Here is a 57,671-nt window from a genome sequence, read left to right as displayed (position 1 = left end):
ATGCAGGATTCAAAATTACAAGAAGTAAAGAAAAACATAACATTCCATATTCAAGATGCTCCGTTTTATGAAAAATATGCGCTTATTTTTAAGTTTGTCATTCCTATCACTTTATTACTACTAGTAGTAGGAATCATTGTTTTAGGATGGATTGTTCGGCCAAGATTTCACCGGAAAGCACTACTGTATTATGAATGGGATCAAGAGGTAGCGAAAGATTGGCTATATCAATCTGAACCAGAATTACTTCGAAATAAATGGTGGAACCATTATTTTGGTATCCCATTTAGAGCAGAAAGAAAAACAGTGCAATCCGTTACGTTTATAGCGAAGAAAGGTTCGAAATCTGTCTTTGTAGCGAAAGAATCACAAGTAGTTGGAATGATTATTGATGGAATGTTTATAACAGAGGATGAAGTAGGAATGGAACATAAGACACTATATCCAAATGAACTTTTACTAATTGATAGAGGATATGGTAAAGAGATTTACAAGTACGAATGTGAATAGTAGGTAGGGATAAGAAGGGGATGGAGTATGGATTCTCTTTCCCTTTTTTCAAACAAGCAAGAATAGGAAGGTGGTTCACATGACATTACAAGTTCCAACAATATTAATTGGTTTAGGTGGAATCGGTAGTACTGTGACGCATCAAATATATGAAAAATTACCTGAAGAGCGCCGGAAAAAGGTAGCAATGCACGTATTTGATACAGATGTGAATACATTGAGTAAATTTGATCATATTCGAAAGTTTAAGACACAAACGAGTTCTAGTAAAACGCCCAGGGAGTATATTGCAGGAGATCCAACAATCCCAGAGTGGTTTCCGATGGATCCGACTATACTTGATAAACCATTAACAGAAGGAGCAGGACAGTTACGCGTCATTTCACGTTTAGCGTTACGTGCTGCGATGAAAGAAGATAAATTAACGTCCTTTTGGCAAGAAATTGAGAAAATTTTTCCGGTTACAAGTGATCAAACAGAATATGGTGTGCGTGTCATTATAGTAACATCACTAGCAGGCGGAACAGGTTCGGGGATGTTTCTGCAAATTGCATTATATTTACGTGAAATGCTTCGGAAAAAATTGCAGCATCATAACATTTTAATACGCGGTGCGTTTTTAATGCCGGATGTTTTAGTAAAGACGAGAACAGTTAGTGCGAAAGAGTTTGAAACGGTGCAAGCGAACGGCTATGCATCGTTAAAAGAATTACATGCTATTACGCTCGGTTCTACTGGAGAATTATCAAAACGCGGCGGTGTAACAATTGAATTAGAGTATCGCCCTGATCAAGTAGATGAAGACGGAAGAACGAATCATACAATTAAACAACATCATTTACCGTACAATTATTGTTTCTTATACGATTATGAAAACCTACATGGACACCATTTACACAATTTATCAGATTATATGGAACAGATGGCAAATACAATTTATTTACAGTTATTTAGCCCGATGTCCACAAGTCATTTTGCACAGGAAGACAATCAAATTCAGCAATTAGCAGAATCAAGCGGAAAAGGGCGATATTGCGGGGCAGGAACGGCAAAACTCATTTATCCATATGAACATGTGTTAAAATATTGTGCTTTAAAATGGGCGGTGCAAGGTTTAGATGAATCGTGGCTTCATTTAGATCAACTGTTTCAAGAGAAGAAGCAAAGATACGATCAAGATGTAAAACGTGGGATGCAACGTGAAAAGCCGGAGAGAGGTAAAAGTTATTTAGAGGACTTGGAGCATCTTGCTACCCGTCCAGAGCAAGCTCATATTTTCTATAGACAAATGTACAATGAAACACGTGAAGGAGCAGAGGGTGGTAAGATCGGAGTTGCGAAATCAAAACTGTTTTTAGAAGCTGTAGAAAGTTATGTACAACGAACGGTGCAAAAAGATGAGGAATTAAATCGTCTGCAACATGAGTGTAAAATTTCAGCTGCGAAACTGAAAATGATGGAACAAATGAAAGGTGAAGTGGCAAGAGTGGATCATGCGGTTCGTTTATATGCGTATGCAATTCCGAGCCGTGTACATGAACATGTAACGACACTTTTATATGACATGATTGAATCAGACCGCTTTTCACCAAGTGGTTCTGAAGGGCAGTCCTATCAATTAAATACATGGTTTTTAAAGAAAACAGATCCAGTTCACCCAGTAGCAGCACGTTTTATGTTATATGAAATTCGAAAGCAGTTAGTGGAAAAAATGAATCGACTACATGAAAATAATGAACAAAAGCGTAATGTAATTCAAAACTACGATAAAAAATTTAATGTGGGTAATATCGATGGAACGATAACGGCTGTACGCCGAGTAGAAATTGCTCAACAACAAGGCTGGTTCGGAAAAATGATTAATAATCAGCAACGTTTATTCAAAAGAGAATTTGAAGACATCGTAACGCAATATGTACACAAATTAAATGAATATCGAAAAGAAATGCTATTAGAACTTGTATATCAATCGCTATATCAAGCAGTTAATAAAATGATTCAATATTGGGAAAGATTTTTTGATAATTTACATGAAACACGTGAAAATTTACTGTTTGAGATCCAAAAGCGCAGTAAGGAATTTGAAGGGAAAACAAACCCGACGAATGTATATGTATTAGCTGAGGAACAGCTGCAAGAAAAGATATGGCAAGATATGCAGCAACATTTAAATTTAGGTGTACTACCGAAAGATATATCAGCGGAAATTTATATGAGTTTGTACGGGGAATATTGTCGTGATGCGAAAACAGAAGAGATTCAGTCGAAAAAGGTAGAGGATTTCTATCGAGAACATATACTGAGCTATTGTTATGACGAACTGCAAGTACGCTATCGTGATAAATTAGAACTGAATATCATTGAAGCGTTGCGAAAAGAAGCAGATTATAAGAAACGTGATTGCGATGAATACGTTCGTGAAAAAATTGAAGACCTGTTCCATTTAGCGAGTCCATTCGTTCCGAAAGTTGCTCATCATAGGGAATTACAATATTGGGGTATACATCCTTCTTTAAAGAAAGAGCTGCAAGAGGAATTAATTCAAGAAATGTTTAAAGAAAAAGATACAGTACATGAAGCCTTTTCGCCATTTGAAGTAATCTGTTATCGAGCGCATTACGGCTTATCGCTGCAAGATTTTCCTAAATTATCATCAGGACATATTTCAAACGGATTTATGAATGATAAAGGTGACTATTTCCAATCGTATTATCGCCGTGTAAATAAATTAAATAGTAAAAAATCTAGTTTAACGCCGCATTTAGATAAGTATTGGCACTTACCAGCCTTTATGCCAGATTTAAACGCGACTCAAACAAAATTAGATTATGATAAATGTAATCGTGCATTACTATACGCATATATGTATCGCTGGATTAGTTTAGTTGCTGTTGATGGACAATTTGTGTATCAATATAACGGTGTAGGACGTAGCTTTTTAATTCAGTCGATGGGGAAAAATATTTCAAGCGAAAGTTATAAATTACACAGAGCATTGCTTCATAATCCGTTTATTTATGAAAACATCTTGTCACGATTTGAAGAAGAGCAAGAAAAGGCGATGATACAAGGTGGACATTTATATACACATCCGTTCGTATTAGGAGCCCAAGATGTAAGATGGCTTAGAAAAGAACATGTCCACAATCTTTTAGATATGATTTTAATGTATGACCGTGAAGCGAAGTATGATCCGACATTAGAAGAAACATCAGATGAATTATTAAGACTATTCCTCGATGAAATCGAGTTGTATTTCCAGAACTATTACGGTACAGGTGCCGATATGGTGGCAAAGAAAGAGAAAGAAATGTTTATTAAACAATTGTGGGATCGCTCGCATGCAAAAGGATATGTAGATCCAAATAGCGCTCCGTATAAAAAATGGCAAAATTTATTAAGTGTTCAAGATGAAGAAGAAACGCCAAAAACGAATGTATAATGAATGAAAAGGGAATCCTTAAAAGTGGCAATACAACTTTAGAAAAGAGGGATTCTGATGCCGTTTTTAGGAAGTGTATATCAAATATTTGGATTGTATCCAGAAATTTATTATGGAATGATTTCAGCTGAACTTGCAGAGCAGCAAGGATTGGAACAAGCGGAAAACGAAGAACCAGAAACAGAAGTATAACTGTATAGGAAGCTTCAAAATAAAAATGATAATACGCTACTTGCTCTTTAGACGTATGAGAGCAAGTAGCGTGTTTTTTCTATTTAATAATCCCATTTTCTAAAATTTTAATAGTTGGTGCCACTTTCACATTAGCTTTTGAAAAGGCACTTGGCCAATCATCTTCAACTTGTTTCCATTCTTTATAGCGAAATGCTCTCGCATAATCACCAAATCCGAATGGATCGAGTTGCTGTTTCTGAATTTTGTGGATTAATTCGTTTAAATCTTTGTTTAGTTGTTTTGTAATAAGAGAAGTTAATTTTTTTCTATCACTATCTATATCCATGTTGAATGTAAGTTCAGATACGGCAATTTTTAAATCCATTTTAATATTAAATTTGAATCGGTTATCGCTATAGTCTGTACCGATATCATGATTCATACTAAGAACGTTTATTGTTATAAAATCGTTGCCCTTTGTATCTTTTAGATGGCTATTACTTTCAACTAAATTAGAGGGGATTTTCATTGTAAGTGAAACGGGTATATTAGCTTTCTTTTGCACCATAAGAAGAAGGGCACTTTCATAGCGAGTTAAAGACATCTTATAAGCTCCACGAGAGGTTAATAGTGCCGAACCAGTAACAATAACATCTTTCTTCCCTTTTTTTATTTCTGAAATAGCAGGAGTTACCCCATGCCCATCAACTTAAGAATGAAAACAAAATGAACTTTCGTTCATATAAACGAAACACCTCTAAAATATTTGGTGCTCTTAAAAAGAAGCACACCAAATAAACCTAGATAGGTATCACTTTTTTAAGATTATGCAGTTTTCTTTTGTTTTCTCAATCCATTATACTCATAGACAACACCCAAAATATCAAAGACTGTTTTCTTATCGTATCGATGAGATTTCCGACCATTCTTTTGGAGTAAGTAGAACAGGCGGATTAGAATTTTTGTTATTTCTTGGGTGTTTTGCTCTATAGATTGATATAAAATGGACAAATGATCTTGAATCATTCCAATTGCTTTATATTCGCTTAACTCCTTTTGTTTCTTTTGTAAAATCAATTGTCGCATCTTAAACATAATAGAAGAGCATAAAAAAATGGAAATGAGTTTTCCATAAACATGGCATTCTAATCGCTCTTGTTTAATATTTTGCCAATGATGAATTTGAAATAATGATTTCCAAGTTTTAAAGATGATTTCAACTTGCCAGCGGAGAGAGTAAAAATCATGAATTTGTTCCATCGGGACAATCTCCCAAGGTGTATTGGTAACATACAGGTTCATGCCAACTAATCGTTTGCTTTTTTCCGAATATGTAATGCCCTTTTTACTTTCCGTATACACTTGTTTTTTCATACGTTCACGAAGTTGTTTTCCTGTTAATCGATACATAATCACCCTAGTGAATAGTTTTTTATCCTTTCCAATATAAGCATCTTTTATTTCATAGACCTGCCCTGGTTTTAAGGTATTCATAATGTGTTCTAAATCAACTTTGATATACTGAGACTGTTTTTTTACTGTCCCATTTCGAAAGTATTCAGGAAATTCATTTTTTATATACACCCTATTGTTTAATTTGAGCCGTGATATATAATACACGCCACGTTGGTCCATTTGATCTAAATCATCCAGTGAATAATAGCCTAAATCCCGAATACATAGATCACCAGGACGTAATGTTGCTAAACATTCTGTTCCAAAGGTTTTATCATTATTTTTCCCTGGTTCCACTTGGAAATTTAAAAACTGGCCATTATGTAAATCATATTCTAACTGGATTTTTATACCCGCTGTTTGAGCACAACCACCTGATCCAGGATACACACTAGCTAAATGCTTTGGTACCTGGAAAATCGTTGCATCTAAAATACGAATTCGTTGAAAATAAGCGATTGAAGAGCTTGGAATCGCTGATGTTTCACAAATTTTACTTTTTAGTAATGTAGAGAAAATGTGTTTTAAAAAGCAAACAGCTTTTTTATTGAAACGTTTATTAAGTCCTTCTGGACTCATGATTGTTCCTGTAACAGCATGAAGTTGACTACATAGTCGTACTAAAGAATCACTCGCTACCCGTTGACTAATCCAAACACAGATAGTAGCTAAATCATGCCCTGAAAACTTACGTTTTCGTTGTACAAAACCTAGTTCTCTAGCAAGATTTTCTAAAAATGAAGGAGTAAGATGTTCATATAATTCTTCAGCAAATAATTGTAGTTCACTTTGAATCGAAAGATTCATAAAAAACGCCACCCTTTCCTATGATTCTATAGAAAGGATAACTTCTTTTTTGCTTTATGGGTAGTGTAAAACCTTAGCCTGATATTGATGTAATGTGACCCAAAATAGCTGACAACCTATATCAAACGAAATACCAAAATATCCCTTTAAAATGATATAATTAAATTTAGAATACTAACATAAAACTACAGGAGGCTATTAATGGATAAAATTTTTGATCATATGAAAACAAGGTTCATTTTAATGTGGGCTATTATCTCTTTTGTAATAATGATATTTATTTTGCCTTTATTATTCAAAGAAATTCCTAAAGATGTAAAGTTAAATATTGCTCTTATTATTTCAATTTATGCTATCCCTATGTTTTGGATTGGTTTTAAATTTAAAAGATATAATATCTCGTTTAAAACTTACTTGTCAAAACCATCTTCTTTTTCTTTTAGAAAAATTTTTGCATCAGCAATTATGACTATGCTTTTCGGATTAGGTATGTTATTGCTAATCGTAATACTATTTTCATTAATACCAAAGGGCACTTCGCTAGAGGATACAAACGAAGTAGTTAAAACACAAAGTATGTGGTTTATTTTAATGAAAGCTATAACTCTTTCTTTCATTGCTCCTGTTTGTGAAGAAATTTTGTTCAGAGGCTTTATTCTTAGTCGTTTTACGTATAAATTCGGAATAAAAAAAGCAGTTATATTCTCTTCCATCTGCTTCGGTGTTTTACATCTAAGCAATGTTTTTGGAACCACAATATTTGGGATTATTTCTTGTTTAATGTACTTGAAAACTAAAAGTTTATTACCTTCTATAATAGCTCACATGGTTAATAATATAATTGTAGCTTCAAGAGATATCTTTTCTGCTTTACAGTCTACAACTACAAGCACACCTTCAGCACAACCTGAATTAACTATCATTCTTTTAATGTCTATTGTGCTAATAACAATTGGATTAATGTGGATTATTCCTTTTATTAGAAGACATTCGAAACTATTAAGGTATGATAGTTTACCACCTTTGAAGTACACCACAACCTAATTAAAATTGTTATGATGTATAAAAATAGGAATAGAAGTTTTTGAGTAGTAAACGTAATCATTAGTAGTACAGAAAAGGATAGATAAGGCTAAAATGCCTTTATCTATCCTTTTCTATCACATATTATGTGAAGGATTTTTTGTTTTGGGGTTGATCTGTTTTCTTAGGTTGATGGGCATGAGGAGTTACCCCTTTATTAAAAGTTTGTCTATGAAATTCATGGAATGTCGTAAACACGGTCCGATTGTATAGTTTGTTCGTATTAATTAAATCTGTTAAATATTCAGGAAGAGCAGGCTTATCTTTGAAATTATTATATATAACAGAAGAAACGGGGCCATCTACTGCAACCATGCGCATATTTCCTGTATTTTTAGGATCGCGATACCAAACATCCAGATAAGGCATAGCTCCTTCTTGTTTTAAAAAATTCGTGCTAAACAATATGAGCTGTAACTTTTCTGTGGACACTAAACCGCTGCTTGAACTGTTAAACGTATCTTTTGCTTCTCGGGGTGTATGTACTTTCGCTTCATGAATTTCGTACTTTTTCTCTACATCTTCATTAAAAATAGGATTTACGTGATACACAATTAATTTTCCTTTTGCTTTTGCGTCAAAACCGTAAATTAATGAGATGGATTGTTTTTCTAAATCAAGCCGATCTTCACAACCTGCTAAAAAAATTATGAGAAAACAAAATATAATAAAACGAATAAAGCGTCTCATTTAAACTTTTCTCCTTTTCCAATGCTGATAAAGTGTCATGTATAAGAGAAATACAACCGGGAATAGAAAAACGATAAAATAACTAGCAGTTCCCCAAAATTCCCGCAACGCACTTATCTGATAAGAAGAAGGGATATAAAAGAATAAGATGAAAATACACCCGAATAATAAAAAATAAATAGGTAATGAACTCCCTTTTTTGTTAAGTAATTGATTAATTCCATCTGAAGCAGTGAAAATATAAGGAATACAGGAATCAAAAATAATAAAGAGATAAAATGATAAAAAGATAATTTCAAATCGCTCAAGAAATGAGAAGTGAAACGGTGTAACAAGAGAAAGAGTCGGCCATAAAAACTTTGTTATACCATCTGGACTAAAATAAATAAAAGAAACGAACGTGATTTGAAGATAAATAAATAACGTAATCAAATTCGCAATAATAATTCCTTTTTTTGCAGATGCTTTGTTAGTTAAATAAGGATAAAGGACAAATGCAAACTCGAATCCGAGAAACGCAATGATAGTTGATTTCACGGTGTTTAGAATTGGTAGCCATCCTTCCTTGATGAGAGGAAGAAGATATATAAAATGCCCATCTTTAAGAGGAATAAATAATAATAATGGCATCCAAAGTGTAAAGATGACAGTAAAAACAGCAAAGCGACTAATAATAAGTGCCCCTTTACATGCAAGCATAAGCATTGGAATGGATAACAAAATCATAATTAAAGACATAGGAGATCTAGGTAAAATCCAAATATGAATAACGTATAAGAGGGAAAAAATTAAGGAAACAGCTGCGAGTACAGCATATAAAATCCAAAAAATCATTACTACTCTTCCTAGCCATTTTCCAAGATAACGTATCAGCACATCAAGTAAAGTATATCCTGGATGTTTTTCCATGATTTTTACAATACATAGACTGACTAAAGTGGTAATGACACATCCGATAATAATAGACATCCAGCCATCTGTATTCGCTCCTTGTGCAACTTCACGCGGAAGTGTAAGTACGCCGAACCCGACTTGAACACCACTAATAGTTAAAATGTATTGAAATAAAGTGATCTCCCTCTTTGCACGTTTTGTCACTTATTCTCCTCCTTTTCCTCAACATCTCTTTGCCGGTTATCTTGTTTTAATTGTAGAGATAGTGGCCGTTTCTTCATAATTTTCCATGGGAAACGTACAAGGGTATCTTTTAAATCCGAAGCATATGACGGAGAAAAAGGACTACCATATGGCACACCAAGTGATTCCATAGAAAGAATATGGATGATAATAATTGCCATTCCAACCATAATTCCAATGACGCCAAATAAAGAGGCGGCTATCATCATTGGGAATCGAAGAAGCCGAATTCCTGCTGACATTTCTAAGTTGGGAATAATGAAAGAGGCAACCGCAGTAATTGATACGACGATAACCATAACGTTACTAACAATCCCAGCTTGAACCGCAGCTTGTCCAATTACAATTCCTCCTACGACGCCGATTGTTTGTCCAACAGGTCCAGGGAGCCGAATCGCTGCTTCTCGGAGCATTTCGAGAACTAATTCCATTAATAAAGCTTCTAATATGGGGGGGAAAGGAATTTTGGCTCGAGATTCTCCAATCGTTAACAACAATTTGAGCGGAATCACTTCATAATGGAAGGAAATCATAGCAATATAAAGAGCAGGAGCAAATATTGCAATAAATAGCCCAGTGAAACGAAGGAGTCGTATAAAAGATGGAATCATAGGTCTGAAGCTGTAATCATCTATCGTCTGGAAAAAGGATGAAAAGGTCATAGGTCCTATTAATACGCCTGGTGAGCGATCTACAATAACGGCAATTCGCCCATCTAGAATATGATGTGCTGTTGTGTCAGGACGTTCAGTTATTGATAATTGCGGAAAGAGAGTAAAGGAATTATCTTCAACAAACCCCTCTAATTCACCAGTAGTAAGAATCGCATCAACTTTTACTGACTCGATACGGGATGCCATTTCTTTTACGACATTTTCGTTCGCAACATCTGCTAGATAAAGCAAAAAAACCTTTGAAGTAGCTCGTTCACCAACAGTGAATTCCTTCACTTTCAATTCGCGATTTGGAATATATCGACGAATAAGTGCAAGGCTGTCGCTCGCTACTTCATTAAATCCTTCGTGTGAGCTTTTTATGGAGCTCTCTGTTGTAGGTTCTTCAATACTCCTTTTTGGTGCCGCTTGCGTATCAAGCTCTAAAGCGGATAGTTGCGCGTTTATAAATAAAATACTTTTGCCGTGTAAAAGAGATTGTTCAATGTCTGTCCACTGTTGAACTTTTTTTATATTTCCGATAGAAACAGAAGCTTCCCAAAAATCGTCTTCATTCCACTCTTTAAATAAGAGAGGACGAAGAATGTTTACGTTAATAACAGTTTTGTCTACAAGTCCTTCCATATATATAAGTGCAGCTTCCTGTCCGTTTTTTAATGGAAAAGTGCGTGTTATTAATTCTGGAATACCGCTAAACAGTTTGAACAAGTGCTTTAAATTAAGGGAAAGGGAAGAAGAGATAGATTTATTTAATGCGTAATCAGCTTGCTCTTGGGTAGAAAAAGATTTTTCACCACGAATCCATTTATTAAAAGACCCCATTTGTTCGCTTACTCCTTGTTATGTTTTATATGGGTTATTATGGATAGTTACAAGCTGACATATGCGTAGTTTAAATTTTATATTGTATATTTTTAACTTTAACGCTATAATTATAGTGTTAAAGATGGAATCGTGATATGACCTGTTATGACTCTATCGTTTTATTTATGAATAAATGGATTGGTATTTTAGCAAGATGTGCTAATAAACTACTCCACCATGATAATAACGTGCCGAAATGTGGTGCGTATATTTTCGTGGTGGAGTTTTTTTATTCTCAAAAAGGGGGAAAGACCATGAATAACAACATGGTTCATATTACAATTGACGGAAAAAAGTATACAGCGGAGCCCGGTTCAACGATATTAGGTGTTATTAATGAGAACGGGATTGAACATCCGCAAATTTGTTATGTGCCAGAGGTAGATCCTATTCAAACATGTGACACTTGTATTGTAGAAGTTGACGGAAAGTTAATGCGTTCTTGTTCGACGATAGCAACGGAAGGTATGAGCATTGAACGTGCTTCTGTTCGCGCAAAAGAAGCACAAACAGAGGCGATGGATCGGTTACTAGAAAATCATTTATTATACTGTACAGTATGTGACAACAACAATGGGAACTGTAAACTGCATAATACAGCAGAATTAATGGAAATTGAACATCAAAAATATCCGTATGAACCGAAAGTAGATGTAAGTGAAGTTGATATGACGCATCCGTTTTATCGCTATGATCCTAATCAATGTATTGCATGCGGTCAATGCGTTGAGGTGTGTCAAAACTTACAAGTAAATGAAACGTTATCGATAGACTGGGAAGCGGAACGCCCACGAGTTATTTGGGATGAAGGAGTAAATATTAATGATTCTTCATGCGTTAGCTGTGGTCAATGTGTAACGATTTGTCCTTGTAACGCTTTAATGGAGAAAACGATGCTCGGTGAAGCTGGATTTATGACGGGATTGAAACCAGATATTCTTGAACCGATGGTAGATTTAATTAAAGAAGTTGAGCCTGGATATAGCGGTATTTTTGCGGTATCAGAAGTGGAAGCGGCCATGCGTGATACTCGTACGAAGAAAACGAAAACAGTATGTACATTTTGTGGTGTAGGTTGTTCGTTTGAAGTGTGGACGAAGGGGCGTAAAATCCTTAAAGTACAGCCATCTTCAGATGCACCAGTTAACGCAATTTCCACTTGTGTAAAAGGGAAATTTGGTTGGGATTTCGTAAATTCTAAAGAACGAATAACAAAACCTTTAATTCGTAAAAATGGAACGTTTGTTGAATCTACATGGGAAGAAGCACTGAATGTAGTTGCAAATAAATTAGGTGCTATTAAAGAAGAGTACGGTAAAGGTTCTATCGGATTTATTTCTTCCTCTAAAATTACAAATGAAGACAATTATGTAATTCAAAAATTAGCTCGACAAGTATTTGGAACGAATAATATTGATAACTGCTCACGTTATTGCCAATCACCAGCAACGGATGGTTTGTTCCGTACAATTGGTATGGGCGGTGATGCCGGAACGATTAAAGATATTGCGCAATCTGGTCTTGTTATTATTGTAGGATGTAATCCGACAGAAGGGCATCCTGTTCTAGCTACACGTATTAAACGTGCACATAAATTACACGGACAAAAGTTAATTGTAGCTGATCTTCGTAAAACCGAAATGGCAGAGCGATCAGATGTCTTTATTAGTCCAAAACAAGGAACAGATCAAGTTTGGTTAATGGCTGTTACGAAATATATGATCGATCAAGGTTGGCATGATCAGGAATTTATTAATGAGAATGTAAACTTCTTTGAAGATTTCAAAGAAAGCCTAGAAGAATATACACTTGAATATGCAGAAGAAGTAACAGGTATTTCAAAAGAAACACTTATTCAAATGGCTGAAATGATTCGTGATGCAGATGGTACATGTATCCTTTGGGGTATGGGGGTAACGCAAAATACAGGTGGTTCTGATACTTCCGCTGCAATTTCAAACTTACTTCTTGCAACAGGGAACTATCGTCGTCCAGGAGCAGGTGCATACCCACTTCGAGGTCACAATAACGTACAAGGTGCTTGTGATATGGGGACTTTACCAGGATGGCTTCCAGGATATCAGCACGTTACTAACGAAATGGAACGTGCGAAATTTGAAACTGCTTACGGAGTGAAAATTGATAGTGAACCAGGTCTTAATAATATTGAAATGCTTCACGCAATTGACGAAGGAAAAATGAAAGCAATGTATCTTGTCGGAGAAGATATGGCTCTTGTAGATTCTAATGCAAATCATGTACATGAAGTGTTATCGAGCCTTGATTTCTTCGTTGTGCAAGATGTTTTCCTTTCTAAAACTGCTCAATATGCAGATGTTGTATTACCAGCAGCGCCATCTCTTGAGAAAGAAGGTACTTTCACAAATACAGAGCGCCGTGTCCAAAGATTATATCAAGTTCTTCCTACGCTAGGAGATGCGAAACCAGACTGGTGGATCGTCCAGGAAGTTGCGAATAAACTAGGTGCAAACTGGAATTATAGCCACCCAAGTGAAATCTTTGCTGAGATGGCAAGTTTATCACCATTGTTCTCGCAAGCGAACTATGAAGTGCTTGAAGGATGGAACAGTTTCCATTGGGGAAGTTTTGATGGAACGAATACACCACTTCTGTTCCAAGACGGATTTAACTTCCCAGATAAAAAAGCTCGTTTTGCGATTGCTGACTGGGTACGTCCAGCTGAATTTCCAGCTGAGTTTGACCTTCACATAAACAACGGTCGTATGCTTGAGCATTTCCATGAAGGGAATATGACAAATAAATCAACAGGTATTCAAACGAAAGTACCTGGTGTTTTCGTTGAAATCTCTCCAGACCTTGCAAAAGAACGTGGCGTAAAAACAGGTTCGTTAGTTCGTCTTGTCTCTCCTTTTGGAGCATTAAAATTACGTGCACTCGTTACAGATCGTGTAAAAGCGAATGAGTTATATTTACCGATGAACTCTACAGATAACGAAACGGCAATTAATTTCTTAACAGGTCCTGCTGTGGATGTACGTACGAATACACCTGCGTATAAACAAACGAAAGTACGTATGGAAGTATTAGAAGTTGAGGGCGAAAATCCGATGCCAAAAGCGAACCCACGTAATAAAAAACGTCACCCTCAAGCTGGAATTGAGGTACATCGTAAGTGGGCACGTCCAGGGTATGTGCATTTAACGGATAAGTAGGAGGAGAAAACTATGGCTACACCTATAAAAATGATTCAAAAACAAGAATTAACTGAGGAAGAAATAAAACAGCAAAAGTTAGATGATTTAAAAGAGCTTCTAACTAATAATGAAGAAGCTCTAAATCAGATGTTTAATATAGTAGGGGAATTAAATGACATTGGAATGCTAGAAGCTGCAAATTCAATGCTAAAAGCGAAAGAACCAATTGCGAAAATTGTTCTAGGTCAAGTAACTCGTGAGCCTGTTACAAATTTAATTAATAATATGATGGGTGCTGCAGGTGCGTTAACTGAACTTGACCCAGAACTTACGAAAAAGCTTATAGGTAGTTTATTAGTCGGACTAGAAGAAGGTAATGAACATCTAGAAAGTAATAAAAAAGTAGGGGTATTCGATCTTATGAAAGTATTGAAAGACCCAGATATTAACCGTGCTATCGGGTTTGGGCTTCATTTCTTAAAAGGTATGGGTAAAGGGTTAAAAGACGAATAAACTTCATGAAGTGAACCTTTCCGCCCAAATATTTGTACGAAATAGTTTGGGCGGAAGGCTCATTTTGGTAAAATATATAATAAAGTAAAATGAGGCTTTTGGGAGGTATAATTGTATGTCAAAAAAAGTACATGAATTTAATGATATGATACGAAAACTTCGAAAGGAACTTTTTGGAAAAGGACCAGAACGAATTCATACTGTTTTTGCGGAAAATATGGCTATAGCGACTCTTTATGGAAACTTAACACCTACTGAAAAATTTATTTCAAGTACGATGGACGGTGCGGAAATGGTTCATATGGCTAGAACGAAAATGATTCAAGAAGTGTATGCTGCGAATTCCCGTGAACATTTGGAGGAACTTGTTGGAGCGAAATTAGTGAATTTGTTTTCGGATATGAAAGTAGAAGAAGATATTGCAGTTTCTGTATTTGTTTTTGATAAAAATATAACGTGAGAGAAGGATACTGATCGTGAAACCGATACAGGTAGAAAGAGAAATCTTTCGTTATGAACAAGGAGCATTTAAGCATATAGAGGACAGCATTGTAACAGAGTTTCCTGTCACCATTAAAATGAACGGACAGGAGTTTGTTACAATGGTTAGTACTCCAGAATATATAGAAGATATGGTAATAGGCTTCTTAGCGTCTGAAGGAATCATTCGGAAGTATGAAGATATTGATAGTGTATGGGTGCAGGAGAAAGAAGGATTTGTGCATGTAATAACGACAAAAGTAAATCCGTATTATGAACAAATGCAAAATAAACGCTATATTACGTCTTGTTGTGGTATGAGTAGGCAAGGGTTTGTTTTTGCAAATGATGCACTAAGTGCAAAAAAAATGAAGGGTGTCCATGTACAGGTTGCGGCAGAGGATTGTTTTCGGTTAATGAAAGAAATGCAGCAATCTGCGGATACGTTTCATCATACTGGCGGGGTTCATAATGCAGCGTTATGTGATGTGAATGGTATTATTTTAAGCCGAATGGATATTGGTAGGCATAATGCACTAGACAAAATTTACGGTTATTGTTTAAGAAACGATATTTCTATAAAAGATAAAATCATTGTTTTTAGTGGTCGTATTTCTTCGGAAATATTATTGAAAGTTGCAAAAATCGGTTGTGAAATTATACTATCAAAATCAGCTCCAACTGAGTTAGCTTTGCAACTAGCAGAAGATTTAGGTATTACGACAATAGGATTTATTCGTAATCACTCCTTAAATGTATATACCCATCCAGAACGTGTTTTAAATATAAAATAAAAGTGAGGCAATGAAGATGAAATCAGTTACATTAGACAAGTTGCAACGTCCGTTAAAGGATTTACGTATTTCAGTTACTGATCGCTGTAATTTTCGCTGTCGATATTGTATGCCAGAAGAAATATTTGGTCCTGATTACTCGTTTTTGTCTAATGATAAAATTTTATCTTTTGATGAAATTGAAAGGATAACACGTATTTTCGTTTCTTTAGGTGTGAGAAAATTACGGATTACAGGCGGAGAACCGTTACTTCGAAGAGGGCTTCCAAAGCTTATTGAGCGCCTTAATAAAATTGATGGTGTAGAAGATATCGGTTTAACAACCAATGGATCGTTACTTAAAAAGTTTGCTCCTGATTTATATAAGGCGGGGCTATCACGTGTGACAGTTAGTTTAGATTCCTTAGAAGAAGAGCGGTTTTTCTATTTAAATGGTAATAGGAGCAAAGTGCAAAGGGTTCTGGAAGGAATACAGGCAGCAGCTGAAGTTGGAATGAAAATTAAAATAAACATGGTCGTTCAAAAGGGAAAAAACGAACAGGACATTTTGCAAATGGCGCAATACTTTAAGGAAAATAAGTATATTCTTCGTTTTATTGAGTATATGGACGTTGGAAATTATAATGGTTGGGATTTAAAAGAGGTCGTCTCTAAACAAGAAATAGTAGATACGATTCATCAAGTTATGCCGTTAGAACGGATAGAAGCAAATTATTCTGGTGAAGTGGCTACTAGGTATCGTTATATAGGAAGCGATGAGGAAATAGGTATTATTTCATCAGTAACAGATTCTTTTTGCTCATCATGTACGAGAGCTCGTATTTCTGCAGAAGGAAAATTATATACTTGCTTATTTGCTTCTAAAGGAAATGATTTAAGAGAATTGCTTCGTTCTGAACATACAGATGAGGACATTAAAGATTTAGTATGCGATATATGGAATAATAGGGAAGATCGTTATTCAGATGAACGCTTAAATCATACAAATAAGAAAACAATGCCTAAAATTGAAATGTCACATATCGGTGGTTAATATATAAAGCTAGCGTCATAGTGAAAAATGGAAAATTTACAAGAGTTGTGGATTTTCTATTTTATAGTAAAAGTGATGATTGATATCTCTGTAAAAGATGTGCAGAGAAATTAAGCAGCATTCAAAAACCTTTATTTTGAGGAGGTTTTTTGAAGCTGCTTTTTTATTTGGAGAAAATGGAGGAATGGGTAATGGCATTTCATAAGCCGGAACAAATTGCTGAGCTTGTCATTGAGGCCGGTGTTCAAAAAGTAAGACAGACATTGCCAGCGATGCTTATTCTCGGTTTTTTAGGAGGAGCGTTTATTGCAATAGGTTTTTTACTTAACATTCGAGTTTTAGGGAATTTACCTGAGCGCTGGGGAAGTCTAGTGAATGTTTTAGGAGGAGCAGTATTTCCTGTTGGACTCATGCTCGTAGTATTAGCAGGAGGAGAATTAATTACGGGAAATATGATGTCACTGTCTATGGCGCTTTATGCAAAGAAAATTACATTGATAAGTGTACTGAATAACTGGGTTTGGATTACTCTCATGAATTTTATTGGGGCAATTTTCGTTGCGTATTGCTTTGGACATCTTGGCGGATTAACAGAGGGAGAGTATTTAAATAAAACGGTAGCGATAGCGGAAGGGAAGTTACATGAATCATTTGGGAGAACTTTAATTTTAGCAATTGGTTGTAATTGGCTCGTCTGTCTTGCTCTTTGGCTCGCTTACGGGACGAGTGATTTTGTCGGAAAAATCATCGGAATTTGGATTCCAATTATGGCATTTGTAGTGATTGGATTTCAGCAAGTAGTAGCAAATATGTTTGTCATTTCCGCTGTTATTTTTGCTGGTCATCTAACGTGGATGGATCTGGCTAAAAATTTTGTTCCTGTTTTTATCGGAAATGTAATTGGAGGAGCTGGGTTTGTTGGTTTTGCTTACTTTGCTTGTTATCAGAAACAACATTCTAATATGAAATAGAGTTCTTGAGAGGAAGGGGATGTAATGGCTGATCGGTATTCACGACAACAGTTGTTCAAACCAGTTGGGAGTAAAGGACAAGAAAAAATTCGAAATAAACATGTGTTAATTGTAGGGGCAGGCGCATTAGGAAGTGCAAGTGCCGAAAGTTTCGTACGTGCAGGTGTTGGCAAGTTGACGATTATTGATCGTGACTACGTTGAATGGAGTAATTTACAAAGGCAACAATTGTACTCTGAACAAGATGCGAGAGAGAAAATGCCGAAAGCAATTGCTGCAAAAAATCGGTTAGAACAAATTAATTCGGAAGTACAAATACATGCTTTCGTAATGGATGCAACTTCAGAAAATATGGAAGGTCTATTAAAAAATGTAGATGTAATCATTGATGCAACAGATAATTTTGATATTCGATTTGTAATAAATGATTTATCACAAAAACATAATATTCCGTGGGTATATGGTTCTTGCGTTGGATCGTATGGTATGAGTTATACAATTATTCCGCAAGAGACACCGTGTTTACATTGTATGCTTAAAAATATTCCTGTTACAGGTGTGACATGTGATACCGCTGGAATTATTAGCCCGACTGTTCAAATCGTCGCAGCATATCAAGTGGCAGAAGCACTCAAAATTTTAGTGGAAGATTTCTCAGCAATTAGAAAAACATTTTTCATGTTTGATATATGGAGTAATCAAAATCATTTTATAAAATTAGGGAAAATAAAAACAGACGCTTGTCTCTCATGCGGTTCAAATCGAACTTATCCTTATTTATCATACGAAAATCAAACGAAAGCAGCTGTTTTATGCGGAAGAAATACAGTTCAAATTAGAACAGTAGACAATAGGAAATACAATTTTGATGATATAGAAAAAGTATTACAAAAACTGGGAAAATTAGATCGGAATCCGTATTTACTATCTTGCCAATTCGATGATTACCGCGTGGTTGTTTTTCGAGATGGTCGTGTTTTTATTCATGGTACAAATGATATTTCGAAAGCGAAACAACTATATTATCGCGTATTCGGTTAATAGAGAGGGTGTCAACAATGGAAAGAAGAGTGCCAATTACGGTTGAAGAAGCTGTTCGTAAAGTGATGGGATTTGCTGATAAAGGCTTAAAGGAGCTATTACCAATTGAATTAGCTTATGGACGTATATTAGCGGAGGATTTAGTAGCTGACCATGATGTACCGTCATTTAATCGTTCGCCGTATGACGGATTTGCTATTCGAGCAGAAGATACTAATTTAGCAAGTTATGAAACGCCAATTGTATTTGAAGTAGTGGGTGAAATTGGTGCAGGATCGCTATTCCATGAGAAAGTAGTTCCGTTTCAAGCAGTTCGAATTATGACGGGAGCACAAATTCCGAATGGGTGTGATGCGGTTGTTATGTTAGAGCTGACTCGTCAATATGAGAAGAATGGCAACAATTATATGGAAGTGAAGCGATCATTCAAAAAGGGCGACAATATTTCTTTTCAAGGTGAAGATGCTCGTAAAGGAACGGTTCTTGCAAAGAAAGGATCGTACATTAATCCAGGTATTTCAGCTCTTCTTGCTACATTCGGTTATAGTGAAGTACCAGTTGCGAGAAAGCCTGTAATTGGACTGTTAGCGACTGGGAGTGAATTACTGGATGTTAATGATTCATTACAGCCAGGGAAAATCCGAAACAGTAATACGTACATGATATTGTCTCAAATTCGAAGAGCGGGCGGAAGAGTAAAATATTTTGGGAAGTTTAGTGATGATTTTAATACGTGTTTTACAGCTGTGAAAGAAGCGCTTGGCCAAGTAGATATGTTAATTACAACGGGCGGTGTATCAGTAGGAGATTATGATTATTTACCAGCTATTTACGAAAAGTTAGGTGCATCTGTTCTTTTTAATAAAGTTGCAATGCGACCAGGAAGTGTTACGACTGTAGCACAATTAAATGGCAAGTTATTATTTGGTTTATCAGGAAATCCATCAGCTTGTTACGTAGGGTTTGAATTATTCGTAAGACCGTGTATTCGGACGTATATGTTTAGTGAAAAAGTACATTTAAAAAGAGAAAAAGCGTTATTAGGAGAAGATTTTCTAAAACCGAATCCATTTATAAGATTTGTACGAGCAAAATTGCAATATGATGAGGGGAAATTAATCGCTTATCCATCAGGGTTTGATAAATCTAGCTCAGTTTCTTCATTGGCAGAATCCAACGCGTTTATCGTATTGCCGGGCGGGACAAGAGGATATAAAAAAGATATGTTTGTCGATGTTCTTTTATTAGAAGATAACGAAGGTAGTGAATGGCCTTGGACATTTCATAAAGTGAGAGGTGGTTTTAATGGAACAAGTGCTATTTAAGATTGTAGATAATCCGATTTTAGTTGAAGAAGTAACGAATAAAGTCGCAAGAAGAGAAGCAGGTGCGATTACAACATTTATTGGTACGGTGAGAGAATTAACAAAAGGAAAACGAACGCTACATTTAGAGTATGAAGCATATAAACCGATGGCAGTAAAACAACTTATGAGAATTGGAGAAGAAATTAGTGAAAGATGGCCGGATACAAAAGTAGCAATTACGCACCGTGTAGGGCGGCTAGAAATAATGGATATTGCGGTAGTCATTGCAGTTTCATCACCGCATCGTAAAGTAGCTTATGAAGCGAATGAGTACGCGATTGAACGTATAAAACGAATTGTTCCAATTTGGAAAAAAGAATTTTGGGAAGATGGAACGATGTGGATTGGAGATCAACTTGAAAATACACCATATCCAGAAGGAAAACCAAAGAAGGAAGAATGAGAAAATGATTATAATTTTATTGTTTGCAAATTTGCGTGAGGAAGTTGGATCGGATCGATTAGTGATTTCAGAAAAGCAAGAAATGACAGTGCAACAATTAAAAGAATGGCTCAAAGCCAGCTATTGTTTACAATCGTTGGATAAAGTGATGGTCGCTGTTAACGAAGAGTTTGTAATGAATGAAGAGATGATAAAAGCTGGAGATATAGTCGCATTAATCCCGCCTGTTAGCGGTGGATGATAAGCTTTTTCACCAGATGAAGCGCCAAGAAAATGTTGTATATAAATTAGAATAAGAGAAGGGATGAGTTCTATGCTTACTCAAGAACAAATAATGAATGCATTAAAACATGTAGAGGATCCAGAGTTACACAAAAGTGTTGTAGAATTAAATATGGTTAGAAATATACAAATGAACGGAACAGAGGTTAAACTTGAAGTAGTACTAACAATCCAAGGTTGTCCGTTAAAAGCAAAAATTCAACAAGATATTGAAGAATCACTTCACGCAATTGGTGCCTCTAAAGTGGAGGTAACATTTGGTTCTATGACACAAGAAGAACGTACAGCTTTAACAGAGAAATTAAAGAAAAATACTAGAACAGAAACTGGTATGCCGAGCATGCTTCGCCCGGATTCAGGAGTACGTTTTATTACTGTAACGAGCGGAAAAGGCGGAGTTGGAAAATCAACGGTGACAATTAATCTTGCAACTGCACTAGCGCGTATGGGCAAAAAAGTGGGGATATTAGATGCAGATATATATGGTTTTAGTATTCCAGCTATGATGGAAACGAATAAGAAACCAACGATGATTGATCAAACGGCAATTCCAGTCATTAGTCACGGTGTTAAAATCATGTCGATGGGATTTTTTACAGAAGGAAATAACCCAGTTATGTGGCGCGGACCGATGCTAAATAAATGGATTCGAAATTTTCTTGCGAATACGCACTGGGGAGAATTAGATTATTTATTACTTGATTTACCACCAGGTACAGGAGATGTTGCGATCGATGTTGCAGCGATGATTCCGCAAGCGAAAGAAATAATTGTTACAACTCCGCACAATGTAGCTTCATTCGTTGCTTCAAGAGTCGGTGTAATGGCAAAACATACGAAGCATGAGATTTTAGGTATTGTGGAAAATATGGCTTATTATGAAGAACAAGATGGATCGAAAAATTATCTCTTCGGAAAAGGCGGTGGCGAAATGCTTGCAGAACAATTGCAAACAGAAGTAATTGCCCAAATACCTTTTGCGAAACGTGAAGAAAATAATGGTTCATCTGTATATGATGAAGATTCTCTTGTTGGAGAAGTGTTTACATCGTTAGCTGAGGATATTATTTATAGAGGATAGAGGGGGAAGTTTAGTATGGCATGTAACATTGATCATTCTATTGAAGATGTGATGAATAAGCTTGAAAGTCAAAAGAGTTTTTTACCTGAAGAGATTTTTAAAGGGGTAAAAAATTTTTTACAAGGTAATCACTCACAAGAAATATTAAATGATGTATTTCATCTTTTAAAAAAGTATGACTTAGTAAGTGAAGAAGAAAGAGAGACGAGAGATACTCAATTATTGTTGATTATAAAATAAGTATACTTTGGCTTTTGTTTTGTAACTGAAGGGGTAAATGGAATGGATATGAAAAAGATGATTGAAATGTTAGAAGCAACAAAAGTGACTAAAGAAGAATTATCAATTTCTACTTTACATCAAGAGCTTGTGAAGTTATATAGTCAAAAAAATGTTGCTCATTATACCGAGTTATTAAAGTATATTTTATCATTATCCGTGCAGCTCAACCTACATCTTGTATTGAAATATTTTGGCGTGCGACCGGTTGTTGCGACAGATGAGCGTATGCAATTTCAAGAGATATTTAAATGCTTAGCTAAGAAAGATGAGAATGGGGAATGGTTTTTAAATTTCGTTTCTTTATATGTAGGGTTAATTATGGTTCTTCATTTTGATGAGAAGGAGATTGAGGGAAGTTTTTTCGATGATATGGTAGTGGATGAATGTAATGAAATATAAGATTCTGCACATAACATTTTTCAATATTAAATGCTTTAACTGCGATTTTAGTTGGTTATGTAAATATGAAGGTAACTAATTAAGAAAAAGGAATGAAACTAGTTGGATAAAAAGAGTTCTTCAGTTGTTTCCGTCGTTTTTTCGTGTTACTATTAATCGAATTTTTCATAAGGAGAGAAAGCGATGAAATGGATTTATTTTCTTATTATTAACGTTATAGCTTTTAGCCTTATGGGGCTTGATAAACGAAAAGCAAAGAAGAAACAGTGGAGAACGCCAGAAAGTACGTTGTTTTTATCGGCGGCAGCTGGGGGAGCAGTTGGAGCTTGGATCGGAATGTATATGTTTCATCATAAAACTCATAAAAAGAAATTTGTTTTCGGCATACCGTTACTTGTTGTGATAACGGTATGTTTATTATTCGTTGTATGAGAAATGTCGAAAGAAATGCAGATTGATTATTGGTAAAGTGAGCATGTGAGACCGTATAATGGAGAAAAAATGAGAAGAGGAGAAAAAGGAAGATGGGGAGTCAATCAGCAGAGCAAAAAAAGGGGATACTATATGCGGCTGGTGCTTATACGATGTGGGGAATACTACCAATCTATTGGAAATGGGTTGAGGAAGTTCCAGCAGATGAAATATTAGCACACCGCATCGTTTGGGCGTTTGTTTTTATGTTACTCGTATTAGGTGTTACGAAGAGGTTTCGCCAGTTTATTGGGGAATTTGTGAATCTTTTTAAACGACCTAAATTATTAATGTCATTAACAATAGCTTCAGTCTTGATTAGCGGAAACTGGTTTGTTTATATATGGGCCGTTAATCATAATCATGTTATTGAAGCGAGTCTTGGCTATTATATTAATCCGCTTATTAGTATTTTACTTGGTACAGTCGTTTTAAAGGAAAAGTTAAACTTCTGGCAATATGTTGCAGTTGGTTTAGCTGGAGTGGGGGTTATCATTTTAACAGTACGTTTCGGATCTATTCCGTGGGTTTCTCTTTCACTTGCCTTTTCATTTGGATTATATGGATTAACGAAAAAATTGTTAAACTATGATGCGACAATTGGACTTACGATGGAAACGATGTTAGTGACGCCGTTTGCGATTATTTATCTAGTAATGACAGGAGTACATGGTTTCGGCTCATTTGGCTCTATCTCAATGTTATCGACATTACTATTAATAGGAGCGGGTATTGTTACAGCTCTACCACTTTTTTATTTTGCAAAAGGAGCCCAACTTATTCCGCTTTATATGGTAGGTTTTTTACAATATATTGCACCAACAATTAGCTTAATTTTAGGTGTATTCGTATTTGGTGAACATTTCACATCTACTCATATGATTGCATTTTTCTGTATATGGGTTGCATTATTTGTATTCTCGGTAGCGAAGACTAAGTTTTTAGTGCAGAAACAACCGAAATTTATAAAAAATAAATCAGCAAAAGTATCATAATGCGTAGTATTTTCTACGCATTTTTCTTTATACTGATACTATATAGGATTTCCATTATAGCTAGTAAGGAGCTGAGAACATGGAAACAATTTTACATAATGATCCGCTTATGGCAGCTGTAATTTCATGGTTTTTAGCACAATTAACGAAAGTAGTCTTTAAATTAGTTAAAACAGGTGAATTTGATTTTGCAAAGTTTTTTGCTTCAGGTGGGATGCCAAGTTCTCATGCTTCAACAGTTACAGCGCTTGCTACAGGAGTTGGAGTAGTGGAAGGTGTGGAAAGCTCGATGTTTGCGGTTGCTACTATTTTTGCCATTATTGTTATGTATGATGCTTCAGGAGTAAGGCTTGCAGTAAGTAAACAAGCAAAAATATTGAATGACTTTTTTCACGGTAGAGAAACAGAATATAAGAATTTAAATGAACTTGTTGGGCATACACCGTATGAAGTAGTAGTCGGTGCTTTATTAGGAATTATTGTCGGAGTAGGGTATTGTTTATGAGCAGAACATTTTATATGTTCTGCTTTTCTTTGTTTTTATACATATTCAGCTACCTTTTTGAATATCGTTATACGGATTTCGAAAGGGTGGGTGAGTAACTTGTTATTATATGAAAAAGTGCATAAAGAAATAGCGAGAAGAACAACTGCACTTCAAACAATGCAACGGCAAGATGGTACGTGGCGGTTTTGTTTTGAAGGAGCTCCATTAACAGATTGCCATATGATTTTTTTATTAAAATTATTAGGTAGAGATAAAGAGATAGAACCGTTTGTGAAAAGATTAGCATCACTTCAAACAAATGAAGGAACATGGAAATTGTATGAAGATGAGGTGGGAGGTAATTTATCAGCTACAATTCAATCTTATGCCGCCTTACTTGCATCGGAAAAATATACAAAAGAAGATGCGAATATGAAGCGAGCGGAAATGTTTATAAATGAGCGAGGTGGGGTAGCACGTGCTCATTTTATGACGAAGTTTTTATTAGCGATTCATGGAGAATATGAATATCCTTCTCTTTTTCATTTGCCAACACCAATTATGTTTCTGCAGAATGATTCCCCTCTCAGTATATTTGAATTGAGTAGCTCAGCACGTATTCATTTAATTCCGATGATGTTGTGTTTAAATAAAAGATTTCGAGTAGGGAAAAAGTTATTGCCAAATTTAAATCACATTGCAGGCGGGGGCGGAGAATGGTTTCGAGAGGATCGGTCTCCAGTTTTTCAAACGTTAGTAAGTGACGTGAAGAAAATTATAACGTATCCACTTTCTTTGCATCATAAAGGATATGAGGAAGTAGAACGTTTTATGAAAGAGCGTATTGATGAAAATGGAACATTATATAGCTACGCAACTGCCTCGTTTTATATGATTTATGCTTTACTTGCATTAGGACATTCTATTCAATCACCAATTATTAAGAAGGCTATAATGGGAATTACATCTTATATATGGAAGATGGAGAGAGGGAGCCATTTGCAAAACTCTCCGTCAACTATATGGGATACAGCCTTACTCAGTTATGCTTTGCAAGAAGCTCAAGTTCCGAAAGCAAGTAAAGTGATTCAAAATGCATCAGCGTATTTATTAAGAAAACAGCAAACAAAGAAAGTAGATTGGAGTGTACATGCACCGGATCTCTTCCCAGGTGGTTGGGGCTTTTCGGATGTGAATACGACGATTCCCGATATTGATGATACAACTGCTGTGTTAAGAGCATTGGCGCGAAGTAGAGGGAACGAAAATGTAGATAATGCTTGGAAGCGAGCAGTTAATTGGGTTAAAGGATTGCAAAACAATGATGGTGGTTGGGGAGCTTTTGAAAAAGGGGTAACGAGCCGTATATTAGCAAATTTACCAATCGAAAATGCAAGTGATATGATTACAGACCCTTCTACACCAGATATTACAGGGAGAGTGCTAGAGTTTTTCGGGACGTATGCACAAAACGAATTGCCTGAGAAACAAAAACAAAGTGCGATAAATTGGTTAATGAATGCACAAGAGGAAAATGGATCGTGGTATGGGAAATGGGGAATTTGTTATATATATGGTACGTGGGCAGTGTTGACTGGTTTACGGTCACTAGGAATACCATCTAGCGATCCATCATTGAAACGAGCAGCTTTATGGCTTGAACATATACAGCATGAAGATGGTGGCTGGGGAGAATCTTGCCACAGTAGTGTGGAGAAAAGGTTCGTTACTTTACCATTTAGTACACCATCCCAAACAGCATGGGCTTTAGATGCCCTCATTTCTTACTATGATAAAGAAACGTCAGTTATTCGAAAAGGTATTTCATATTTGCTCTCCAACCCTTATATAAATGAAAAATATCCTACTGGAACAGGTTTACCAGGTGGGTTTTATATTCGTTATCATAGTTATGCTCATATATATCCGTTGCTTACTTTGGCTCATTATGCAAAAAAATATAGAAAATAAACCGAGAGATGTCTCTCGGTTTATTTTGTTGGGTAGTAGGTCCCTTTTGAAAAGAATAAGGTTGTGATGTACCTTATTTTTCGGTTGGTTGGCGCTTTTGACGTGCATCAGCGGCATTTGCACGTGCGTTTGCTTCTAAGTCATTGTGGTCAGCGAGTTCGCGAGAGAACTCAACATCAATGCCATCAGTTGCTTTGCTTTGTTTGAAATTCTTTTTATTCATTCGACACAATCTCCTTGCACTTTATCCCGCATAACGGGTAGTAAAACCCCCACCTTAAAACTCAGATGGAACAAAGAAGCTAGGTGGGAGATTAACTGTCCGTAAATGCCCGATTGGTGAGGGCTGATAATCAGTGGGGGATGAACAAACTTCCCACTAATTAAAGTTTCACTTTATGCGACGTTGCAAAGTTAGTTTGACACAAATAGACTTTTTTATACAAAGAGGAGTTGGAAAGTAAAAAGCCGAAATATACAGTATAAGTAATAGAAATGGGGGATAGGAATGGAGTTTTTAAATGGGAAAACAGCTGTTGTAACAGGAGCTGCACAGGGAATTGGAAAAGAGATTGCAAAGGTTTATGCAAAGCTAGGGGCGAAAGTATTAATTAGCGATGTAAATGAAGAGAAGCTACAAAAAACGACACGTGAGTTATCAGATGAAGGATATGAAGTGTGCTCATATCGATGTGATGTGAGTAATCAAAATGAAGCAAAGTCGTTAATTGAATATGCAGTTCAAAAATTTGGTACATTACATATTTTGGTGAATAATGCTGGAATTACAAGAGACGCAATGTTACATAAAATGGAGAAATCTGCTTGGGAACAAGTATTACAAGTGAATTTAACTGGTGTTTTTTATTGTATGCAACCAGCACTTCTTTATATGAGACAACAAGGATATGGAAGAATTATTAATATTTCTTCTATAAGTAGAGAGGGGAATATTGGACAGGCAAATTATGCTGCAACGAAAGCTGGAGTTGTAGGATTAACAAAAACAGCAGCGAAAGAAGTTGGAAGTTTCGGTATTACTTGTAATGCGATTTGTCCGGGGTTTATGGATACAGATATGACCAAAACGATACCAGATAAAGTGAAAGAAAAGATGGTTGGCGCTATTCCAGTTGGTAGAATTGGAACGCCAGAAGATATTGCGAACGCAGCAGCCTTTTTAGCATCAGAATACGCATCTTATATTACAGGTGAAGTATTAAATGTGAGCGGAGGACTGCAAGTTTAAAGGAATACATAATGAAAAGAACCTGACCGGATAGGTCAGGTTCTTTCTCATTAATTTAAGTTAAGCCAAACGCTCTTTACTTCTGTATAGTTATTTAATGCATAAGATCCCATTTCACGGCCAAGACCAGATTGTTTAAATCCTCCAAATGGAGATGCTGCATCAAACACGTTATAACAGTTTACCCACACTGTACCTGCACGTACTTTACTTGCAACATAGTGTGCTGTTTTAACATTTTCTGTCCACACACCAGCCGCTAAGCCGAATTGTGATTTATTTGCACGTTCAATTACTTCATCAATATCGTTAAATGGTATTGCAGAAATAACTGGACCGAAAATTTCTTCTTTTGCGATCGTCATTTCATCATTTACGTCAGCGAATACTGTAGGAGAAACGAAGTAGCCTTGATCGAATGGATTACTTCCTCCGCAAAGTACTTCAGCGCCTTCTTCAATCCCTTTTTCAATGTAGCCCATTACACGTTTTTGTTGTTCTTCAGAAACGAGAGGACCAATTGTCGTTTCAGGGTTAAGACCGACACCTTGATTTAGTTTTTTAGAATAGAGGACGAGATCAGCCATGACATTATCATACATTTTCTTCGGAACAAATAAGCGTGATCCAGCAGAGCATACTTGTCCTTGGTTAAACATAACACCAGAAAGTGCACCAGGAATCGCGCGAGATAAATCAGCATCCGGCAAGATGATATTTGGTGATTTACCGCCTAACTCAAGTGTAACGCGTTTTAATGATTCGGATGCTTGTCGCATAATTTGTTTACCGACAGGAGTAGAACCGGTAAATGCAATTTTATCAACGAGTGGATGATTAACGAGAGCTTGTCCAGCTGATTCACCGAATCCAGGTACGATATTAATAACACCTTTCGGGAATCCAGCTTCTTCAATTAATTCAGCTAAGTATAGAGCAGATAGTGGAGTTTGTTCTGCAGGTTTTAAAACGATTGTACATCCTGTAGCAAGCGCTGCTCCCATTTTCCACATTGCCATAAGAAGCGGGAAGTTCCAAGGAATAATTTGACCAACGACACCGACAGCTTCATGGCGTGTATAGTTAAAGTAATCACCGGAAACAGGAATTGTTTGACCAACGATTTTCGTAGCCCAGCCAGCGTAATAGCGCATATGCTCAATTGCAAGTGGGATGTCTGCTGCCATTGTTTCACGGATTGGCTTTCCGTTATCTAATGTTTCGAGCTGTGCAAGCTCTTCTTTATGTTCTTCCATTAAATCAGCTAACTTGTACATGAGACGGCTTCGCTCAGCAGTGCTCATACGAGACCAAGGACCTTCGTCAAAAGCCATACGAGCTGCGACTACAGCTTTATGAATATCTTCGCGACCAGCTTCAGAAACGACGGCAAGTGTTTCACCAGTTGCTGGGTTAGGTGTTTTAAATGTTTTACCGGAAGCGCTTTCAATGAAAGATCCATTCACATATAACTTTTTTGTACCTTGAAGAAACTTCTCTACCTTTTCATGAAGATTTACAGCTAGTTGACTCATTGTATAACCCCCTTGAAAATATAATGTAAACGCAGTACGAGACGGCGCTTATTCCGAAATCAAGGATGTGGAAACTAGATGGAAAGCCTCTAATTAAAATCATAATTAAGAAATACTGAAAATTCAAATTTCATTTGTGTTACAATTGTAAAAAATATGTAATGTAAGAGAATCTTCTATATGATTATAAAAAAATCCTGCTTGTTTTTGCTTTCTAGTAGGAAAAACTAGAAGAACAATGGTACAATAATACATCGTGAGAGGAGGGGTAAAAATGAAAGATTATCATGATGATCCACGCTTTCGAATAGCCCATAGAGAAGCGTTAATTGGTCTTGGACTTGCTATTATTAATTTTATAATTTGGTACGGATTTGCTTATGGGCTTGGTAGTAAAAATCCGAATGAATATACATATGTATTAGGTTTTCCCGCATGGTTTTTTTATAGCTGTATCGTTGGATTTATCGTTATGGTTATTTTACTTAGTTTAGTTGTTCGTTTTGTATTTCAAGATATTTCACTCGATGAGGAAGAAAAAAGTGAGGAATAATAGATGAATTGGTATGTAATCATTCCAATGATAATTTCGTTTATCGTTGTATTTTTAATTGGTGTATATGCTTCAAGACGCGTGCAAGCAACTGCTCATAATAAATTTTTGCAAGAATATTTTCTTGGTGGGCGTGAGCTAGGCGGTTTATTATTAGCGATGACAATGATTGCTACGTACGGTAGTGCAAGTAGCTTTATTGGTGGCCCTGGTATTGCTTACAATATGGGTCTTGGATGGGTACTGTTATCTGCGATTCAAGTTGTAACAGGGTATATCGTTTTAACGGTTATCGGTAAAAAGTTTGCAATTATCGCTAGGAAGATGGAAGCAATTACTCTTATCGATTATTTAAAAGGGAGATACAATAATAAAGCAGTTGTTATACTTTCTGCGTTATGTATTATTATCTTTTTATTTTCAGCGACAGTAGCCCAGTGGGTCGGTGGTGGACGATTAATCGAGTCACTAACGGGGCTATCGTATACAACAGCACTATTTTTATTTACTTTTTCTGTACTTGTGTACGTATTAATTGGTGGATTTCGTGCAGTTGCTCTATCAGATACATTATTAGGAATCATTATGTTAGTTGGAACAACAATCATTTTAATTGCTACTGTCATTGCTGGTGGTGGAATTGAAAAGATTATGCAGGAACTTGTTCAAATTAATCCAAAGTTAATTACACCATTCGGAGCAGATGGCAGTTTAACGAAATCATATGTTACATCATTTTGGATTTTAATTGGAATTGGCGTTGTCGGTTTACCGCAAATTAGCGTGCGTGCCATGTCTTATAAAAATTCAAAAGCGATGCATCAAGCGTTAATAATTGGGACGATTGTTGTGGGTACAATTATGATTGGTATGCATTTAACGGGTGTATTTGCAAGAGTAGTACTTCCAGGTATAACGGTACCAGATAAAGTAATGCCGCTACTTGCGATGGAAGTGTTGCCACCTTGGTTAGCTGGAGTTTTCTTAGCTGCACCGATGGCAGCGATTATGTCTACAGTAAATTCTTTATTATTACTTGTAAGCTCGTCAATTATTAAAGATATATACGTAAATTACATAAATAAAGATGCAGCAGACAGTACGATAAAAAAAGGAAGTTTGTGGATTACTGGTATTGTAGGACTACTCGTTTATGCAGCGGCAATTAAACCACCAGATTTTTTAATATGGCTAAATTTATTTTCTTTCGGTGGATTAGAAGCTGCATTCATTTGGCCAATCGTATTAGGGTTATATTGGAGGAAAGGAAATGCTACAGGAGCGCTTGCGTCTATTTTAGTTGGGGTAGGCTCATATATGTGTATTCATCTTTTCTATCCAAATCCGTTCGGTATACATACAGTTGTCTTCCCGATTTGTTTTGCGTTTATCGCTTACATCATTGGAAGTATGAGTGCTGTAAAAAAAACAGTATAGGTTAGCTGAAGAACGTAGTCCTTATAAGACTGCGTTTTTTTGTGTGAATTTGTTCATTTTTTATTCTGTATATCCACGGTTATTCATAAATTAATAACAACTGAGGGGATGGAGTTGAGGTCGATGAAAAAAGTATTATTTTTAGGAGACCCAGGAATTGATGACTCTTTAGCAATTATGTATGGATTGTTGCATCCTGATATTGATATTGTTGGTGTAGTTACAGGATATGGAAATGTAACGCAAGAAAAGGCGACAAGTAATGCGGCATATTTATTACAGTTAGCAGGTAGGGAAGATATACCTGTTATTAATGGTGCGAAAATCCCTTTATCTGGAGATATTACAACGTATTATCCAGAAATTCATGGGGCGGAAGGTTTAGGACCAATTCGACCACCGAAAAATCTTTCTCCAAATATAAAGCCTTTTTGTGAGTTTTTTGACATTCTTGAAAAATATAAAGGAGAATTAATAATAGTCGATGCTGGTAGATCAACAACATTAGCGACAGCATTTATTTTAGAAAAGCCAATGATGAAGTATGTGAAAGAATATTATATAATGGGGGGTGCTTTCTTAATGCCAGGCAATGTTACACCAGTCGCAGAGGCGAATTTTCATGGTGATCCGATTGCGTCGCAATTAGTTATGCAAAATGCCAAGAATGTGACACTGGTGCCGCTCAATGTTACATCTGAAGCTATTATTACGCCAGAAATGGTAAAGTATATTACGAAACATTCTAAAACAAGTTTTAATAAATTAATTGAACCGATTTTTACGTATTATTATAAAGCTTATAGAAAATTAAATCCGAAAATAAAAGGAAGTCCAGTACATGACGTCGTTACAATGATGGTTGCCGCAAATCCTTCAATATTGGATTATGTGTATCGCCGTGTCGATGTAGATACAGTGGGAATAGCAAAAGGAGAAAGTATTGCAGATTTCCGTCCTCAACCTGATGCAAAAGCATTAAAAAATTGGATGCGAATTGGTTGGTCATTACATTATAAAAAATTCCTTGAGGATTTTGTGAAAATCATGACGTAGACATAATAGGAGTATACAAGTTAAAATAATGGAGATGGTTATTTAAATAACCATCTCCATTATTTTGTTTTTTAAAGATAGAGAGAAGAGTTACACAATAGGAGAGGAATTTTACTTGAAAAAAACTATAGTATGCGCAGTGGTTGTGGGTATTTTCGTTTTGCTAATATCGGGTAACTTTTTAGTGAAAAAAGTGTGGAGTTCAAATAATGATGATGCACAGTATATTGCATCTTTTATTGAAGAACACAAAGATGAAAAAAATAGTGCGCTTCTAGTAAAGAGAAATGATAAAGTTGTCTATTCTGTAAACCCAAATGTTGTATTGCCAGTTGCTAGTACGATGAAATTAATTGTGGCGCTTGAATATACGAAACAAGTTACTGAAGGGAAAATTGATTCGTCTAGTTTCGTATCGATTAATGATGTGAATCGCTATTATGTACCGAATACAGATGGTGGTGCACAAGATAGATGGCAAAGGTATTTGGAGAAGACGGGCAAGATAACTGAAGGAGCGGTTTCTTTAGAAGAGGTGGCAAAAGGAATGGTTAAGTTTAGTTCGAATGCAAATGCTGAATACTTAATGGAATTGTTAGGATTAGATAACATCAATCGAAATTTACAAAGTTTATCACTTCCTGCACATCAACCACTATTTCCAATCGTTTCATCTTTGTATATCCCGGGATATTTGCATAAAGAATTACATGTTCCAAAATATAAAATAGAGAAAAAGTTAAAAGAAATGTCTCAAGAGCAATATCGTGAATATGCGATGGTTATTCATGAACGCTTAAAGAAGAAGGGACCATTATTACAGAAGGAAATTCCGCTTTATTTAGAGGAACGTTACGACAAAATTTGGTCAGATAGATTACCAGCAGCTTCTGCAAATGATTATATGGTATTACTTCAAAAGGCAAACCATAAAGGTGGCTTGACAGAGGCTGAAGAAAAAGTGTGGGCAAATATCGTTGAAACAGACATGAGTGCCAAGAAATACCGTAAAACATTCAGACATGCTGGGCAAAAGAATGGTTACACACCATGGACGGTTACAAAAGCAGTTTACGCTATGGATAAACGTGGAAACTGTACGGAGATTGTGTTTTTGGCGAATAATTTAAATGAAGACGATAGTGCAGAAATACGGAAACATTTAGCAAACTTACATTTCCAAGTGTTGCAAAGTGATAAGTATGATGCGACTTTTATTAAATAAACTCGGTGCAGAGAGCACCGAGTTTATTTTTATGTACAAGCACTTTTTTTCTATCTCTGGGTATGATGGGTAGTAATACTTAGGTGAGAGGGGAAAAGGTGATGAAACAGAGTAAAGAAGAGTTTATAAAGAGTGAAGGCGCTGATTTCCCTGGAAAAACATATGTGGATTGTGTATTACAGCATGTATTTGATTTTCAACGAAATTATTTATTGAAAGATATGTTTCAAGTGCATAAAGCACATATTGCGATGCTAACGGAAGAAAATTTAATGAAAAAGGAAGAAGCTAAAGTTATATTACACGCATTAAAAAAGGTAGAGGGAATTCCAGAAGAGCAATTGCTCTATACAGAGCAGCATGAAGATCTCTTTTTTTTAGTCGAACATTTAATTTCTCAAGAAGCGAAATGCGATTTTGTAAGTAATATGCATATTGGTAGAAGTAGAAATGATATGGGTGTAACGATGTATCGCATGAGTTTAAGGCGATATGTATTACGATTAATGGAACATCATTTGTTATTGCAAGAAAGTGTACTACAACTTGCTGCTGATTATAAGGAAACAATCATGCCAGCTTATACACATACACAACCGGCACAGCCAACAACATTTGGTCATTATACGTTAGCAATCTATGATACGATGCAAAGAGATTTAGAAAGAATGAAAAAAACGTACCAGCTTTTAAATCAGTCTCCAATGGGGGCGGCTGCACTCTCTACAACAAGTTTCCCGATTAAACGAGAACGAGTTGCTCATCTACTTGGATTTACAAATGTAATTGAGAACTCATATGATGCTGTTGCCGGAGCGGATTATTTATTAGAAGTTAGTTCGCTACTTATGGTAATGATGACGAATACGAGTAGATGGATTCATGACTTTTTGTTGTTAGCAACGAAAGAATATGACGGTATTACTGTTGCAAAGCCATATGTACAAATCAGTAGTATTATGCCGCAAAAACGAAATCCGGTTTCAATTGAACACGCTCGTGCGATTACGAGTAGTGCTTTAGGAGAAGCATTTACAGTATTTCAAATGATTCATAATACACCATTTGGTGATATTGTCGATACGGAAGATGACTTGCAGCCATATTTATATAAAGGGATTGAAAAGGCAATTCGTGTTTTTTGTATGATGAATGCAGTGATCCGAACGATGAAAGTAGAAGAAGAAACGTTAAAAAGTCGTTCCTATAAACATGCAATAACGATAACGGATTTCGCCGATGTTTTAACAAAAAATTATGAAATTCCATTTCGGCATGCTCATCATGCAGCAAGTGTTATTGCAAATATGTCATTGGGGCAGAAAAAGGAGCTACATGAATTACATTTCAAAGATGTAAATATATACTTGCAAGAACATTTTAAAATAAATTTATTAGAAAAAGAGTGGAAAGAAATCATATCGCCAGAAGCTTTTATTCAAAAAAGAAATGTATACGGTGGACCGAGTAAAAAAGAAATGAATCGTATGATTCAAAATCGAAAAGAGTCATTTCGAAAAGAAGAAGATGTATTTGAAAAGGAAAAACAGAGGATTTTACAAACTGAAAATGATTTAAATATATTAGTTTCTAATATTATAGAATTGTAAAAGAAGGATTTAATGAATTAATCGCCAATACTTAATTAAAATATAAATAGAGAGAAGAGATTGTCGATGATTCAATTACATGTATATGAAGAGATTTTTCATTTTAAAGAAGATGTTACACCATTTCTAGAAAAGAATGAGCAGGAAAACAATCTCATATTAGGTGTATTACAAATGGTCCAAGAACCGATATTTATGGGGATAGCGAAACAAGGAGAAGAAATTGCGGTTGTATTTCTACAAACAGAAGAGAAGAAACAAATCATTGTTGCAACTTCTGAAATTTCGGGAGTAGCTATTGAGGAACTTGCAAAAGAGTTAACGAAAGTATACCCGGATATTCCTGGATTGATCGGTAATAAGAAAATTGTACAGAAATTAGCGGAAGAGATTGCGGTATTAGAAAATAAGAAAACGAATATTACAATGGAACAAGGTGTGTATGAGCTCAACAGAGTAAAGAAGAAGTGTAATGCGGATGGACTTTTCCGGGCGGTAAATAATGATGAATTACCATTAATAGAACAGTGGATATATCAATTTTGTGAAGACGTAAAGCTTCCTACTACGAAAGAAGAAGCAAAACAAACTGCGCATACATTAATAACTACAAATCGACTGTTTGGTTTGGAAGTGGATGGGAAACTCGTTTCTGTAGCTGCAAAAACGAGACCAACTAAAAATAATATAACAGTTAATTTCGTATATACGCTGAAAGAAGCAAGGAAAAAGGGATACGCATCTAAGTGTGTAGCGGCACTTAGTCAACGTATGTTAGATGAAGGGTACAAGACGACTACGTTATATACTGATTTAGCGAATCCGACATCGAATAAAATTTATCAAGAAATTGGTTATGAGCAAATTACGGAGTCTATGCTTATATTTTTAGAGAAGTAGAACAAAAAGGCGTGTTGAAATAGCACGCCTTTTTGTTATTCATCAATTCTAATAACCTCGCCTTGAGGAAAGTCCTCAGTTTCTAGTAAGTTACGAATAGCTTTCGCAACATATTCAGGTGATAATAGTTTTCCTTCTTCTTTTAATGCAATGAAGCGGTCCAAATTTATGAAATCTTCTTTATTTGTTTCACGAATTTGTGATTGCATATTTGTATCAACAACGCCAGGTGCAAAAGCGACGATTTTTACTGGATATTCTTTTTCCACTTCTTCAGTTGCTACGCACTGTGTAAACATATTTACACCAGCTTTCGTTGTACAATAAGCGCCCCATCCGAAATAAGGATTTTTTCCTGCACCAGATGAAATGTTAATAACGCGTTTATCTACTTTCCAGTCTTTCGTATGTTTCATAAACGTAGATGTAAGAATCATAGGAGCAAGTAAATTAATGTGAACGTTCGTAATGAATTGTTCGCTTTCTGCTTTTTCAATTGGCTTCATAGGAGCAACTGTACCCGCATTATTAATTAAATGAATAGAAGATACACTGTCTTCTTGAATAGATGAAATGATTTTGTTAAAGTTCGTTTCTAAATTATGTACATCTTGAAGATCTAAGGAGTGGAAAACACAATTGCTATTATATTGCTCTGCAAGTTTAGTAAGCTCTTTATTTTCTCTTCTAGAAATAGAGATGACAGTTGTATTTTCTTCTAATAATTGCGTAGCGATTGCCTCACCTAAACCTTGTGAAGTTCCTGTTATGATAACGTAGCGCATAGTTTTATAAACTCCTCTCATATGTGCGGAATTTTGTTGGACAACGTACATCACATAGGTTGTCTACATTTTATAGTATAGAGCACTTTTTACTATAAATGAAATGAGATGATTGTGTGCCTTTTATAAATCGTTTTACGACAACGGTACCTGGTGCCGTCACGTTTACTGGGAATACGCTGGGACTTAGCCCTACATCACCTGCACCAGGTAATATTTTTGGTACACTTGCTGTGTTTACGACAGTAAATACAGCATTGCAAGTACCAGGATTCCCAGCAGGGACAACAGATGAATGGCAATTGAATTCTTCAAGTGCAATTTTAAATCTTCCAGCGGGAAGCAGTGTGTTATATGCAGAATTAGTTTGGGCTGGTACTTTCCGGACTGATACGGAAGATGTTTTACCATTTTTAAATGATAACATTACATTTACAACGCCAGCAGGGACGTTTTCTGTTACGTCAGATCCTGCTACCGCGCAGCAAGGTTCAGTAGGAAATCAGTTTTATTATGCTCGCTCTGCCAATGTAACGAATCTTGTTAGTGCAGGTGGGGCAGGCACATATACAACGGGTGCTGTGCCTGCTGCCAGAACTTCAGCCGACCCGACAATCAGTCGTTCAGCTGGATGGACGCTTGAGGTTGTGTATCAAAATGCAAGTTTACCACTTCGAAATTTGTCAGTATATGCAGGCCAAGAAATTATTGATGCTTCATCACCACCAGTTGATGCTACTATTTCAGGATTTGCTACGCCGGCAACAGGAGCTGTTACAGGAAGAGTACTCGTAACTGCTCAAGAAGGCGATTCTAACATTGTTGGAGATCAACTTCGCTTTGGACCGAATGCAAATGCTACAGTTGCATTATTCGGACCGAGAAACCCTGCGAATAATTTCTTCCAGTCTCAAATTTGTAATGACATTGGAGAGTTAGATACAACCGGGACATTTGGAAATTTGAATCAGCCGTTAGGGATAGCTTTAGCGATCCGAAGACAAGGGTGGGATATTACGAATGTAAATGCCTCTGCATCATTAGTAAATAATCAAACGTCAGCAACTGTTCGCTTCGTTACAAATGGAGATGGATACGCTGCAGCTGGTTTTGGTGTTCAAATTGATGCAACAGGTCCAATTATTAATCCTGTTAAATCAGTTAATAGAACAGTCGCAGGGGTAGGGGATACTCTCACTTATACGATTACGGTCCCAAATACAGGAACAGGAAGTGCAGAAAACGTTGTATTACGTGATAGTATTCCGAACGGAACGACGTTTGTTGCAGGTAGTGTTACGGTAGAGGGAGTAACACAGCCGAATGCAAACCCAGCTAATGGAATTAATTTAGGTACAATCCCAAATAACACGCAAAGAATTGTTACATTTCAAGTTCGAATAACATCATTCCCGAATCCCAATCCTATTTTAAATCGTGCAATGGTGTCATATCAATTCCGTCCTTTCGTTGGTAGTCCTCCTATTACAAGTACGTCTTCTTCAAACACAGTACAAACGACAGTGAATCAAGCAACCATAAGTATGCAGAAATCTGTAGATTTACAGACGGCAACGCTTAATGATGTATTAACGTACACAGTTAATGTCACAAATAATGGAAACGTCACTGCGAACAATGTTATTTTTGTTGATAGTATCCCTGCTGGAACAACATTTGTCGCAAATAGCGTTACAGTAAATGGAGTAGCGCGTCCAGGAGCGAATCCAGCAAGTAGTATTAATCTAGGAAGTATTAATGCTTTGCAAACGACTGTAGTGCGCTTTCAAGTTCGAGTAACATCGAACCCTCTTGTCAATCCAATTCCAAACCGTGCAAGTGCAACATTTACCTTTACTCCAGTGCCTGGTCAACAACCAGTTTCAGGGCAAGCGACAAGTAATACTGTAGTTACGACAATTAATATAGCTGATATAACAATGAGAAAAACAGTGGATAAAGCTTTTGCAACGGTTAACGACGTTCTTACGTACACGGTAACAATTCAAAATACAGGAAATGTACTTGCAACGAACGTTATTTTTCAAGACCCAATCCCAATTGGAACGACTTTTATCGCAAATAGTGTGACTGTGGACGGGGTTTCACAACCTGGGGCAAATCCAGCGAGTGGGTTTACGGTAGCTAATATATCTCCTGGCGGAAGTAGGACTGTTACATTTCAAGTACGAGTAACATCTACGCCGTCAGGAGGTACGATTCCGAATCGCGGAAATGTGTCTGCTAATTTTGTCGTTATTCCAAATCAGCCACCGATAACAATTAATAGACTAACGAATACAGTTGTGACACAAGTTAATACAGGTGGTTTGAATGTAATAAAAGAAGTGAATACAATGCAAGCAGCAGTAGGGGATACTTTAACATACACAATTGCCGTCCAAAATACAGGGAACGTTCCGTTAACAAATGTATTTTTCCAAGACCCTATTTCTTCTGCTGTTTCATTTGTTGCAAATTCTGTAACAATTAATGGAGTACAGCAAAGTGGACTAAATCCGAATACAGGATTTTCTCTTCCGAATATTCCTGCGGCTCAAACAGTTGTAGTCACATTTGACGTGTTAATTGTACAGGATCCAGAAAATGAAGATATTTTAAATCAAGCGAATGTAACAGCAAGCTTTCAAGTGAATCCGAGTGAACCACCAGTGACAATTAATGTTCCGAGTAATGTTGTGAATACGACAGTACAATCAGGAAACTTTGAAGTTGTGAAATCAGTGAATACAGATGTTGCGACGGTAGGAGATGTTTTAGTATATACAATCGAAGTTATAAATGCAGGTAGTGTACCAGCTACAAATGTATTTTTTCAAGATTCAATTCCACAAGGGACATTATTTATTGAAAATAGTGTATTGGTTAATGGTGTTTTACAAGAGGGGGCAGATCCAGGACTTGGATTCCCATTAAATGATTTGCCTACTGGCGCCAGTGTTATTGTTACGTTTGAAGTATTAATTGATGAAATTCCCCAAGGAAATAATGTCGTAAATAATGCGAATGTAACTGGAGATTTCCTTGTAAATCCAACAGAGCCACCGATTACTGTAACAGTACCAAGTAATACTGTTATGACGGTCGTGAATTCTTCAGGGTTAAATGTAATGAAAAGTGTAAGTGCTACTGAAGCCGGTGTAGGAGATACGTTAACGTATACAGTCCGTATACAAAATAGTGGAACGGTGGCAGCGACAAATGTATCATTCCTTGATCCGATTCCAGTTGGAACCACTTTTGTAGCGAATAGTGTAACAATAAACGGGACACCTCAACCAGGTTTAAACCCGACAACTGGATTTCCACTTGCTAATATTCCAGTAGGAGGTATGGTGACGGTCACTTTTCAAGTGACAATCACGAGTATACCACCAAATAGAGTTCTTCCGAATAATGCGAATGTCACTGCTGATTTCCAAGTAAGTCCTCTCCAGCCACCAATTACAATTGTAACGATTAGTAATATTGTCGTGACGCGAGTGAATGTAGGATCACTTAATGTAATGAAGAGTGTAAATACACCACAAGCCGGTGTAGGAGATACGTTAACGTATACGATTCTTATTCAAAATACAGGAACTGTTCCTGCAACGAATATTGTTTTTCAAGATCCAATTCCGTCTGGTACTGCCTTTGTAGCAAATAGTGTGACGATAAATGGAGTCGTTCAGCAAGGTGCGGATCCTATGGTAGGTTTCCCAGTACCAAATATTCCGGTCGGGCAAACATCTACGATTACGTTTCAAGTTACAGTGACGAGTATTCCGAGCGGTGGAAATATAAGAAACCAATCGAACGTTACTGCAAGTTTTCTTATAAATCCAGCAAACCCTCCAATAACGACTGTTACAAATAGTAATTTTGTAGTGACGCAAGTAAACACAGCACAGTTAAATATACAAAAATCTTCATCTGTACAACAAGCAGCACTTGGAGAAACTTACACGTATTCTGTTGTCATTCGAAATAACGGTACAGTAACAGCAACGAATGTCTCTTTCCTTGATCCAATTGCTTTAGAAACAACATTTGTAGCAAATAGTGTAACGATAAATGGAACGCCTCAACCTGGATTTGATCCAAATATTGGTTTCCCGCTTCCTAATATTGCAGCTGGAACATCATTGACAGTAACGTTCCAAGTTACGGTAGTTGCACCGTCTACACGTGGAGCAGTATTAAATACAGCATCTGCTACAGCCACTTTCTTATTGAATCCTTTACAACCACCTGTAACAACAACGAATTCAAGTAATACAACGGTAGTTACAATACCGTTACCTCCTCCTGGTGAAGTAACAGCAACAAAAACAGTTGATGTTGCAACTGGGGCTGTCGGGGATGTATTAACGTATACAGTGCTAATAACGAATGTAGGAATTATCCCTGTTACAGATGTACTCTTCCAAGATGTCATTCCAGAAGGGACGACGTTTGTTGACAATAGTGTAACGATAGGTGGAGTGCAGCAACCAGGATTAAATCCAGAAATAGGATTTACAGTTACTCCATTATTAATCGCTGGTGGAAGTATTGAGGTCACATTCCAAGTGACGATTACAGAAATTCCAGATAATGAAGTCATATTAAATGATGCAGATGTTACATTTACTTCACAACCAAATCCGCAGGAACCACCGATTACGGAAACGATATTAACAAATTTAGTCGTTACGACAATTAATATAGCGTTTATTTTTCCATTGAAACTAGTAGATAAAGAAGTAGCGACGGTAGGAGAAATATTAACGTATGATGTATTGATTTTTAATTTCGGAACAGTGCCAGCGACGAATGTTCAATTTATCGATACTACTTCCGCGGGTGTAGCATTTGTACCAGGAAGTGTGAGCATAAACGGGGTACCAGCACCAGGATTAGATCCTTTCATTGGTTTTACAGTTCCAGATATACCTGTCGATGATTTTGTACTTGTCACATATCAGGAAGTGGTTACAAGCATACCAGAAGGTGGAACGATTGTTAATTTTGTAGACGTTACAGCTACATTTGCTGTAAGTGAAACAGAACCGCCTATTACGGAAACAACGACAAGTAATACGACATTAACAGAAATCAATGAATCTGGTTTGAATGTTTTAAAATCAGTAAGTCAGCCGGTTGTTGCAGTAGGCGATACAATCACATATACAACAGTAGTTCAAAATACAGGAACAGTGATAGCGACAAATGTTCAATATAGTGATGTATTACCTTCCTCTATAGCATTCGTGCCGAACAGTGTAATGATAGACGGTGTGTTACAACCTGGATTCAATCCGAATAATGGATTCCCGCTTCCAGATATAAATCCAGGTGAAAGTGTAGAAGTCACATTCCAAGTAACTGTTGTTAGTGTGCCGACAAACGGAACAATTGCCAATACGGCAAATGTAACGGGAAGTTTTGTATTAGTACCAGGAGAACCACCAGTTATAGTAAACCAATCGAGCAATACAACACTTACAACTGTAAATAGAGGGCAATTTAATGTTATTAAACAAGTAAATAGGGTTGCTACTCTCGTTGGAGATATATTAACGTATACGGTCCAAATAACGAATACAGGAACAGTAACAGCTAACAATGTTCAGTTTATTGATACGATTTCAACAGGTGCGTCATTTGTATCAAATAGTGTAACGATAAATGGAGCCCCGCAACCAAACTTAAATCCGATTACTGGATTTGGAGTTGGAGATATACCGGTAGGTGAAACAGTTATAGTGACGTTTCAAGCGACAGTTACAAACATCCCGTCATCAGGAACAATTACGAACGTTGCAAATATAACAGGAAGCTTTACTTTAGTGCCAGGAGAGCCACCGGTTGTAGTAACAGAGCTGAGTAATACGACGATAACTAGAGTGAATAGAGGACGATTCAGCGTTATAAAATCTGTAAATAAAGAAGCGACACGATTAGGAGATACGTTAACGTATAGTGTGCAAGTTACAAATACGGGAACGGTAACAGCAACGAATGTTCAGTTTATCGATGTTCCATCACCTAGTTTAGAATTCGTTCCTGGAAGTGTACAAATAAATGGGATTCCGCAAGTAGGTTTAGATCCATTTGTAGGCTTTGTATTGCCTAATCTTGCAGTAGGGGATAGCGTATTAATTACATTTGAAGTAAATGTAATCGCAGTTCCGCCTTCTAGTAGCATTATGAATACAGCAAGAGTAACGGGTGATTTTGAATTAATTCCAGGAGAACCTCCGTTTACAATTACGAATTCAAGTAATACGACAGTCACACCAGTAAATAGAGGCAGTTTAGATATGCAAAAAGAAGTAGATCATTCAATTGTTGGAGTAGGAGAAACAGTAAAGTATACGGTTCGAATATTAAATACTGGTACTGCTGATGCGATGAATATTCAATTTATTGATGTCCTATCTCCGGAAGCTGTTTTTGTACCAAATAGTGTAACTGTAAATGGAGTAGCTCGTCCGGGAGTAAATCCGCAGGTTGGATTTACGATTGTAGACATTCCAGTCGGTGAGACGGCGATTGTAACATATGAAGCTACGATTACGAGCTTTCCAGATGGTGGTACAGTAGTGAACGTTGCTGGGGCGTTAGCAGAATATATTTTAGTACCAGGGGAGCCGCCAGTTACAGTGATGGATACGAGCAATACAGTTATAGTGACGGTAAATACTGCAATCTTATTTGTTGCAAAAGGAGCAAACTTTGAAGTAGCAATGATAGGGGATGTTGTCACTTACGGAATCGCTGTTATAAATGATAGTACAGTCCCTGTGACCAACATTGTGTTAACAGATATCATTGATCCGAATACGCTATTTATAAATGGCACGGTAACGGTAAATGATGTACCTTTTCCATTCGCTAACCCGAATACTGGTATTCCGTTAGGTGATTTTCAGCCAAATGACGCAGCAATTATTAATTTCCAAGTTGTAATAACAGGAGGACAAATAAATAATTTAGTTACAAATACTGCTATAGCAAATGGGCTCGCAACTGTAAATCCGAATGAGCCGCCAGTAGTAGTTGAAGGTGATAGCAATACAGTTGTTATCCCGTTTATTCCTCAAAATGTCTCAACGACAGTCGTAAAAACGGCAAATTTACAGGCAGCAACAATTGGCGATGTTATTACGTTTACGACAGTTATTACAAATACGGGGGATACAGCAATACAAAATATTCGTTTTCAAGATATGTTAGATAGTAGTGTTCAATTTGTCCTTGGAACTGTAACGATTGATAATACGCTAGTGCCAAATGTAAACCCAGTATCAGGTTTTATTATAGGAAATTTAAATCCAGGTGAAGCACGGACAGTTTCGTTCCAAGTAGTAGTGCAGAGCGCGCCAAATGGTTCAGGAAATTATATAAATCAAGCGAGTATTCGTTTCGAACATCAAGTAGGCACAGTATTGCCACCTGTTACACAAATGGTAGAAAGTAACATAGTTGTCATTCCATTTGTTCCAACGATAGAACAAATTTGTGAAACGAATCTTAATTGCTTAGGGAAAATTCCTTTTCAATGTTCTCCGTGTAATCATTTGCAAATAAATAAAAAATCAATACAGAAAGAGCATCCGGAAAAAAGGATGCTCTTTCTGTATTGATCATGTAGATTCTTTTTCGGGTGAGGTGAAAAATTCGTCGATTTTGTCGGAGAGTAGTAATGGAATGGCTCCTTTTATAACAGAAATGTCCCAGTCCCACCATGCGAGATTCTCTAGTTTGTCAATCGTTTCTTGTGGGAAACGATATCGAACAAATTTTGCAGGATTACCAGCCACAATTGCATATGGAGGGACGTCTTTTGTAACAATACTTTTTGCACCAATAATGGCACCGTTACCAATTGTAACACCAGATAAAATGCAGGATTGATAACCAATCCATACATCATTGCCGACTACGATATCACCTTTTGAAGAAGGGTGACCAGTAATATGTGCTCCTTCATCAAAAAGTGCATTAAATGGATAAGTTGTTATCCAGTCTGCGCGATGTTCACCGCCAAGTATGAAAACGACTTCTTCTGCTAATGAACAAAACTTACCTATTTTTAATTTTGTTTCATCGTTCCAAGAAAAAATGGTTGGCCCTACTTTACTATAAGTATAATCACCAATATCATATTTATTATATTCAGGTTTTTGATTTAAATATAACATGCTTCTTCAGCCTCCTTTCTCAATTAAGTGATACGTATGGAATATTATATGCAAGATGTAGTAATGTGAACTGTATTAATAGGTGAAATGAACAAAAGGGAGTGGGATGTATGCGATACGAAATGGGTTTATATAATAAACCGTTTCAGTCAATTCAATCAGGAAAAAAAGTATATGAAGTACGCCTATACGATAAAAAACGTCAACTAATAAACAAAGGTGATGAAATCGTATTTACGAATCTTACGACAAAAGAAATGATGACGGTAAAAGTAACGGAAATAAAGCGATACGAGAGCTTTAAAGCTATGTATGAACAAATCGATAAAAAATTATTGGATTGTGAAAATGATAATTTAGAGGAAATGTTAGAAAGTACATACAAAATATATACGAAAGAACAAGAAAAAGAGTGGGGAACAGTTGCGATTTGTATTGAGGTAATAAAATGATAAGAAATCGCGGGGCGGCTATCATTGTACAGGAAGGAAAAATCGCTCTTATAAAACGTATTCGAGAAGAGGAAACATATTATGTTTTTCCAGGCGGAGGGATTGAGGAAGGTGAAACGCCTGAAGAAGCAATGAAAAGAGAGGTATACGAAGAATTAGGGGTACATATAAAAGTGGAGCACCTTATTGCAAAGGTAAAATATAAAGGAAATGAATATTATTATGCTGCCTATATTACAGGCGGAGTGTTCGGAAGCGGAACAGCTGAGGAATTTCAGTGGGAAGATAGAGGAAGTTATATTCCGTTATGGCTACCGATAAACGAGTTGGAAAAAGTGAATATAAAACCTTATGAAGTGGTCGAAAATATATTTAGTCATTATAAAATATAACGTCTGACAACATACAAAAAAAACCATTGACATAGGCTTCTGATTTAAGTATTGTATTCGAGTATGTTTATAATCAGGAGGTTTATATGAGCAATCAAACTACTACACATCATGTGAAAATGACAACAGCGGATCCATCTGGAATTGGTCTATTTGGATTAGCGATGGTAACACTTGTAGCATCATCTCAAAAGTTAGGCTTAACAGATGGCGTTTCACTTGTATTACCATGGGCAATCTTTTTAGGAGGATTCGCACAAATCTTTGCTTGCATTCACGATGCAAAGCATAACAATACATTCGGTACGACAGCATTTGGTGCGTACGGCCTATTTTGGTTAGGTGTTGGAATGACTTGGTTAATTCAACTTGGAGTATTTGGCGAAAAATTAGCACAAGCTGCAGATTCAAAACAGCTTGGTGTAGCCTTTATCGGATATTTGATTTTCACAATCTTTATGACGATTGGTGCAATGGAAACACATAAAGTATTATTTATGATCTTCGTCCTTATTGATTTCTTATTTATTGGTCTTTCATTAAGTACTTTAGGTGTTATGCCGCACGCAATGCATAATTTAGCAGCATATTCTGAACTTCTTATTTCATTATTATCTTTCTACGGTTCAGCAGCAGCAGTGTTAAACACACACTTCGGAAAAGTTGTTTTACCAGTTGGAAAGCCGTTTGGTATTTTTAAAAAGTAATAAAAAAGCACAGATGATTGTATAGTCATCTGTGCTTTTTTATTTATTCCGCTCTTTGTGGGCTGTCTGAAAAAGCTTGATTGGTGAGGACTCATTAAACTTTCACTTTATCCCGCTATTTGCCGGGCAGTAAGACCCCCGCCTCAAAATTCAGCGGAAACAAAGAAGTTAGGTGGGGGATGAATACCCCGCTGATTAAAGTTTCACTTTATTTGAAATAAGTAATGTGAAATGTAAATAAAAGTAGAAAAAATCAATTGAAATTGATTATCATTATTAATATAATGAGAATGAGAATCATTTATTGTTAGAGGGGGATGCCAAAGTGGCAAAAATTTTAATAGCTTATGCAAGTATGTCAGGAAATACAGAGAGTATTGCTGATTTAATTAAAGTTAGTTTAGATGCTTTTGATCATGAAGTAGTATTGCAAGAAATGGAAGGCATGGATGCTGAAGAATTATTAGCTTATGATGGAATCATTTTAGGATCTTATACGTGGGGCGATGGTGAATTACCATTTGAAGCGGAAGATTTTCATGATGACTTAGAAAATATAGATTTAGCTGGGAAAAAGGTAGCGGTATTCGGATCGGGTGATACGGCGTATGAACTGTTTTGTGAAGCGGTAACGATATTTGAAGAACGTCTTGTGGAACGCGGTGCAGAGCTTGTACAAGAAGGGCTGAAAATTGAATTAGCTCCAGAAGATGAAGAGGATGTTGAAAAATGCAGTAATTTTGCAATTGCATTTGCTGAGAAGTTCTAAGAATGGGAGTGTCAACGTGGAGACAATGTTAAGTGCAACTGCTATTACAAAGTTAAGAGATGGAAAACTGTTGTTAGCTACTACATATAATGGCTTATTTGTTGAACAAGACGGAGAATGGAAACGAATTTTAAATGGTTTTCAAAAACGAATTAGGGATTTACATAGCGAAGATAATGTAGTTTATGGTGTAGGTGACGAAGGGATTTTTATTCGTAGTATGAATGGTGGAGAGAACTGGACAATTCAGCGTTTTCCAACAAAAGCAACGAGTTGGAATGTATGTAGCAATGTACAAGGAACTGTTGTTGCTCATGGAGAAAAAATGCTGTATCTTTCTAATAATTTCGGTTCGACATGGGAAACTATTCATCCGTTTCTTGAGTATGGCAGTGCGGCACCGTCTATTCGATCGTTATTTTTATATAAACATTACTTATTTATTGGTACGAAAATACATGCTAAATATGGTGGTGTTTGGCTCTTTGATTTGAAGACACGTAAATTAAAGAGCATTAAAATTGCGATGAATCAAATGATCTCCGCGTTGACTTTACACAATTCTTATTTAGTAGCGGCAAGTGGATCGTGCAAGGGAGTTAGCGGGAATATTTCTTATTGTAAAATAGATGAAAGTATTGCAAGTGAAAAAATATATTGGCACACATGTCAAAGTGAGCAGAAAGCAAGTAGTTATTTAGACTTAAGTGTAGATCAACATGTTTTATATACAACTTCAACGCAAAATAAGGCGGGTATTAGTAGTGTGTGCCGTGTGCTTCTTGAAGAAGGTATTGTTACAGTATGTGATTCAGTTAAAGGGCACGGATGGCGCATTGTTAATCAAAAAGATGGTTATGTAGTAGCCGGATCAGGTGAATTAAAAGCAATGCAGTGGGAACAAAAAATAATTTAAGAAAAAAACTTTACTTTTATTATATTGATATGATATAGTATATTTAAACCATTTTACTTTTAATAATATAGAGATTTAAATGAGCTGTAACTTCCGAGGAGGATAGCAATGTTAAATCTCCTCAGGGGTTGCAGTTTTTTAATATCTGGCTTATTATTGTAAGGTGGTTGAAAATGAATATGTACATATAGGTACATTGTAGGAGGATTTTTTTCATGCAAAACGGTAAAGTAAAATGGTTTAACTCAGAAAAAGGTTTCGGTTTCATCGAAGTTGAAGGCGGAGAAGACGTATTCGTTCATTTCTCAGCTATCCAAGGCGAAGGCTTCAAAACTTTAGAAGAAGGTCAAGAAGTTACTTTCGAAGTAGAACAAGGTAACCGTGGACCTCAAGCTACTAACGTAAACAAGAAGTAATTTTTGAAAAAAGAAGGGCTCGCCCTTCTTTTTTTTGCATTTTTATAGATGTCCTCCTACTTACATATCATAACGAGACTGAATTTTCATTTATTTATTCGGAGTATTTTTGTATAAAGTACATGAATAAATAAATACTGAAAATAAAGTGTTTGTGTGAAAAGGAATTTAGAAAGAGGTAAATAAATTGAAAAACGCTACACATTTTATTGTGTTTGATATTGAGAGGAATTTCAGACCGTATAAATCAGAAGATCCGTCAGAAATAGTTGATATCGGAGCTGTAAAAATAGAAATAGGTACGATGAAGATAATTGAAGAATTTTCGGAGTTAGTAAAACCAAGTGCACGATTAACTCGTCATACAACAAAATTAACCGGTATTACGAAAAAAGATTTAATGGGTGTAGAAAAATTCCCTCGAATTATAGAGAAATTTATTCAGTTCATCGGCGAAGGTTCTATATTTGTTTCATGGGGAAAAGAAGATTATCGCTTTCTATCTCATGATTGTACATTATATGGTGTTGAATGCCCAAGTATAGAAAAAGAAAATAGAATTGATTTGCAAAAATTTGTTTTCCAAGCATATGAGGAATTGTTTGAACATACGCCAAGTTTACAATTTGCGGTAGAACAGCTCGCTTTAACGTGGGAAGGAAAACAGCACCGTGCTTTAGCAGATGCTGAAAATACAGCAAATATACTTCTTAAAGTGTATAGCGAGAGAGATATTAATAAGCGATACAAAAGACATGGTGAACTTGAACTTGTAAAAAACGGAAAACTAACAGAAAAAGCGAAAAAAAAGATGCGAAAATGGGTGTTTAAAGAACTAAAGAAAAATACAGAACGCCCATTTGAATGGAGTACATTTGAAAGTAGTGACACGTGGGAAAGTATAACGGAAAGATATTATATAAGTGAAAATACAGTAGAACTCCTGAAAAAACATTTTCGTACAGCAGTGAGAAAAGCGGAACGGCAGATTAGGTATTTGGCTGAGATGGAGGAGAATACAGAGGTTAAATGAATTTCTCCTCCATCTCTAACTACATACATGTAATAACAGCGTATTGATATTAAATAGGCATCAACTTGTTGTTGTGATGGTGCATTATAATTGCTTTGGGAGTGTTAAGACGTAATAAGAGTTTTAAACCGTATTAATAAAATAAAAATATATATAAAGAAAAGAGTGTAGTTTAATGGAAACAATCTTTAACATTTTAACTGTTTTAGTTTTTTGGATAATATTTACCACACAATTAGCATTAACTACACTTTCTTTCATAGTAAAGAAGGATTGGAAAAAACTTAATATCTCTTTAAGTTGTGGTGTATTAAAGTTTAAAATAGAAGAGTAAGATTGAGTTTTGTACAAGGGAGGTGTGATAGTGGTAGACTTGGATATTAAAGATGTCACAGTAAAGATGGAATTAAACGGTGTCTTTTGGAATGAGGATCGGATTGCTGAAATGAAGGTGACTACAAAAGAAGAGCATTCTGTTATTCTTCGTCTAGTAGTTGATTTAGAAAGTAAAACTATTAGGGCGACGAGTGCGGAAATAGTGAATGGATTCTGCCCTCTGTGCAAACAGAAAAGGGACGAATGTAGTGAACTTAATGACTTGCAAAACAAAATGGAAATTTTAGAAGAAGCCTACGATTGGGTGAGAGAACATCCGGAATATCGTTTTCAATTATCTTTTTACGAGTACAATAAATTTGAAGTAGTAAAGTGAATTTTGCATCTTAACAACTTATAGAAGGACTTGGTCAACTAGAAATATTGAAGTAGATATTTCTAATGGAAATAAGCTTGTATAACAAGGAAGGGATGTATTTGATTCTGCAACAAATGTCATCTTGCATCAAAAAAATTTGAAAATAAACATGTTTTATTATAAAGCAGAAAAATCGATTCTTAGTAGAGTCGGTTTTTAATATAAATAAAAGAGCGCTTATTAAAAGCGCCCAGTAACAACAGTTATATGGAAGTATTTATCCCGTAAAAGCCCGATTGGTGAGGGTTAATAATTAGTGGGGGATGAACAAAACCCCACTGATTAAAGTTTCACTTTATTCAATACCGCTCGGATCAAACGAATACTGCTGCTTATTCTCAATCCGCTCAATCACATCTTGCAGCTCATCCGGCTTCAGAAACTCAATAGGAGAGAAGCCTTTTTCAAATGTAAGTGTGTCTGCTTCAATCATAAGTACATATCGATCATTTACCTTCGCAATATGTATTTGATCCCCGAAATCCGCAAGCAACGCCTTCACAGAGATATGATCGGCTTTTAGTTTTAATTCCACTTCAGGAGCATGCTCAACGATTTGAGCGGTAGCTTCCATTACTTCTTCGGTTGAAAATTGTTCCATAATTTCGCGTTTCGGACTGGCAGCCCATACTTCCATTGCTTGGTCGAATTGTTCGCGTTCTTCCGTACCTTCTTCAAATACATCTTCAATTTGGTCATATACCATGTCCATTACTTGTGTTTTCATAATTTCAGGCATAGAGCGTTCATACTCGACGAATTTTAAGAAGTCTTCAAAATAACGGGCGTGTGATGCTTGATGAATTTTTAGTTCGCCTACTTCAACCATCCCTTCTTCAGGCATGTACGTGAATTCACGTATTAATGGCGGGTTGGTAGCGAAATAATAAAATGGGACACAAAATGGGACACATTTCGTTCATATATTCGTAATTTTATCGAGTTGTTCTGATACGGACTTTTGCATGTCAGGCAAGACGTGGCTATACGTATTTAATGTCGTTTCGATATCCGAATGACCTAACCGATCTGCAATTAATTTAACGTTAACATTTTGCTGAATCAACATAGTCGCATGCGTATGACGTAGGTCATGGAATCGTATCTTAGGCAATCTGAGTTTCTCCGTTAAGTTATAGAATTCCTTGCGTAAATTACGGGGAATCATCGGTTTTCCTGTACGAGTACATACTATAAGGTCGTTATCTTCGTATTTTTCACCGTGATATAAACGTTCTTCTAGTACCGTTTTGCGATGCACTTTTAATTCACTGACTAGTTTGTCCGGAATGTGGATAGATCGTACACTAGATGCGTTTTTTGCACCAGCTTTGATTTCCGCTGTTTGAGTAAGTGTTTGTCGGATATAAATTACATTATTATCAAAGTCAACGTCCCTCCAACGCAACCCCATAATTTCGCCTTGACGCATACCCGTTAATAATGAAATTACACAAGCAACGTAGATACGGGTTAATCGATGTACCTTTTTCGATTCTCTTATGAAGTAATTAACTTGATCTAATGTCCAAACACTCATCTCTTTACGTTGTTTTTTCGGTAAGGTGGTACCTGTTGCTGGATTGTCTTTAATAAGCTTCATTACTTTAGCTTTCTTAAGAGATGCGTTGACTATTCGGAAAATTAGGTGGATAGTATGTGCTGAGTAATCCGTTTCATTTGCTAGGTTATTTATGAATTTTTGGATATGAACAGGTTCAATTTTCTTTAATTTAAAATGGCCGAGTTTCGGTTTTATTATATTTTTGCAGAAGATTGAATGTGTTTCATATGTAGACTTCTGAAGAGAAATACGCCTCTCTTCGAACCATTCGTCAAGATACTTAGAATAAGTCATTTGAGACAAATCAAGGGATTCATCGTTTAGAACATCGGCGTGAAACTTAATTAGTGCTTCTTTAGCCTCTTTCTCCGACTTAAACCCACGCCGTTTTACCTGTCTTCTTTTTCCTGTAAAAGGATCTTTTCCTAAATCGAAGGAAAAGTACCAATGCCCTCTTTGTTTATCTTTTAACACACTACCTTTCATAATTAAAACCTCCATTGAGACTTAACTATTAAAAATAGTTTCCATAACCTGTATTTTAAACCGCGGGACACAATTTGTATAGGGGTATAAAAAGTAGAAAATCGTAAATTAATTATATTTTTTTCGAAAAAGTGCGCGAGGTTACAAAGTGCCGCGTCATAGTAAATATAAGGAGTTCAAGATTCAATGAATGGAGGAGAAAAGTTGAAAGTTGGAGTTCTTGATTTACGTCAAAATAAATTCGTAATGGTAACAAAAGCAGTAATCGATGATACGCGATTTATTACAAAGCCAGTAGATAAGTTAATATACGCTGTACTTTGCTCTTATGCGAATAATGATACGAGAGAATCCTATCCAAGCGTTTCAGCTATATCGCAAAGGGCTAGATGTTCAGAACGCACAGTGCGTAGATCATTGCGAACGTTAAAAGAGTTAGGACTTATTGACGTTAAAGCCAGATTCGATGATTATGGGCAGTCCACTAATCTTTATGTATTATTGGAGCTTCCTGATTATTTTAATGAGGGGTTGACAAAAAAGGAAGAGAGTCCTTGCTGATTTTGTCATGGAGTCCCTGTCGCCAAGTGCAGACGAACTATACTTATATTAACTAGACTTATAAGAACTATACTAAAGATTAAAAACCAAAACCTTGAAGTCTATTTCTAACGAAATACCCTTCCATCATTAATATATTCTGCGGTAATTACTTATATAAAAGAATGTCGCTAATAGATAATGAGATACAACGAGCGTAAGCGAAGTTGTCAGGTTTTAAATAATTATCGAAAGGAACGATTTATATGAATAAAAAGATTCTTATTAAACGATTAGAAAACATCTTGTTTCACATAAATACAAACGGAAAAATAATCGGAGGTTATCGCACATTAGAAGACGTTAAATATAGCCTAGAAAACTTAGTAAATGAATTGAAGGAAAGTTAAGAGGAGGTGTTTACGGTGAGAGACGTAACAAAGCGGCTGCAACGTATTCTATCGGAACTAGAATCGTTAGAGTCCGACATGCAACAAACGAATACACGTAAGTCACAAACGGATTTAGCGCAGCAAGATATCTTGCATATTATCGAAATAGAATCGTTTACTACAGCGCGTGGCAATCACTTGCTGAAAGAACTGAAACGTATTCGTAAAGAACGACGTAAGGCAAAGGACGATCAAGCGATATTGCAGTCGGTTATGCATACGCTAAAAGGCGTTAAGCAAAAAGTCGAGTGTAGTATCGGGAGTGTAACCGGAGTAATTGAACGTCAACAAGAACGCAAGGTCACGAAAGGTTATTGACGTAAATTTTACGGTCAAATACGTAGACAAAATTCTAGAAATCTACGAATAGGTTAACTGAGCAGTACAAATGGAGGGGCAATGCAGTTACACGATTTATTACTGAAAGAAATCTACATCGAGGCGCTAATCCGTCGCAACGTATTCAAAACGGAAGACGGGCGCGACTTATGGCAGGCATCTAACGAAGAATTACATGCGCAATTATTTGACGAGGATGGGACGTAATGAGAGAAATTAAGTTTAGAGTGTGGTCTAAACACACTAAGAAGATGTTTTATGAAGGGTTTTACATTTCGCAAAATGGTGATTTATTTCAAAATGATTCCTTAGATTACAAAAATAAAGACTCGTTTGAAGTTATGCAATATACAGGTTTAAAAGACAAGAACGGTAAGGAGATTTATGAAGGGGATATTCTTGAGTGCACATCTGAACTATTAACGAATTACGGTACAACTAGAACTGGTAGATTTGAAACGACATATAAACAAGTGATTTGGTTAACCGATTCATGGGGGTATAGAGTTCTAAAAAGTAAACATATTGTTGAAGGTGCTGAAAGGAAAGGTTTAGAAGTAGCGATAAAGTTTGGTGTTGTTTGTGGAAACATCTACGAAAATCCCGAACTATTAAACGGAGTAGGTGACGCTGAATGACTCGCATATCAACGAAAGATTTCCGCAACCTACCAATCGAAAAGTGGAACGTAACAACATTCCGTGAGTACCTAAAGTACGAGCATGAGGAACGTTATAAAATTCCGTATGTCACTCGCAGCTATGCGATGGAAGGTCGTATGTTGAAGACGTTCATCGCCGAATATAAACCGGAAGCAACAAAACTATTCATCGACGCATGTTTCGCCGACTATAAGTCGACACGGGAGTATCCCGGATTGAACTTTGCGTTTATGTATTCGTATATGCGATCTAGGTTGTTGCCGAGAGTTCTTGAAGAAATTCGTAAAAAAGAGGCTCGTTTTTCGCGAAATCAGACACATATTAAAGTGAGTACTCAAGAAATTATCGATTATTTATAACCTGATAAATTATTTTTTTCGAGAATGTGCAAGTGAAACGTGAAAAATGCGAGATATGTATTAGTAGGAATGGAGGGATACAAATGGCAAGACCTAAATTAACGTTTGAACAAGTGAAAGTGAAGTTTGAAGAACGTGGTTATGAGTTGTTGGAAACTGAATACGTAATAGGTACAGCAAAGATGCGGTATAAATGCCCGCATCATCCGGATAAAGAGTTATCGATTAGTTATGCAGAGTTACGTAACGGCAGTGGTTGTCGATATTGTGGGATTTTAAAACGTAGACATTCTTTTGAACTCGTAAAAGAAACGTTTGAAAAACGCGGTTACAAGTTACTAGAAAAGAATTACGTAAACGATAGAACGAAAATGCAATATAAATGTCCGCACCATCCAAACGAAGTATTTACGATACTATTTTCACATTTACGAAGAGGGCACGGGTGTCCAAAATGTGGGCAAGCACGAAGTGGACAAGTCCGGTCAGAAGCGCATTTTAAAGAGCAAGCATCGAATGGTCCGTCAATCTATACGAAAGAGCAACATCAAAAAGCACGTCAAGAAACTTCGAGATTGCTAGATACGTATTGTTACGATTGCCCAAATAAGGATTTACCGTATATCGGAGCGATTGAAGAACACTGTTATAAAAACTGTCCGCATGTAATTGGGTTAGATATACGAAGATGTGGCGCAATATTAGCCGGTGAGGATGCAGACGCGGTGATTGAGTACTATAAGTTGAAGTTTGAAAAAGAACGTATCGACCGTAAAGAGGTGACGATTTAATGCAATGCATTCTATCCGATCATTGTTCATTATACAAAAGCGAAGCATGTAACCGACAATGCACCTCGTACATCGCACTACATGGGCACAACGGTAATGGAGGACGTATGGCAGCGACCAACTTACCGAAAGAATATCGACATTTAACGTTACAGAATTCGCCTGTAAAAGATACACAACCGAAAGTCTATAAATCTATTGAAGCATATGTGTCGACTTTCTCACGGCAATTTGAGGCGGATCAGGCGACGAACCCGAAGGATAAAATTAAATCGATGTATTTGTTTTCCGAAGAAACTGGCACAGGGAAAACGACAACAGCAGCCGTAATTTTAAACGAGTGGGTCATACGACATTACATCGGTAGTTTGCAACGAAATAGGCAATCGTTGCAGGTACCAGGTTATTTCTTAGATGTGAACGAATGGCAAACGTTATTTAACGAATTTAATCGATCAAACATACCGCGTGAAACCGCCGAGAAATCAGCAAAAGAATACTACCGTCGAGGCAGTCATGCGAAGATGGCACCTTTCGCAGTGCTAGACGATATTGGAGTGCGTAGTGCAACCGAGGCATTTCGAGGGGATTTACATGCGGTGATCAACCATCGGGTAACAAACGGATTACCGACGGTATACACTTCGAACATTCCTATCGATGAGTTGGAAAGCGTGTTTGATCGTAGGCTTTACGATAGAGTACGAGATTTGTGCGTGGTGTTGCCGTTCGAGGGCGATTCGAAAAGGGGGATGCGTAGATGAAGAAGTATATTATCGCAGTATTTATATCTCTACCGACATGGTTTTGGCTTACGTATTTTTGCGGATTAAGTGAGATAGAAACGTTGGCTACTGCTTTTATTCTCGGAGTGACTTTCGGAATTTATGAAGCGATATTAGAAGAAACGGATAAGTAAGACAAAATTTGAATTTTGTAGAAAAAGGAGAATGGATATGGACAAAAAAATCACTTTTAAAGCTAAGAAGGATATCTATTGGGAGGACTGGGGGCATTTAAGATTGGTTTTTTCAAGAGGGAATGTGTATCCAGGTATTCTTCATAAAGATGGAAGTGTTACAGCAGAGACGCCTTATTATGAAGGGATTTCTGATTACGTAGATATAGATTCTATAGAAATAATTTGAACCAAAGCGTTATTTGGTCGGAAAGTGAGTGATATAAATGAAAGATAAATTAGAAGGTGTTATGCGCTGTTCTCGGTATGAACACGAGCAACTCAAAAGAAAAGTCAAAAAGTTAAAAGAAGAAAAGGATGAACTTTTAGAGCAATTGGCATCGTGTAGAGAGTATTTGCTTCCATTAATGGAAAATCACAATGATTATGAAGAATTGCTTGCTTTGACTGTATCTGATCCATTGCAGATATCATACTTATGCAAACGAATAGCAGAAGAGGCAAGTATGATGCTGAAGAAAGATGTGGAAAAGGTTTATGTAATGTTCCATGAAGGTCATCGTGGCAAAAGTAATATCGCTGTTACAGAGGATAGAGAAGTTGCACGTAAATGTATACAGGGATTTCACAGTAATGGAATTTTAGCAAGTTGGGATGAATTAGAGGTTTGGGACGGTAATCATTTAGAGCAACAAGAAAACCTTACAAAATAGTTATTTTATGGAGTGGTGTAGATGGACGAACATATAGCTATAAAAGAGTGGCACAGGATTTATCGTCTGTTTATTATTAGTCAGCTTTACACAACCCTTGACGATCAATCTTTCTTGTTGGGGGTTGCTGATGAATTTTATGAATTCTATAAAAAGATAGAATCTGGAGAAATAAAAATTGATGAATATGGTCAGTTAATTGAATAGAAAGGAAGAACAAAAGATGAAAGTATTTTGTATCAAAGATGTGGTTATGAATACGAACGGAAAATACGGTAAGTAT

At 36.4% G+C, this 57,671-nt stretch carries 58 protein-coding genes and 3 pseudogenes (2 of these 61 running past the window's edge); 50 read left to right on the top strand and 11 right to left on the bottom strand.

The features are described from left to right. The 3 genes from MHB52_RS18650 to MHB52_RS18640 form a co-directional block, all read left to right on the top strand. Nucleotides 1–510, top strand: the final stretch of a protein-coding gene (locus MHB52_RS18650; RefSeq protein ID WP_000702059.1) for a vWA domain-containing protein. It extends 1,587 nt beyond the left edge of the window; the window shows 510 of its 2,097 coding nt (coding positions 1,588–2,097); its start codon lies beyond the left edge, outside the window; it ends in the stop codon at nt 508–510. A 79-nt stretch (nt 511–589) separates the two neighbouring features. Beyond that, nucleotides 590–3,952: a tubulin-like doman-containing protein gene (locus MHB52_RS18645; protein WP_061664840.1), complete on the top strand. Its 3,363-nt coding sequence runs from the start codon at nt 590–592 to the stop codon at nt 3,950–3,952. Between the two features lie 57 nt (nt 3,953–4,009). Beyond that, nucleotides 4,010–4,144, top strand: coding sequence for a hypothetical protein (locus MHB52_RS18640; RefSeq protein ID WP_001116174.1), 135 nt, complete (start codon nt 4,010–4,012; stop codon nt 4,142–4,144). Between the two features lie 79 nt (nt 4,145–4,223). On the opposite strand, the pseudogene MHB52_RS18635 reads toward MHB52_RS18640, so the two are convergent. Both MHB52_RS18635 and MHB52_RS18630 read right to left on the bottom strand, forming a co-directional pair. After that, nucleotides 4,224–4,823 (bottom strand): annotated as a pseudogene (locus MHB52_RS18635) (Ger(x)C family spore germination C-terminal domain-containing protein); the annotation flags it as partial. A gap of 128 nt (nt 4,824–4,951) precedes the next feature. Further along, nucleotides 4,952–6,388 (bottom strand): IS4 family transposase, encoded by a 1,437-nt coding sequence (locus tag MHB52_RS18630; protein ID WP_061663573.1) that lies wholly within the window; start codon nt 6,386–6,388, stop codon nt 4,952–4,954. Nucleotides 6,389–6,589: 201 nt separating this feature from the next. Here MHB52_RS18630 and MHB52_RS18625 point away from each other — a divergent pair, with 201 nt between their 5' ends. Next, a complete protein-coding gene (locus MHB52_RS18625) occupies nt 6,590–7,432 on the top strand; it encodes a type II CAAX endopeptidase family protein (RefSeq protein WP_061663572.1) in 843 nt (280 codons plus the stop codon). A 159-nt stretch (nt 7,433–7,591) separates the two neighbouring features. Here MHB52_RS18625 and MHB52_RS18620 read toward each other — a convergent pair. The 3 genes and pseudogenes from MHB52_RS18620 to MHB52_RS18610 all read right to left on the bottom strand — a co-directional run. Continuing rightward, nucleotides 7,592–8,161, bottom strand: a pseudogene (locus tag MHB52_RS18620) (Ger(x)C family spore germination protein); the annotation flags it as partial. Beyond that, the gene (locus MHB52_RS18615; RefSeq protein WP_016118450.1) at nt 8,162–9,259 is read right to left on the bottom strand and encodes an endospore germination permease; all 1,098 of its coding nucleotides are present in this window, start codon (nt 9,257–9,259) and stop codon (nt 8,162–8,164) included. Further along, on the bottom strand, nt 9,256–10,794 hold the full coding sequence (locus MHB52_RS18610) for a spore germination protein (RefSeq protein ID WP_061663850.1): 1,539 nt from the start codon (nt 10,792–10,794) through the stop codon (nt 9,256–9,258). The genes MHB52_RS18615 and MHB52_RS18610 overlap by 4 nt, the downstream gene beginning before the upstream one ends. Before the next feature lie 296 nt (nt 10,795–11,090). Here MHB52_RS18610 and fdhF point away from each other — a divergent pair, with 296 nt between their 5' ends. The 17 genes from fdhF to MHB52_RS18525 all read left to right on the top strand — a co-directional run bounded on the left by fdhF (nt 11,091) and on the right by MHB52_RS18525 (nt 26,582). After that, nucleotides 11,091–14,030, top strand: coding sequence for a formate dehydrogenase subunit alpha (gene fdhF, locus MHB52_RS18605; RefSeq protein ID WP_033694191.1), 2,940 nt, complete (start codon nt 11,091–11,093; stop codon nt 14,028–14,030). Nucleotides 14,031–14,042: 12 nt separating this feature from the next. Then, complete coding sequence (locus MHB52_RS18600) at nt 14,043–14,525, top strand: DUF1641 domain-containing protein (protein ID WP_061663849.1); 483 nt, start codon at nt 14,043–14,045, stop codon at nt 14,523–14,525. 115 nt (nt 14,526–14,640) lie between these two features. Next, entirely contained in the window at nt 14,641–14,985 is a 345-nt protein-coding gene (locus MHB52_RS18595; protein WP_000039582.1) for a DUF2294 domain-containing protein, read from the top strand. Between the two features lie 16 nt (nt 14,986–15,001). Continuing rightward, nucleotides 15,002–15,799: a formate dehydrogenase accessory sulfurtransferase FdhD gene (gene fdhD, locus MHB52_RS18590; RefSeq protein WP_000802684.1), complete on the top strand. Its 798-nt coding sequence runs from the start codon at nt 15,002–15,004 to the stop codon at nt 15,797–15,799. 16 nt (nt 15,800–15,815) lie between these two features. Next, nucleotides 15,816–16,832, top strand: a complete 1,017-nt coding sequence (moaA, locus tag MHB52_RS18585) for a GTP 3',8-cyclase MoaA (RefSeq protein ID WP_061663848.1) — start codon at nt 15,816–15,818, stop codon at nt 16,830–16,832. Between the two features lie 191 nt (nt 16,833–17,023). Then, nucleotides 17,024–17,803: a formate/nitrite transporter family protein gene (locus MHB52_RS18580; protein WP_000863998.1), complete on the top strand. Its 780-nt coding sequence runs from the start codon at nt 17,024–17,026 to the stop codon at nt 17,801–17,803. A 24-nt stretch (nt 17,804–17,827) separates the two neighbouring features. After that, complete coding sequence (locus tag MHB52_RS18575; protein ID WP_061663847.1) at nt 17,828–18,844, top strand: molybdopterin-synthase adenylyltransferase MoeB; 1,017 nt, start codon at nt 17,828–17,830, stop codon at nt 18,842–18,844. A gap of 17 nt (nt 18,845–18,861) precedes the next feature. Beyond that, entirely contained in the window at nt 18,862–20,169 is a 1,308-nt protein-coding gene (locus MHB52_RS18570; protein WP_061663846.1) for a molybdopterin molybdotransferase MoeA, read from the top strand. Next, on the top strand, nt 20,150–20,614 hold the full coding sequence (moaE, locus tag MHB52_RS18565) for a molybdopterin synthase catalytic subunit MoaE (protein WP_061663845.1): 465 nt from the start codon (nt 20,150–20,152) through the stop codon (nt 20,612–20,614). The genes MHB52_RS18570 and moaE overlap by 20 nt, the downstream gene beginning before the upstream one ends. 4 nt (nt 20,615–20,618) lie before the next feature. Beyond that, on the top strand, nt 20,619–20,855 hold the full coding sequence (gene moaD / locus MHB52_RS18560) for a molybdopterin converting factor subunit 1 (RefSeq protein WP_000583943.1): 237 nt from the start codon (nt 20,619–20,621) through the stop codon (nt 20,853–20,855). Nucleotides 20,856–20,927: 72 nt separating this feature from the next. Continuing rightward, nucleotides 20,928–21,977, top strand: coding sequence for a P-loop NTPase (locus MHB52_RS18555; protein WP_061663844.1), 1,050 nt, complete (start codon nt 20,928–20,930; stop codon nt 21,975–21,977). Between the two features lie 15 nt (nt 21,978–21,992). Further along, the gene (locus MHB52_RS18550) at nt 21,993–22,217 is read left to right on the top strand and encodes a hypothetical protein (RefSeq protein WP_000752379.1); all 225 of its coding nucleotides are present in this window, start codon (nt 21,993–21,995) and stop codon (nt 22,215–22,217) included. Between the two features lie 42 nt (nt 22,218–22,259). After that, entirely contained in the window at nt 22,260–22,658 is a 399-nt protein-coding gene (locus tag MHB52_RS18545) for a hypothetical protein (RefSeq protein ID WP_061663843.1), read from the top strand. 183 nt (nt 22,659–22,841) lie between these two features. Next, on the top strand, nt 22,842–23,090 hold the full coding sequence (locus MHB52_RS18540) for a DUF1294 domain-containing protein (protein ID WP_000871349.1): 249 nt from the start codon (nt 22,842–22,844) through the stop codon (nt 23,088–23,090). Between the two features lie 92 nt (nt 23,091–23,182). Then, nucleotides 23,183–24,124 (top strand): EamA family transporter RarD, encoded by a 942-nt coding sequence (rarD, locus tag MHB52_RS18535; RefSeq protein ID WP_000535538.1) that lies wholly within the window; start codon nt 23,183–23,185, stop codon nt 24,122–24,124. Nucleotides 24,125–24,203: 79 nt separating this feature from the next. After that, entirely contained in the window at nt 24,204–24,629 is a 426-nt protein-coding gene (locus MHB52_RS18530) for a divergent PAP2 family protein (protein WP_061663842.1), read from the top strand. Between the two features lie 99 nt (nt 24,630–24,728). Continuing rightward, complete coding sequence (locus MHB52_RS18525; RefSeq protein WP_016118442.1) at nt 24,729–26,582, top strand: terpene cyclase/mutase family protein; 1,854 nt, start codon at nt 24,729–24,731, stop codon at nt 26,580–26,582. A 73-nt stretch (nt 26,583–26,655) separates the two neighbouring features. Here MHB52_RS18525 and MHB52_RS18520 read toward each other — a convergent pair whose 3' ends face one another. Then, complete coding sequence (locus tag MHB52_RS18520; RefSeq protein WP_001035813.1) at nt 26,656–26,805, bottom strand: YfhD family protein; 150 nt, start codon at nt 26,803–26,805, stop codon at nt 26,656–26,658. 285 nt (nt 26,806–27,090) lie between these two features. On the opposite strand from MHB52_RS18520, the gene fabG reads away from it, so the two are divergent. Then, nucleotides 27,091–27,831, top strand: a complete 741-nt coding sequence (gene fabG / locus MHB52_RS18515) for a 3-oxoacyl-ACP reductase FabG (protein WP_000395018.1) — start codon at nt 27,091–27,093, stop codon at nt 27,829–27,831. Between the two features lie 50 nt (nt 27,832–27,881). On the opposite strand, the gene dhaS is transcribed toward fabG, so the two are convergent. Next, nucleotides 27,882–29,366, bottom strand: a complete 1,485-nt coding sequence (dhaS, locus tag MHB52_RS18510) for an aldehyde dehydrogenase DhaS (RefSeq protein WP_000080279.1) — start codon at nt 29,364–29,366, stop codon at nt 27,882–27,884. 274 nt (nt 29,367–29,640) lie between these two features. Between dhaS and MHB52_RS18505 the strand changes: the two genes are divergently transcribed. From MHB52_RS18505 to MHB52_RS18480, 6 genes are all read left to right on the top strand, one after another. After that, the gene (locus MHB52_RS18505) at nt 29,641–29,919 is read left to right on the top strand and encodes a YhdT family protein (protein ID WP_000656239.1); all 279 of its coding nucleotides are present in this window, start codon (nt 29,641–29,643) and stop codon (nt 29,917–29,919) included. A gap of 3 nt (nt 29,920–29,922) precedes the next feature. Next, nucleotides 29,923–31,356: a sodium/pantothenate symporter gene (panF, locus tag MHB52_RS18500; protein ID WP_001104815.1), complete on the top strand. Its 1,434-nt coding sequence runs from the start codon at nt 29,923–29,925 to the stop codon at nt 31,354–31,356. Nucleotides 31,357–31,464: 108 nt separating this feature from the next. Next, entirely contained in the window at nt 31,465–32,412 is a 948-nt protein-coding gene (locus MHB52_RS18495; RefSeq protein WP_103572790.1) for a nucleoside hydrolase, read from the top strand. Nucleotides 32,413–32,527: 115 nt separating this feature from the next. After that, nucleotides 32,528–33,637, top strand: a complete 1,110-nt coding sequence (locus MHB52_RS18490) for a serine hydrolase (RefSeq protein WP_000751377.1) — start codon at nt 32,528–32,530, stop codon at nt 33,635–33,637. A 101-nt stretch (nt 33,638–33,738) separates the two neighbouring features. After that, nucleotides 33,739–35,247: an argininosuccinate lyase gene (gene argH / locus MHB52_RS18485; RefSeq protein WP_061663841.1), complete on the top strand. Its 1,509-nt coding sequence runs from the start codon at nt 33,739–33,741 to the stop codon at nt 35,245–35,247. A 66-nt stretch (nt 35,248–35,313) separates the two neighbouring features. Continuing rightward, nucleotides 35,314–36,147, top strand: coding sequence for a GNAT family N-acetyltransferase (locus tag MHB52_RS18480; protein ID WP_000615378.1), 834 nt, complete (start codon nt 35,314–35,316; stop codon nt 36,145–36,147). A gap of 35 nt (nt 36,148–36,182) precedes the next feature. Here MHB52_RS18480 and MHB52_RS18475 read toward each other — a convergent pair whose 3' ends face one another. Continuing rightward, nucleotides 36,183–36,932, bottom strand: a complete 750-nt coding sequence (locus MHB52_RS18475) for a (S)-benzoin forming benzil reductase (protein ID WP_001271046.1) — start codon at nt 36,930–36,932, stop codon at nt 36,183–36,185. 116 nt (nt 36,933–37,048) lie between these two features. Here MHB52_RS18475 and MHB52_RS18470 point away from each other — a divergent pair, with 116 nt between their 5' ends. Further along, on the top strand, nt 37,049–44,566 hold the full coding sequence (locus MHB52_RS18470) for a DUF7507 domain-containing protein (protein WP_061663840.1): 7,518 nt from the start codon (nt 37,049–37,051) through the stop codon (nt 44,564–44,566). Here the strand turns inward: MHB52_RS18470 and MHB52_RS18465 are convergent, their stop codons facing one another. After that, nucleotides 44,567–45,124 (bottom strand): CatB-related O-acetyltransferase, encoded by a 558-nt coding sequence (locus tag MHB52_RS18465; RefSeq protein WP_000966300.1) that lies wholly within the window; start codon nt 45,122–45,124, stop codon nt 44,567–44,569. Nucleotides 45,125–45,234: 110 nt separating this feature from the next. On the opposite strand from MHB52_RS18465, the gene MHB52_RS18460 reads away from it, so the two are divergent. From MHB52_RS18460 to MHB52_RS18425, 8 genes are all read left to right on the top strand, one after another. Further along, complete coding sequence (locus MHB52_RS18460; protein WP_061663839.1) at nt 45,235–45,576, top strand: ASCH domain-containing protein; 342 nt, start codon at nt 45,235–45,237, stop codon at nt 45,574–45,576. After that, a complete protein-coding gene (locus MHB52_RS18455; protein ID WP_000620826.1) occupies nt 45,573–45,968 on the top strand; it encodes an NUDIX hydrolase in 396 nt (131 codons plus the stop codon). Before MHB52_RS18460 ends, MHB52_RS18455 begins: the two co-directional genes overlap by 4 nt. Nucleotides 45,969–46,054: 86 nt before the next feature. Continuing rightward, nucleotides 46,055–46,675 carry an acetate uptake transporter gene (locus MHB52_RS18450; RefSeq protein ID WP_000070938.1) on the top strand — a complete coding sequence of 207 codons (621 nt, stop codon included), beginning with the start codon at nt 46,055–46,057 and terminating at the stop codon, nt 46,673–46,675. A 325-nt stretch (nt 46,676–47,000) separates the two neighbouring features. Beyond that, a complete protein-coding gene (locus MHB52_RS18445; RefSeq protein ID WP_001062752.1) occupies nt 47,001–47,444 on the top strand; it encodes a flavodoxin in 444 nt (147 codons plus the stop codon). A gap of 16 nt (nt 47,445–47,460) precedes the next feature. After that, nucleotides 47,461–48,360: a WD40/YVTN/BNR-like repeat-containing protein gene (locus tag MHB52_RS18440; protein WP_061663838.1), complete on the top strand. Its 900-nt coding sequence runs from the start codon at nt 47,461–47,463 to the stop codon at nt 48,358–48,360. A gap of 215 nt (nt 48,361–48,575) precedes the next feature. After that, nucleotides 48,576–48,776, top strand: coding sequence for a cold shock-like protein CspB (gene cspB / locus MHB52_RS18435; RefSeq protein ID WP_001179150.1), 201 nt, complete (start codon nt 48,576–48,578; stop codon nt 48,774–48,776). A 187-nt stretch (nt 48,777–48,963) separates the two neighbouring features. Beyond that, the gene (locus MHB52_RS18430) at nt 48,964–49,809 is read left to right on the top strand and encodes an exonuclease (protein WP_000786421.1); all 846 of its coding nucleotides are present in this window, start codon (nt 48,964–48,966) and stop codon (nt 49,807–49,809) included. Between the two features lie 364 nt (nt 49,810–50,173). Beyond that, a complete protein-coding gene (locus MHB52_RS18425) occupies nt 50,174–50,521 on the top strand; it encodes a hypothetical protein (RefSeq protein ID WP_000227983.1) in 348 nt (115 codons plus the stop codon). A gap of 337 nt (nt 50,522–50,858) precedes the next feature. On the opposite strand, the pseudogene MHB52_RS18420 reads toward MHB52_RS18425, so the two are convergent. Both MHB52_RS18420 and MHB52_RS18415 read right to left on the bottom strand, forming a co-directional pair. Next, nucleotides 50,859–51,419, bottom strand: a pseudogene (locus MHB52_RS18420) (DUF3898 domain-containing protein); the annotation flags it as partial. 63 nt (nt 51,420–51,482) lie between these two features. Next, nucleotides 51,483–52,613 carry a site-specific integrase gene (locus tag MHB52_RS18415; protein WP_061664080.1) on the bottom strand — a complete coding sequence of 377 codons (1,131 nt, stop codon included), beginning with the start codon at nt 52,611–52,613 and terminating at the stop codon, nt 51,483–51,485. 186 nt (nt 52,614–52,799) lie between these two features. Between MHB52_RS18415 and MHB52_RS18410 the strand changes: the two genes are divergently transcribed. The 13 genes from MHB52_RS18410 to MHB52_RS18350 all read left to right on the top strand — a co-directional run. Then, entirely contained in the window at nt 52,800–53,174 is a 375-nt protein-coding gene (locus tag MHB52_RS18410) for a helix-turn-helix domain-containing protein (protein WP_016123206.1), read from the top strand. 245 nt (nt 53,175–53,419) lie between these two features. Then, nucleotides 53,420–53,563 (top strand): hypothetical protein, encoded by a 144-nt coding sequence (locus MHB52_RS18405; protein WP_172797034.1) that lies wholly within the window; start codon nt 53,420–53,422, stop codon nt 53,561–53,563. A 15-nt stretch (nt 53,564–53,578) separates the two neighbouring features. Next, nucleotides 53,579–53,923 carry a hypothetical protein gene (locus MHB52_RS18400; RefSeq protein WP_061664079.1) on the top strand — a complete coding sequence of 115 codons (345 nt, stop codon included), beginning with the start codon at nt 53,579–53,581 and terminating at the stop codon, nt 53,921–53,923. An 81-nt stretch (nt 53,924–54,004) separates the two neighbouring features. Beyond that, nucleotides 54,005–54,151 carry a Fur-regulated basic protein FbpA gene (gene fbpA, locus MHB52_RS18395; protein ID WP_080451653.1) on the top strand — a complete coding sequence of 49 codons (147 nt, stop codon included), beginning with the start codon at nt 54,005–54,007 and terminating at the stop codon, nt 54,149–54,151. Further along, nucleotides 54,151–54,582, top strand: a complete 432-nt coding sequence (locus MHB52_RS18390; RefSeq protein WP_061664078.1) for a YopX family protein — start codon at nt 54,151–54,153, stop codon at nt 54,580–54,582. The genes fbpA and MHB52_RS18390 overlap by 1 nt, the downstream gene beginning before the upstream one ends. After that, on the top strand, nt 54,579–54,965 hold the full coding sequence (locus MHB52_RS18385) for a hypothetical protein (RefSeq protein ID WP_061664077.1): 387 nt from the start codon (nt 54,579–54,581) through the stop codon (nt 54,963–54,965). Before MHB52_RS18390 ends, MHB52_RS18385 begins: the two co-directional genes overlap by 4 nt. 83 nt (nt 54,966–55,048) lie before the next feature. Continuing rightward, entirely contained in the window at nt 55,049–55,756 is a 708-nt protein-coding gene (locus MHB52_RS18380) for a hypothetical protein (protein WP_061664076.1), read from the top strand. Next, on the top strand, nt 55,756–56,520 hold the full coding sequence (locus MHB52_RS18375) for a hypothetical protein (RefSeq protein ID WP_061664075.1): 765 nt from the start codon (nt 55,756–55,758) through the stop codon (nt 56,518–56,520). The genes MHB52_RS18380 and MHB52_RS18375 overlap by 1 nt, the downstream gene beginning before the upstream one ends. Then, nucleotides 56,517–56,675: a hypothetical protein gene (locus tag MHB52_RS18370; RefSeq protein WP_172797033.1), complete on the top strand. Its 159-nt coding sequence runs from the start codon at nt 56,517–56,519 to the stop codon at nt 56,673–56,675. The genes MHB52_RS18375 and MHB52_RS18370 overlap by 4 nt, the downstream gene beginning before the upstream one ends. A 37-nt stretch (nt 56,676–56,712) precedes the next feature. Then, nucleotides 56,713–56,904 (top strand): hypothetical protein, encoded by a 192-nt coding sequence (locus MHB52_RS18365; protein ID WP_228497372.1) that lies wholly within the window; start codon nt 56,713–56,715, stop codon nt 56,902–56,904. Nucleotides 56,905–56,941: 37 nt separating this feature from the next. Next, nucleotides 56,942–57,388, top strand: coding sequence for a hypothetical protein (locus MHB52_RS18360; protein WP_061664073.1), 447 nt, complete (start codon nt 56,942–56,944; stop codon nt 57,386–57,388). Nucleotides 57,389–57,409: 21 nt separating this feature from the next. Further along, nucleotides 57,410–57,595, top strand: a complete 186-nt coding sequence (locus MHB52_RS18355; protein WP_060852353.1) for a hypothetical protein — start codon at nt 57,410–57,412, stop codon at nt 57,593–57,595. Between the two features lie 16 nt (nt 57,596–57,611). Further along, nucleotides 57,612–57,671 carry the beginning of a hypothetical protein gene (locus tag MHB52_RS18350; RefSeq protein ID WP_061664072.1) on the top strand. The gene runs 195 nt beyond the window's last position, so 60 of the gene's 255 nt are visible here — the first part of the coding sequence; it begins with the start codon at nt 57,612–57,614; the stop codon falls past the right edge of the window.

The organism is Bacillus sp. FSL K6-0073, assembly GCF_038006085.1.
Taxonomy (GTDB): Bacteria; Bacillota; Bacilli; order Bacillales; family Bacillaceae_G; genus Bacillus_A; species Bacillus_A cereus.
The sequence above is the reverse complement of the archived record's forward strand: the minus strand, read 5'-3'. Positions and strand labels throughout refer to the sequence as shown.

Coding starts and splice junctions, on each gene's coding strand:
- MHB52_RS18545 (WP_061663843.1), top strand. CDS start 22,260: ATGGATATGAAAAAGATGATTGAAATGTTAGAAGCAACAAAAGTGACT.
- MHB52_RS18625 (WP_061663572.1), top strand. CDS start 6,590: ATGGATAAAATTTTTGATCATATGAAAACAAGGTTCATTTTAATGTGG.
- MHB52_RS18530 (WP_061663842.1), top strand. CDS start 24,204: ATGGAAACAATTTTACATAATGATCCGCTTATGGCAGCTGTAATTTCA.
- MHB52_RS18645 (WP_061664840.1), top strand. CDS start 590: ATGACATTACAAGTTCCAACAATATTAATTGGTTTAGGTGGAATCGGT.
- MHB52_RS18450 (WP_000070938.1), top strand. CDS start 46,055: ATGAGCAATCAAACTACTACACATCATGTGAAAATGACAACAGCGGAT.
- MHB52_RS18410 (WP_016123206.1), top strand. CDS start 52,800: ATGAATGGAGGAGAAAAGTTGAAAGTTGGAGTTCTTGATTTACGTCAA.
- MHB52_RS18415 (WP_061664080.1), bottom strand. CDS start 52,613: ATGAAAGGTAGTGTGTTAAAAGATAAACAAAGAGGGCATTGGTACTTT.
- MHB52_RS18505 (WP_000656239.1), top strand. CDS start 29,641: ATGAAAGATTATCATGATGATCCACGCTTTCGAATAGCCCATAGAGAA.
- moaE (WP_061663845.1), top strand. CDS start 20,150: ATGGAACAAGTGCTATTTAAGATTGTAGATAATCCGATTTTAGTTGAA.
- MHB52_RS18630 (WP_061663573.1), bottom strand. CDS start 6,388: ATGAATCTTTCGATTCAAAGTGAACTACAATTATTTGCTGAAGAATTA.
- MHB52_RS18475 (WP_001271046.1), bottom strand. CDS start 36,932: ATGCGCTACGTTATCATAACAGGAACTTCACAAGGTTTAGGTGAGGCA.
- MHB52_RS18380 (WP_061664076.1), top strand. CDS start 55,049: ATGGCAAGACCTAAATTAACGTTTGAACAAGTGAAAGTGAAGTTTGAA.
- MHB52_RS18495 (WP_103572790.1), top strand. CDS start 31,465: ATGGAGTTGAGGTCGATGAAAAAAGTATTATTTTTAGGAGACCCAGGA.
- MHB52_RS18365 (WP_228497372.1), top strand. CDS start 56,713: ATGGACAAAAAAATCACTTTTAAAGCTAAGAAGGATATCTATTGGGAG.
- MHB52_RS18600 (WP_061663849.1), top strand. CDS start 14,043: ATGGCTACACCTATAAAAATGATTCAAAAACAAGAATTAACTGAGGAA.
- MHB52_RS18575 (WP_061663847.1), top strand. CDS start 17,828: ATGGCTGATCGGTATTCACGACAACAGTTGTTCAAACCAGTTGGGAGT.
- MHB52_RS18370 (WP_172797033.1), top strand. CDS start 56,517: ATGAAGAAGTATATTATCGCAGTATTTATATCTCTACCGACATGGTTT.
- MHB52_RS18405 (WP_172797034.1), top strand. CDS start 53,420: ATGAATAAAAAGATTCTTATTAAACGATTAGAAAACATCTTGTTTCAC.
- moaA (WP_061663848.1), top strand. CDS start 15,816: ATGAAATCAGTTACATTAGACAAGTTGCAACGTCCGTTAAAGGATTTA.
- MHB52_RS18570 (WP_061663846.1), top strand. CDS start 18,862: ATGGAAAGAAGAGTGCCAATTACGGTTGAAGAAGCTGTTCGTAAAGTG.
- MHB52_RS18580 (WP_000863998.1), top strand. CDS start 17,024: ATGGCATTTCATAAGCCGGAACAAATTGCTGAGCTTGTCATTGAGGCC.
- MHB52_RS18555 (WP_061663844.1), top strand. CDS start 20,928: ATGCTTACTCAAGAACAAATAATGAATGCATTAAAACATGTAGAGGAT.
- MHB52_RS18610 (WP_061663850.1), bottom strand. CDS start 10,794: ATGGGGTCTTTTAATAAATGGATTCGTGGTGAAAAATCTTTTTCTACC.
- dhaS (WP_000080279.1), bottom strand. CDS start 29,366: ATGAGTCAACTAGCTGTAAATCTTCATGAAAAGGTAGAGAAGTTTCTT.
- MHB52_RS18375 (WP_061664075.1), top strand. CDS start 55,756: ATGCAATGCATTCTATCCGATCATTGTTCATTATACAAAAGCGAAGCA.
- MHB52_RS18460 (WP_061663839.1), top strand. CDS start 45,235: ATGCGATACGAAATGGGTTTATATAATAAACCGTTTCAGTCAATTCAA.
- MHB52_RS18465 (WP_000966300.1), bottom strand. CDS start 45,124: ATGTTATATTTAAATCAAAAACCTGAATATAATAAATATGATATTGGT.
- fabG (WP_000395018.1), top strand. CDS start 27,091: ATGGAGTTTTTAAATGGGAAAACAGCTGTTGTAACAGGAGCTGCACAG.
- panF (WP_001104815.1), top strand. CDS start 29,923: ATGAATTGGTATGTAATCATTCCAATGATAATTTCGTTTATCGTTGTA.
- fbpA (WP_080451653.1), top strand. CDS start 54,005: ATGCAGTTACACGATTTATTACTGAAAGAAATCTACATCGAGGCGCTA.
- MHB52_RS18480 (WP_000615378.1), top strand. CDS start 35,314: ATGATTCAATTACATGTATATGAAGAGATTTTTCATTTTAAAGAAGAT.
- rarD (WP_000535538.1), top strand. CDS start 23,183: ATGGGGAGTCAATCAGCAGAGCAAAAAAAGGGGATACTATATGCGGCT.
- cspB (WP_001179150.1), top strand. CDS start 48,576: ATGCAAAACGGTAAAGTAAAATGGTTTAACTCAGAAAAAGGTTTCGGT.
- MHB52_RS18520 (WP_001035813.1), bottom strand. CDS start 26,805: ATGAATAAAAAGAATTTCAAACAAAGCAAAGCAACTGATGGCATTGAT.
- MHB52_RS18540 (WP_000871349.1), top strand. CDS start 22,842: ATGAAATGGATTTATTTTCTTATTATTAACGTTATAGCTTTTAGCCTT.
- fdhF (WP_033694191.1), top strand. CDS start 11,091: ATGAATAACAACATGGTTCATATTACAATTGACGGAAAAAAGTATACA.
- MHB52_RS18595 (WP_000039582.1), top strand. CDS start 14,641: ATGTCAAAAAAAGTACATGAATTTAATGATATGATACGAAAACTTCGA.
- moaD (WP_000583943.1), top strand. CDS start 20,619: ATGATTATAATTTTATTGTTTGCAAATTTGCGTGAGGAAGTTGGATCG.
- MHB52_RS18385 (WP_061664077.1), top strand. CDS start 54,579: ATGACTCGCATATCAACGAAAGATTTCCGCAACCTACCAATCGAAAAG.
- argH (WP_061663841.1), top strand. CDS start 33,739: ATGAAACAGAGTAAAGAAGAGTTTATAAAGAGTGAAGGCGCTGATTTC.
- MHB52_RS18355 (WP_060852353.1), top strand. CDS start 57,410: ATGGACGAACATATAGCTATAAAAGAGTGGCACAGGATTTATCGTCTG.
- MHB52_RS18455 (WP_000620826.1), top strand. CDS start 45,573: ATGATAAGAAATCGCGGGGCGGCTATCATTGTACAGGAAGGAAAAATC.
- MHB52_RS18550 (WP_000752379.1), top strand. CDS start 21,993: ATGGCATGTAACATTGATCATTCTATTGAAGATGTGATGAATAAGCTT.
- MHB52_RS18360 (WP_061664073.1), top strand. CDS start 56,942: ATGAAAGATAAATTAGAAGGTGTTATGCGCTGTTCTCGGTATGAACAC.
- MHB52_RS18390 (WP_061664078.1), top strand. CDS start 54,151: ATGAGAGAAATTAAGTTTAGAGTGTGGTCTAAACACACTAAGAAGATG.
- MHB52_RS18640 (WP_001116174.1), top strand. CDS start 4,010: ATGCCGTTTTTAGGAAGTGTATATCAAATATTTGGATTGTATCCAGAA.